Origin of the sequence: Streptomyces changchenzhani, assembly GCF_039766235.1 — a bacterium.
In the GTDB taxonomy this organism is placed as follows: domain Bacteria; phylum Actinomycetota; class Actinomycetes; order Streptomycetales; family Streptomycetaceae; genus Streptomyces.
The window spans coordinates 399,602-455,760 of record NZ_JBDHNH010000007.1; the positions used below are offsets into that span (position 1 = coordinate 399,602).

At 71.5% G+C, this 56,159-nt stretch carries 52 protein-coding genes and 1 riboswitch (2 of these 53 running past the window's edge); of the genes, 24 read left to right on the forward strand and 28 right to left on the reverse strand.

The genetic code is table 11. The features are described 5' to 3' along the window. Positions 1 to 478, reverse strand: the 5' portion of a protein-coding gene (gene ectA, locus ABCR94_RS23600) for a diaminobutyrate acetyltransferase (protein ID WP_347121908.1). 56 nt of this gene lie to the left of the window's left edge; the window shows 478 of its 534 coding nt (coding positions 1–478); its start codon is at positions 476 to 478; the stop codon falls past the left edge of the window. 323 nt (positions 479 to 801) lie between these two features. Next, positions 802 to 1,908: a pyridoxal-phosphate-dependent aminotransferase family protein gene (locus ABCR94_RS23605; protein ID WP_347121910.1), complete on the reverse strand. Its 1,107-nt coding sequence runs from the start codon at positions 1,906 to 1,908 to the stop codon at positions 802 to 804. Between the two features lie 120 nt (positions 1,909 to 2,028). Here ABCR94_RS23605 and ABCR94_RS23610 point away from each other — a divergent pair, with 120 nt between their 5' ends. Both ABCR94_RS23610 and ABCR94_RS23615 read left to right on the forward strand, forming a co-directional pair. After that, a complete protein-coding gene (locus ABCR94_RS23610; protein ID WP_347121912.1) occupies positions 2,029 to 3,120 on the forward strand; it encodes an amidohydrolase family protein in 1,092 nt (363 codons plus the stop codon). Positions 3,121 to 3,461: 341 nt separating this feature from the next. Next, positions 3,462 to 4,403, forward strand: coding sequence for an SCO1860 family LAETG-anchored protein (locus ABCR94_RS23615; RefSeq protein ID WP_347121914.1), 942 nt, complete (start codon positions 3,462 to 3,464; stop codon positions 4,401 to 4,403). Between the two features lie 198 nt (positions 4,404 to 4,601). On the opposite strand, the gene cobC is transcribed toward ABCR94_RS23615, so the two are convergent. From cobC to cobM, 6 genes are read right to left on the reverse strand one after another with little or no spacing between them, the layout of a single operon-like run. After that, positions 4,602 to 5,660 carry an Rv2231c family histidinol phosphate aminotransferase CobC gene (gene cobC, locus ABCR94_RS23620; RefSeq protein WP_347121916.1) on the reverse strand — a complete coding sequence of 353 codons (1,059 nt, stop codon included), beginning with the start codon at positions 5,658 to 5,660 and terminating at the stop codon, positions 4,602 to 4,604. Next, positions 5,644 to 6,573 (reverse strand): sirohydrochlorin chelatase, encoded by a 930-nt coding sequence (locus ABCR94_RS23625; RefSeq protein ID WP_347121917.1) that lies wholly within the window; start codon positions 6,571 to 6,573, stop codon positions 5,644 to 5,646. The genes cobC and ABCR94_RS23625 overlap by 17 nt, the downstream gene beginning before the upstream one ends. Then, positions 6,570 to 7,184, reverse strand: a complete 615-nt coding sequence (locus ABCR94_RS23630) for a precorrin-8X methylmutase (RefSeq protein ID WP_347121919.1) — start codon at positions 7,182 to 7,184, stop codon at positions 6,570 to 6,572. The genes ABCR94_RS23625 and ABCR94_RS23630 overlap by 4 nt, the downstream gene beginning before the upstream one ends. Further along, positions 7,184 to 8,932 (reverse strand): precorrin-3B C(17)-methyltransferase, encoded by a 1,749-nt coding sequence (gene cobJ / locus ABCR94_RS23635; protein ID WP_347121921.1) that lies wholly within the window; start codon positions 8,930 to 8,932, stop codon positions 7,184 to 7,186. Before cobJ ends, ABCR94_RS23630 begins: the two co-directional genes overlap by 1 nt. After that, positions 8,929 to 10,242, reverse strand: coding sequence for a precorrin-6y C5,15-methyltransferase (decarboxylating) subunit CbiE (gene cbiE, locus ABCR94_RS23640; protein ID WP_347121923.1), 1,314 nt, complete (start codon positions 10,240 to 10,242; stop codon positions 8,929 to 8,931). The genes cobJ and cbiE overlap by 4 nt, the downstream gene beginning before the upstream one ends. Continuing rightward, positions 10,239 to 11,102: a precorrin-4 C(11)-methyltransferase gene (cobM, locus tag ABCR94_RS23645; RefSeq protein ID WP_347121924.1), complete on the reverse strand. Its 864-nt coding sequence runs from the start codon at positions 11,100 to 11,102 to the stop codon at positions 10,239 to 10,241. The genes cbiE and cobM overlap by 4 nt, the downstream gene beginning before the upstream one ends. Positions 11,103 to 11,340: 238 nt before the next feature. On the opposite strand from cobM, the gene ABCR94_RS23650 reads away from it, so the two are divergent. Continuing rightward, the gene (locus ABCR94_RS23650) at positions 11,341 to 12,063 is read left to right on the forward strand and encodes a ZIP family metal transporter (RefSeq protein WP_347121926.1); all 723 of its coding nucleotides are present in this window, start codon (positions 11,341 to 11,343) and stop codon (positions 12,061 to 12,063) included. 11 nt (positions 12,064 to 12,074) lie between these two features. On the opposite strand, the gene cobI is transcribed toward ABCR94_RS23650, so the two are convergent. From cobI to ABCR94_RS23695, 9 genes are all read right to left on the reverse strand, one after another. Continuing rightward, positions 12,075 to 12,827, reverse strand: coding sequence for a precorrin-2 C(20)-methyltransferase (cobI, locus tag ABCR94_RS23655; protein WP_347121928.1), 753 nt, complete (start codon positions 12,825 to 12,827; stop codon positions 12,075 to 12,077). Further along, positions 12,824 to 14,191: a cobyrinic acid a,c-diamide synthase CobB gene (locus ABCR94_RS23660; RefSeq protein WP_347121930.1), complete on the reverse strand. Its 1,368-nt coding sequence runs from the start codon at positions 14,189 to 14,191 to the stop codon at positions 12,824 to 12,826. The genes cobI and ABCR94_RS23660 overlap by 4 nt, the downstream gene beginning before the upstream one ends. Beyond that, complete coding sequence (gene cobO, locus ABCR94_RS23665; protein WP_347121931.1) at positions 14,185 to 14,784, reverse strand: cob(I)yrinic acid a,c-diamide adenosyltransferase; 600 nt, start codon at positions 14,782 to 14,784, stop codon at positions 14,185 to 14,187. The genes ABCR94_RS23660 and cobO overlap by 7 nt, the downstream gene beginning before the upstream one ends. Further along, complete coding sequence (locus ABCR94_RS23670) at positions 14,784 to 16,835, reverse strand: putative cobaltochelatase (protein ID WP_347121933.1); 2,052 nt, start codon at positions 16,833 to 16,835, stop codon at positions 14,784 to 14,786. The genes cobO and ABCR94_RS23670 overlap by 1 nt, the downstream gene beginning before the upstream one ends. Continuing rightward, on the reverse strand, positions 16,832 to 20,512 hold the full coding sequence (gene cobN / locus ABCR94_RS23675) for a cobaltochelatase subunit CobN (RefSeq protein WP_347121935.1): 3,681 nt from the start codon (positions 20,510 to 20,512) through the stop codon (positions 16,832 to 16,834). The genes ABCR94_RS23670 and cobN overlap by 4 nt, the downstream gene beginning before the upstream one ends. Further along, positions 20,509 to 22,080 (reverse strand): cobyric acid synthase, encoded by a 1,572-nt coding sequence (locus ABCR94_RS23680; RefSeq protein ID WP_347122043.1) that lies wholly within the window; start codon positions 22,078 to 22,080, stop codon positions 20,509 to 20,511. The genes cobN and ABCR94_RS23680 overlap by 4 nt, the downstream gene beginning before the upstream one ends. Positions 22,081 to 22,088: 8 nt before the next feature. Next, positions 22,089 to 23,081, reverse strand: coding sequence for a cobalamin biosynthesis protein (locus ABCR94_RS23685; RefSeq protein WP_347121937.1), 993 nt, complete (start codon positions 23,079 to 23,081; stop codon positions 22,089 to 22,091). Positions 23,082 to 23,198: 117 nt separating this feature from the next. Beyond that, a riboswitch (cobalamin riboswitch) is annotated at positions 23,199 to 23,341 on the reverse strand. 146 nt (positions 23,342 to 23,487) lie between these two features. Next, entirely contained in the window at positions 23,488 to 23,712 is a 225-nt protein-coding gene (locus ABCR94_RS23690) for a hypothetical protein (protein WP_347121938.1), read from the reverse strand. Between the two features lie 12 nt (positions 23,713 to 23,724). Next, the gene (locus ABCR94_RS23695) at positions 23,725 to 24,975 is read right to left on the reverse strand and encodes an inorganic phosphate transporter (RefSeq protein WP_347121940.1); all 1,251 of its coding nucleotides are present in this window, start codon (positions 24,973 to 24,975) and stop codon (positions 23,725 to 23,727) included. A gap of 286 nt (positions 24,976 to 25,261) precedes the next feature. On the opposite strand from ABCR94_RS23695, the gene ABCR94_RS23700 reads away from it, so the two are divergent. From ABCR94_RS23700 to ABCR94_RS23710, 3 genes are all read left to right on the forward strand, one after another. Continuing rightward, the gene (locus ABCR94_RS23700) at positions 25,262 to 25,951 is read left to right on the forward strand and encodes a class II aldolase/adducin family protein (protein ID WP_347121941.1); all 690 of its coding nucleotides are present in this window, start codon (positions 25,262 to 25,264) and stop codon (positions 25,949 to 25,951) included. 264 nt (positions 25,952 to 26,215) lie between these two features. Further along, a complete protein-coding gene (locus ABCR94_RS23705) occupies positions 26,216 to 27,343 on the forward strand; it encodes an alpha/beta hydrolase (RefSeq protein WP_347121943.1) in 1,128 nt (375 codons plus the stop codon). Between the two features lie 236 nt (positions 27,344 to 27,579). Continuing rightward, entirely contained in the window at positions 27,580 to 28,893 is a 1,314-nt protein-coding gene (locus ABCR94_RS23710) for a hypothetical protein (RefSeq protein WP_347122045.1), read from the forward strand. A gap of 87 nt (positions 28,894 to 28,980) precedes the next feature. On the opposite strand, the gene ABCR94_RS23715 is transcribed toward ABCR94_RS23710, so the two are convergent. After that, positions 28,981 to 29,385, reverse strand: a complete 405-nt coding sequence (locus tag ABCR94_RS23715; RefSeq protein ID WP_347121945.1) for a VOC family protein — start codon at positions 29,383 to 29,385, stop codon at positions 28,981 to 28,983. A gap of 127 nt (positions 29,386 to 29,512) precedes the next feature. Further along, positions 29,513 to 30,406, reverse strand: a complete 894-nt coding sequence (gene ypfJ, locus ABCR94_RS23720) for a KPN_02809 family neutral zinc metallopeptidase (protein ID WP_347121947.1) — start codon at positions 30,404 to 30,406, stop codon at positions 29,513 to 29,515. 546 nt (positions 30,407 to 30,952) lie between these two features. Between ypfJ and ABCR94_RS23725 the strand changes: the two genes are divergently transcribed. The 3 genes from ABCR94_RS23725 (at position 30,953) to ABCR94_RS23735 (ending at position 34,099) form a co-directional block, all read left to right on the forward strand. Next, positions 30,953 to 32,551, forward strand: coding sequence for an ABC-F family ATP-binding cassette domain-containing protein (locus ABCR94_RS23725; protein ID WP_347121949.1), 1,599 nt, complete (start codon positions 30,953 to 30,955; stop codon positions 32,549 to 32,551). A gap of 406 nt (positions 32,552 to 32,957) precedes the next feature. Further along, on the forward strand, positions 32,958 to 33,179 hold the full coding sequence (locus tag ABCR94_RS23730) for a helix-turn-helix domain-containing protein (protein ID WP_283516724.1): 222 nt from the start codon (positions 32,958 to 32,960) through the stop codon (positions 33,177 to 33,179). A gap of 128 nt (positions 33,180 to 33,307) precedes the next feature. Then, positions 33,308 to 34,099: an enoyl-CoA hydratase/isomerase family protein gene (locus ABCR94_RS23735; RefSeq protein WP_347121951.1), complete on the forward strand. Its 792-nt coding sequence runs from the start codon at positions 33,308 to 33,310 to the stop codon at positions 34,097 to 34,099. Between the two features lie 56 nt (positions 34,100 to 34,155). Here ABCR94_RS23735 and ABCR94_RS23740 read toward each other — a convergent pair whose 3' ends face one another. Beyond that, a complete protein-coding gene (locus tag ABCR94_RS23740; RefSeq protein ID WP_347121953.1) occupies positions 34,156 to 34,848 on the reverse strand; it encodes a hypothetical protein in 693 nt (230 codons plus the stop codon). Between the two features lie 95 nt (positions 34,849 to 34,943). Here ABCR94_RS23740 and ABCR94_RS23745 point away from each other — a divergent pair, with 95 nt between their 5' ends. From ABCR94_RS23745 to ABCR94_RS23770, 6 genes are all read left to right on the forward strand, one after another. Then, complete coding sequence (locus ABCR94_RS23745; RefSeq protein WP_347121954.1) at positions 34,944 to 35,429, forward strand: Asp23/Gls24 family envelope stress response protein; 486 nt, start codon at positions 34,944 to 34,946, stop codon at positions 35,427 to 35,429. Positions 35,430 to 35,473: 44 nt separating this feature from the next. Next, complete coding sequence (locus ABCR94_RS23750) at positions 35,474 to 35,665, forward strand: hypothetical protein (protein WP_347121956.1); 192 nt, start codon at positions 35,474 to 35,476, stop codon at positions 35,663 to 35,665. Between the two features lie 5 nt (positions 35,666 to 35,670). Then, positions 35,671 to 36,018 carry an Asp23/Gls24 family envelope stress response protein gene (locus ABCR94_RS23755; RefSeq protein WP_521977633.1) on the forward strand — a complete coding sequence of 116 codons (348 nt, stop codon included), beginning with the start codon at positions 35,671 to 35,673 and terminating at the stop codon, positions 36,016 to 36,018. Next, the gene (locus ABCR94_RS23760) at positions 36,015 to 36,734 is read left to right on the forward strand and encodes a DUF6286 domain-containing protein (protein ID WP_347121960.1); all 720 of its coding nucleotides are present in this window, start codon (positions 36,015 to 36,017) and stop codon (positions 36,732 to 36,734) included. The genes ABCR94_RS23755 and ABCR94_RS23760 overlap by 4 nt, the downstream gene beginning before the upstream one ends. Positions 36,735 to 36,741: 7 nt before the next feature. Continuing rightward, entirely contained in the window at positions 36,742 to 37,320 is a 579-nt protein-coding gene (gene amaP / locus ABCR94_RS23765) for an alkaline shock response membrane anchor protein AmaP (RefSeq protein ID WP_347121962.1), read from the forward strand. Positions 37,321 to 37,453: 133 nt separating this feature from the next. Then, positions 37,454 to 38,328 (forward strand): IS5 family transposase gene (locus tag ABCR94_RS23770; protein ID WP_521976805.1). Its coding sequence is split into 2 segments (ribosomal slippage): positions 37,454 to 37,844 and positions 37,844 to 38,328, totalling 876 coding nucleotides; the frame shifts between segments, so codons are not numbered across the junction. Positions 38,329 to 38,349: 21 nt separating this feature from the next. Here ABCR94_RS23770 and ABCR94_RS23775 read toward each other — a convergent pair. The 6 genes from ABCR94_RS23775 to ABCR94_RS23800 all read right to left on the reverse strand — a co-directional run bounded on the left by ABCR94_RS23775 (position 38,350) and on the right by ABCR94_RS23800 (position 43,832). Beyond that, positions 38,350 to 39,105 carry an SDR family oxidoreductase gene (locus tag ABCR94_RS23775; protein WP_347121963.1) on the reverse strand — a complete coding sequence of 252 codons (756 nt, stop codon included), beginning with the start codon at positions 39,103 to 39,105 and terminating at the stop codon, positions 38,350 to 38,352. A gap of 4 nt (positions 39,106 to 39,109) precedes the next feature. Further along, positions 39,110 to 40,900: a glycoside hydrolase family 15 protein gene (locus ABCR94_RS23780; protein ID WP_347121965.1), complete on the reverse strand. Its 1,791-nt coding sequence runs from the start codon at positions 40,898 to 40,900 to the stop codon at positions 39,110 to 39,112. 46 nt (positions 40,901 to 40,946) lie between these two features. Continuing rightward, positions 40,947 to 41,741 carry an SURF1 family cytochrome oxidase biogenesis protein gene (locus tag ABCR94_RS23785; protein ID WP_347121967.1) on the reverse strand — a complete coding sequence of 265 codons (795 nt, stop codon included), beginning with the start codon at positions 41,739 to 41,741 and terminating at the stop codon, positions 40,947 to 40,949. Positions 41,742 to 41,897: 156 nt separating this feature from the next. Beyond that, positions 41,898 to 42,131 (reverse strand): metallothionein, encoded by a 234-nt coding sequence (locus ABCR94_RS23790; protein WP_347121969.1) that lies wholly within the window; start codon positions 42,129 to 42,131, stop codon positions 41,898 to 41,900. A 64-nt stretch (positions 42,132 to 42,195) separates the two neighbouring features. Next, positions 42,196 to 43,182, reverse strand: a complete 987-nt coding sequence (locus tag ABCR94_RS23795) for a DEDDh family exonuclease (protein ID WP_347121971.1) — start codon at positions 43,180 to 43,182, stop codon at positions 42,196 to 42,198. Next, positions 43,179 to 43,832 carry a TetR/AcrR family transcriptional regulator gene (locus ABCR94_RS23800; protein WP_347121972.1) on the reverse strand — a complete coding sequence of 218 codons (654 nt, stop codon included), beginning with the start codon at positions 43,830 to 43,832 and terminating at the stop codon, positions 43,179 to 43,181. The genes ABCR94_RS23795 and ABCR94_RS23800 overlap by 4 nt, the downstream gene beginning before the upstream one ends. 144 nt (positions 43,833 to 43,976) lie before the next feature. Here ABCR94_RS23800 and ABCR94_RS23805 point away from each other — a divergent pair, with 144 nt between their 5' ends. The 7 genes from ABCR94_RS23805 to ABCR94_RS23835 all read left to right on the forward strand — a co-directional run bounded on the left by ABCR94_RS23805 (position 43,977) and on the right by ABCR94_RS23835 (position 51,021). Then, entirely contained in the window at positions 43,977 to 44,774 is a 798-nt protein-coding gene (locus tag ABCR94_RS23805; protein ID WP_347121973.1) for an acetoacetate decarboxylase family protein, read from the forward strand. Further along, positions 44,774 to 45,658 carry an SDR family NAD(P)-dependent oxidoreductase gene (locus ABCR94_RS23810; RefSeq protein ID WP_347121975.1) on the forward strand — a complete coding sequence of 295 codons (885 nt, stop codon included), beginning with the start codon at positions 44,774 to 44,776 and terminating at the stop codon, positions 45,656 to 45,658. Before ABCR94_RS23805 ends, ABCR94_RS23810 begins: the two co-directional genes overlap by 1 nt. Before the next feature lie 118 nt (positions 45,659 to 45,776). Beyond that, positions 45,777 to 47,057, forward strand: coding sequence for an amidohydrolase family protein (locus ABCR94_RS23815; protein ID WP_347121977.1), 1,281 nt, complete (start codon positions 45,777 to 45,779; stop codon positions 47,055 to 47,057). After that, positions 47,057 to 48,316, forward strand: coding sequence for an amidohydrolase family protein (locus ABCR94_RS23820; protein WP_347121979.1), 1,260 nt, complete (start codon positions 47,057 to 47,059; stop codon positions 48,314 to 48,316). Before ABCR94_RS23815 ends, ABCR94_RS23820 begins: the two co-directional genes overlap by 1 nt. A 144-nt stretch (positions 48,317 to 48,460) precedes the next feature. Next, on the forward strand, positions 48,461 to 49,123 hold the full coding sequence (locus ABCR94_RS23825; RefSeq protein ID WP_347122047.1) for a VIT1/CCC1 transporter family protein: 663 nt from the start codon (positions 48,461 to 48,463) through the stop codon (positions 49,121 to 49,123). Positions 49,124 to 49,255: 132 nt separating this feature from the next. Further along, positions 49,256 to 50,359: a sterol desaturase family protein gene (locus ABCR94_RS23830; protein WP_347121981.1), complete on the forward strand. Its 1,104-nt coding sequence runs from the start codon at positions 49,256 to 49,258 to the stop codon at positions 50,357 to 50,359. Then, positions 50,356 to 51,021, forward strand: coding sequence for a lysoplasmalogenase (locus tag ABCR94_RS23835; protein ID WP_347121982.1), 666 nt, complete (start codon positions 50,356 to 50,358; stop codon positions 51,019 to 51,021). The genes ABCR94_RS23830 and ABCR94_RS23835 overlap by 4 nt, the downstream gene beginning before the upstream one ends. Positions 51,022 to 51,117: 96 nt before the next feature. Here ABCR94_RS23835 and ABCR94_RS23840 read toward each other — a convergent pair whose 3' ends face one another. Continuing rightward, positions 51,118 to 52,674 carry a S8 family peptidase gene (locus ABCR94_RS23840; RefSeq protein WP_347121983.1) on the reverse strand — a complete coding sequence of 519 codons (1,557 nt, stop codon included), beginning with the start codon at positions 52,672 to 52,674 and terminating at the stop codon, positions 51,118 to 51,120. A 65-nt stretch (positions 52,675 to 52,739) separates the two neighbouring features. Then, complete coding sequence (locus ABCR94_RS23845) at positions 52,740 to 54,272, reverse strand: S8 family peptidase (RefSeq protein ID WP_347121984.1); 1,533 nt, start codon at positions 54,270 to 54,272, stop codon at positions 52,740 to 52,742. A gap of 238 nt (positions 54,273 to 54,510) precedes the next feature. On the opposite strand from ABCR94_RS23845, the gene ABCR94_RS23850 reads away from it, so the two are divergent. After that, positions 54,511 to 54,876, forward strand: a complete 366-nt coding sequence (locus tag ABCR94_RS23850) for a DUF485 domain-containing protein (protein WP_347121985.1) — start codon at positions 54,511 to 54,513, stop codon at positions 54,874 to 54,876. Continuing rightward, on the forward strand, positions 54,873 to 56,159 hold the 5' portion of the coding sequence (locus tag ABCR94_RS23855; protein WP_347121986.1) for a monocarboxylic acid transporter. 348 nt of this gene lie beyond the right edge of the window; the window shows 1,287 of its 1,635 coding nt (coding positions 1–1,287); it begins with the start codon at positions 54,873 to 54,875; its stop codon lies beyond the right edge, outside the window. Before ABCR94_RS23850 ends, ABCR94_RS23855 begins: the two co-directional genes overlap by 4 nt.

The following is a 56,159-nucleotide window of genomic DNA, read 5'->3' on the forward strand; positions in this document are numbered from 1 at the left end:
GGAACAGCCCGCCGTCGAAGAGGACTTCGCGCTCCAGGGACGCTCCCTGGCGCTCGGCGTACGAGGTGAACAGCCGGTCGGATGCGGTGTTGTCCGGCGTCACCGTCGTCTCTATCGCCTTGACCCCCTGGCCTGCGACGACCTTTGCGGTCAGCGCGTCCAGCAGAACCCCGGCAAGCCCGCGGCCACGATGATCGTGACCGACGGCAACCTGCCAGATGACCAGTGTTTCGGGGCAATCAGGACGTACGTAGCCCGTGATGAAGGCGATCGGCTCGCCCTCTGGGTGATCGCGCGCCACCACTGAGGTCGCGGCGAAATCACGGCACCACAGCAGATAGCTGTACGAGGAGTTGAGGTCCAGGACCTCGGAGTCGCGGGCAATGCGCCAGATCGCGGCTCCGTCCTCCACTCGTGGAGCATCGATCTGCATGAATTCGCTTCGGGCACGTGCAAGGTCTGCTTGTGCGGCAGTCATGTGGAAGGAATTTACCGAGCAAATGCAAAAAGTGCATCGTCGGATGGGGTTGGCTGAGACGCGCTGTTGTGTTATCGCGCGGGCCTACGCAGGCGCAAAGGTGCTGAGAAAACAGATGATTTGCCCGGTTATTTACGGGCAAATCGTCTTGAGTGTGGAGTCGGTCACAAGGCCTTAACTCCTGTGAGACCTGCCCGAATTACGTCTTTCGACCTTGTTGAAATCTTGGTGTTTAGGGTCGGAAAAAGCGGGCAGAAGAATACGGGAAGCTGCGCTGATAAAGCGGCTCCCAATATTCGGGAATTCATTGAATTCAAAGACAATTATTCATTGGGCCAGGTTTCCGTCACGGCCTTGCGGGCAGCTTCGAGGTCCACCTGCCGGCCTGATCCGCTCAGTGACGCCCCCAGTGCCGCGAGTGACGACTGCACGACGCCCCGGGTGGCGTCCACCCCGTAGTGATTGACCCGGATCATCTCCTTGGCCAGCGCACCGCCGCCCGCGATCAGCGGCAGCGACGGGTCGGCGGCCAGAGCGATGGCGACCAGCTCGGACGCGTCGACCCCGGCGGGGGAGCGCAGCGTCGTGGCCACCGGCGCCGCGTTCCGCGCCTGGTGGACGTACGGCTCCAGGCCGCCGCCCAGGGCGAGCGCACCCGCGCGGGTGGCCGCCGCGGCGGCGCTGTGGCGGGCCATCACCGCGTCGAGGCCCGCCGCCTCGATGCGCTCGACACACGCATCGAGCGCCAGCATCTCCAGCTGGGCCGGCGCGTGCGGCAGCGCCCTTCGGCCGCCGTCGATCCACCGCTCCTTCCAGTCGAGGAGCGAGAGGTAGGAACGGCGGGGGGCCTGCGGGTTCGCCGCGATGCGCTCCCAGGCGCGCGCGCTCACCGACACCACGGAGACGCCGGCCGGGCCGCCCATCGCCTTCTGCGCGCCGATCACACAAAGATCCACTCCCCAGGCGTCGGGCAGCAGCGCCTCGGCGGCCACCGAGGCGACCGCGTCCAGCATGAAGAGGGCGCCGTGGGCCCGCACGACCTCACCGATCGCGGCGACCGGGTTGGTGTTGCCGGTGGCCGCCTCGGCGTGCACCAGCGAGACGAGATCGATCTCCGGGTGCGCGGCCAGCGCGTGCGCCACCTGGTCGGCCGACACGGCCGTGTCGAAGGGGACCACCAGATCGATCACGGTCGCGCCGCAGTCGCGCAGCCAGTTGCCGAAGGTCTGCCCGTACGGTCCCGTCACGACATTCAGCGCCGTCGAACCGGGGTGCGCGGCCCCGCGGATACAGCCCTCCAGGGGAAGCAGCGCCTCGCCCTGCATGATGACGACGTCCTGCTCGGTGGAGAGCAGCGCGGCGACCCGCTCCTCGATCCGTGCGAAGTGCGCGGCGGTCAGCGGGGCCAGGTCCAGCAGCGGGTGTGTCACGGCGGTGCTCTCTTCGCGAGGGTGCTCGGGAGGGTGCTCGGGGTGAGGGTGCTCGGGCTTTCGGCCGAGACTACCCACCGCCTCCGACAGCCCCCGCGGCGTCCTCGTACAGTGCTGTTCATGAGTGATCACAAGGTGCTCCGGGTGAAGGGGCGCGTGCTCGCAGGCCTCGACGACGTCAGGGACGAGCTGTGGGCCGTGGACGGCCGGATCACCTACGAACAGCCCATCGGCGCACGGGATGTGACGACCGTCGAGGGCTGGGCGCTGCCCGGCCTGGTCGACGCGCACTGCCATGTCGGGCTCGACCGGCACGGCCCGGTCGACGACGCCACCAGCGAGCAGCAGGCGCTCACCGACCGGGAGGCGGGCACGCTGCTGCTCCGCGACGCGGGATCGCCGTCCGACACCCGCTGGATCGACGACCGGCCCGACCTGCCGAAGATCATCAGGGCGGGCCGGCACATCGCCCGTACCCGCCGCTACATCCGTAACTACGCCCATGAGATCGAGCCCGGCGACCTGGTCGCGTACGTCGCCCAGGAAGCGCGGCGCGGCGACGGCTGGGTCAAGCTCGTCGGCGACTGGATCGACCGGGAGACCGGCGACCTGAGCGCGTGCTGGCCGCGCGGCGAGGTGGAGGCGGCCATCGCCGAGGCGCACCGGCTGGGCGCGCGGGTCACCGCGCACTGCTTCGCCGAGGACTCGCTGCGCGACCTCGTCGAGGCCGGCATCGACTGCGTCGAGCACGCGACCGGGCTGACCGAGGACACGATCCCGCTCTTCGCCGAGCGCGGCGTCGCGATCGTCCCGACGCTGGTCAACATCGCGACCTTCCCGCACCTGGCGGACGGCGGCGAGGCGAAGTTCCCCCGCTGGTCCGCCCATATGCGGGACCTGTACGAGCGGCGCTACGACACGGTGCGCGCGGCGTACGACGCGGGCGTGCCGGTCTTCGTCGGGACGGACGCGGGCGGCTCGCTGGCGCACGGCCTGGTGGCCGCCGAGGTGGCCGAACTGGTGAAGGCGGGCATCCCGGCCCTGGACGCCCTCTCGGCGACGGCGTGGGGGGCGCGTGCGTGGCTGGGACGCCCCGGGCTTGAGGAGGGCGCCCCGGCGGACCTGGTGGTGTACGACGAGGACCCGCGGGCGGACGTACGGGTGCTGGCGGCGCCGCGGCGGATCGTGCTCGACGGGCGGATCGTCGGCTGACGCTCTTTCCGCTCGGCGCGGCGGCGTGCATCGGTGAGCATCAGCGCGTTGACAGAGCGTAACCTACGCACCTCGTACGTCGTTGTACGCTTTCGCGCCCGCCCGGCGCGGCAGCGGTGGTGAACCCATTTTCGCCGTTGCGCACGAGGCGCACGGGAAGATTTGTACCGACAGATTCGAATGCAGGCACGGAAACCCCCCTTTGGGGTGAACTCACGCCAGGTTGCTGCCTGTTCACCCTAAGTGCGTAAAGATTCCGGTGTCTCGGTCGCCGGTACCTACGATGTCCCCCATTGGCGGGTGCCGGACGACGCCATGTCACTTGTGGGGGTTCCGCCACCTTGAACAGCTCTTTCTTCAGCATGCCCGCGCGCCGTTGCGCCGTCGTCGCGACGGCCGTCGCACTTGCCGCGGGCCCCGCGGTGCTGTTCGCCGCCGCTGTCCCGGCGTACGCCACCGGAGGCAGCGACGGGAAGGCGAGCGCCGTCGTGCTCCGCACCGGGCTCGATGTGTCGCTGCTCAACAAGACCGTCAATGTGCCGCTCAGGACCGCCCTCAACGAGGTGCAGGCCCCGGCGAGCGCCGAGAAGACCGCGCTGACGGTATCCCTGGACGGTGTCGGGCAGGGCGGTGCGGTCAGCGTGCTGCGCGCCGATGTGGCCACGGCGAGAGCGACCGCCGACGCGCACAAGGCCGAGGGGTACGTCAACCTCGCGCACGCCAAGGTGCACGTGCCCGGGCTGCCGCTGCTCTCTCTCATCGAGGTCGAGAAGGTCACGTCGAGGGCGCTGTGCGAGGCGGGCAAGAAGCCCGTCGCCGAGTCCAATGTGCTGGGCGCGGTGACGGTGCTCGGCAAGAAGGTCACCCTGACGGCCGGTGGCACCACGCGGGTCGACGTGCCCGCGGTGGGTGAGGTCACGCTCGACCTGTCGAAGCGGAGCACCACCTCGCGCACGGCCGCGGCGACCGCGCTCGAACTCAACGTGTCGGTGAACCCGCTCAAGCTGAACGTCGCCGAGGTCGAGGGCACCATCACGCTGGCCGGCGCGACCTGCGAGTCGCCGAAGGCGCCCGTGGCGAAGCCGGAGGAGCCGAAGGAAGAGCCGCAGGAGCAGCCTGGCGTGAAGCCCCAGACGGCGCCCGGCCCGCCGACCGAGTCGAACCTCGCGGAGACGGGCGGCAGTTCAGTGACGCCGTACATCGCGGGCGGCGCGGTCGCCTTGTTGGCTGCGGGCAGCGGAGCGCTGGTGCTGGTACGGGCGAGGTCTCGCGAGCGGGGCTGACCGCTGCGCGGGGGCCAGAGGCCGGGGCTCGGCCCCGGGCCTCGGTCCTCAAGCGCCGGACGGGCTGAGAGTTTACGGATGCTGCGCCCATTTCAGCCGTCCGGCGTTTGAGGACCGAGGTCTGGGGCGGAGCCCCAGTTCGGGAAGGGGCGGGTAGGGGAAAGCGCCGCAGGCACCCCGAACCCGCACCCGCCCCCCTCACCCCACAACCAGTGTCAACGCCTGATCCAGCGCCTGAAGGAACCGCCCCGTAGTCACCCGGTCCCGCACCGCGACCCGCACCCACTCGGACCCCAGCCCCGGAAACGTGTCCCCCCGCCGCACCGCGAAGCCAAGGGCGCGCAGACGTACTCGTACCTCGTCGGCCCGTTCCATCCGGACCAGCACGAACGGTCCCTCGGCCGCCTCCACCGCCCGTACCTCGTCGAACTCCGCGAGCCCGGCCAGCAGATGGGCCCGGTCCGCGGCGACCCGCTGGGCGGCGTGCGTGGCCTCCGCGAGCGCCGGGGGCGCGAGGCACGCCTCGGCGGCGATCAGCGCCGGCGTGGAGACCGGCCACAGGGGCTGCGCGCGCTCCAGCGTCCCGATCGTCCCCGGCTCCGCCAGGACGTATCCGATGCGCAGTCCGGCGAGGCCCCAAGTCTTGGTGAGGCTGCGCAGCACCACCAGGCCCGGCACGTCGGTACGGCCCGCCAGGGCCTGCGGCTCACCGGGCACCGCGTCCATGAACGCCTCGTCGACCACCAGCGTCCGCCCGGGACGCGCCAGCAGGGCGATGGTGTCCGCCGGGTGCATGACGGATGTCGGGTTGGTCGGATTGCCGATCACCACCAGGTCCGCGTCCTCGGGCACGACCGCCGGGTCGAGCCGGAAGCCGTCCGCCTCGCGCAGCAGTACTCGCCCGACGTCGTGCCCCGCGTCGCGCAGCGCCGCCTCGGGCTCGGTGAACTGCGGGTGCACGACGACCGGGCGGCGTACCGCCAGCGCGCGGGCGAGCAGTACGAACGCCTCCGCCGCGCCCGCCGTCAGCAGCACCCGCTCGACCGGCAGCCCGTGCCGTCGCGCGACCGCCTCGCGTGCGGCCCGCCCGTCCGGGTAGGCCGCGAGCGTGTCCAGGGAGGCGGCGAGGCGCTCCTTGAGCCAGGCGGGCGGGGTGTCCGCCCGGACATTGACCGCGAGGTCGACGAGGGTCCCGTCGCGGACCTCGGCGTCCCCGTGATGACGCAGGTCGTGACCTGCGTCAGTGGGCGTGTGCATGGCTATCGTGTGGGTGCTGCCCGTGTCCGTGCCCGTGTCCATGTCCATGGTCGTGCCCGTCGTCGTCGGGGTGGAAGTGCGGCTGTTGGAGCGCCCCCACCTTGTCCTCGAAGCCGGGCAGCGCGATGCGGTAGACGCAGGAGTCGCAGTTCATCCGGATGTCGCCCTGGACGGCCTCCCGGTAGCGCTCCATCACGAGGTCCATCAGCTCCTCGGTGGGGCCGATGACCGCGGCCGAACGCACCCCGGTCTCCGGGTGCGCCCCGGCCCAGTCCTGTGTCTGCAGCAGCACCCGTTCCGGCAGGATCCCGGTGAACAGGAAGTACGGCAGGACCACGATGTGCTTGGCCCCGAGCCTGGTGCAGCGGTCGAGTCCGCTCGGCACGTCGGGCGCGGCGAGCGAGACGAACGCGGTTTCCACACCTGCGTACCCACGCCCCTCCCAGAACAGTCGTGCCGCCTTGAACACCTCGGCGTTGGCATCCGGATCGGTCGAGCCGCGGCCGACCAGCAGCACGGTCACCTCGGAGCGGTCCAGTTCACCGATGACCTCTTCGACCCGGCGCTCCAGGACGGCCATCAGGCCCGGATGCGGGCCCAGCGGACGGCCGTACGTGTAGGTGATCCCCGGGTGGCGCTCCTTCTCGCGGGCCAGCGCCGCCGGGATGTCGCCCTTGGCGTGACCGGCGGAGACCAGCATCAGCGGGACGGCCGCGAAACGTTTCGAACCGCGCTCGACCAGGTCGGCGACAGCGTCGCCGAGCGGCGGCGGGGACAGTTCGATGAAGCCGCCGGCGACCAGCAACTCGGGGTGGCGGGCACCCAGCTCCTGGACGAAGTCCCGGAAGGCCCCGGCTCCCGCCTGGTCGCGGGTGCCGTGGCCGGCGATGAGCAGTGCGGGTGCGGTGGTCACACGTTCTCCTTGGTGAGGGGGGTGGTGAGGGGAGTGGTGAGGGGCGTGTAGAGCAGGGCGTTGAATGCGGCCGCGGCGACCGCGGACCCGCCCTTCTCGGAAACGTTGCTGACGGCGGGCAGGCCGCTCGCGCGCAGCGCCGCCTTGGACTCGGCGGCCCCGACGAAACCGACGGGCAGGCCGATGACGAGCGCGGGCGCCGCGTCGAGGCGCAGCAGCTCCTCCAGGGCGGTGGGGGCGCAGCCGATCACCCACAGGGCGCCGGGCCCCACCTGTTCGTACGCGAGCCTGACCGCGTGCGCGCTGCGGGTGAGACCCGGGCCCGCCGTGGCCTCCTTGAGGCGGCATACCGTCTCGCGCCGGGTGATGCCCGCCGCGACCATCTCGACGTCCGCGACGACCGGCGCACCGGCGTGCAGGGCGGCGTGCGCGGCTTCGAGTGCGCTCTCGTCGCAGACCAAGTCGGTGGCGTACTCCAGGTCCGCTGCGGAGTGAATGACCCGCTCCACGACGGCCCGGGTGAGCGGCGGGAAGTGCGAGGTGTCCAGGCGCGAGCGCAGCCGCCGGAAGGACTCCTGCTCGATGGGGTGAACGATCCGGTCCGGGGTCATCACGAGCCCTCCGTCTGCCAGCGGTAGCCGCGCGGTGTCACCATGCGGCCCGCGATCTCACGGGCCGCGGTGTTGCCGACGACCACAACGGTCATCATGTCGACGATCGTCGGGTCGAGTGCGGCGAGCGTGGTGAGGATGCTGGTGCCGTCGGGACGCGATGCATTGCGTACGACACCGACGGGCGTCGTCGGCTCGCGGTGCTCCGCGAGGATCGACAGCGCCTTGGGGAGCTGCCAGTCGCGGCCCCGGCTGCGCGGGTTGTAGAACGTCACGACGATGTCGGCCTCCGCCGCCGCCCGCACCCGCCGCTCGATGACCTCCCACGGGGTGTGCAGGTCGGAGAGGCTGATCGAGACATGGTCGTGGCCGAGCGGCGCGCCCAGGATCGCGGCGGCCGCGAGGGCCGCCGTCACCCCGGGGACGCCGACGACGTCGATGTCGTCGCTCGCCTCGGCGAGCGCGGGCGACGCCATGGCGTACACGCCCGCGTCACCCGAGCCGATCAGCGCGACGGCGTGCCCCGCGCGGGCCTGCGCCACGGCGGTACGGGCCCGCTCCTCCTCGGCGCCGAGGCCCGATTCGAGCACCCGGGTGCCGGGCCGCAGCAGGTCCCTGATCTGGTCGACGTACTGGTCGAGCCCGACGAGCACCGACGCGCGCCGGATCTCCGTGCGGGCCCGCGGGGTGAGCAGGTCCCTGGCGCCGGGCCCGAGCCCGACCACGGCGAGCCGCCCGCGCGGCCGCTTGCGCACGACGGCGCAGGTGGCCATCGCCGCGCGCCCCTCGGGCGCCGACTTCCGCTTGGGTACGAGCAGTTCGCCCCCGCCGACCAGCGCTGCGGCCTCCGCCACGGAGGGCGTCCCCACGGCGGCGAGCGGCGCTCCCGACGGATTGGGCACCTCGACGGCGGCCAACTCCCCGGCGGCGTACGTCCGCAGGGGGACGCCGAGCCGCGCGGCGGCCTCCATGATGCCCGCTTCGTCCGCCTTGGCGTCGACTGTCGCGAGCGCGGCGACGGACCGGGCGGAAAGCCCGGCGTCGGCCAGGGCGGCCTCTATGAGCCCGAGCACCTCGTCGACGGACGCGCCCCGGCTGGCGCCGACCCCGACGACGAGCGACGGCGGGCGCAGCACGGCCTCCCGCGCTTCGGGCTCCACGAGCAGATCGGTGACGCGCAGGACGGCGGGCCCGGCATGTGCCCCTCCCACGGCTGCGGTGCCGGCAGCCGTGCCGTCGGCGACCGGACTCGGGGTCACATTCGGCGGGAGCGCCGGCAGCGGCCACACGGCGTCGGCGTGGAGAGCCACCGGGGAGCCGTCCAGGGCCGCCCGCGTCACCGCGGCGACCGCACCTTCGACCGGCCAGCCCAGCGTGTCGAGCCCCGGGATGTCCATCGCGTCGGTCGCCGTGGTGACGACCGGGGCGCAGGGCAGCACCTCGGACACCGCGAGCGCCAGCTCGTTCGCGCCGCCGCCGTGGCCGCCGATCAGCGAGACCGCGTGGCGCTGCGCCTCGTCGACGCACACGACGCCGGGGTCCGACGCCTTGTCCCTCAGGAGCGGTGCGATCAGCCTGACGACCGCGCCCGTCGCGAGGAAGCACACCAGCTGGTCGCATTCCGCGAAGGCGCGCCCGACGGCCTCCCGCACCGGTCCCTCGTAGACCCGGGTGCGCGCGGGCCAGGCCGAGGCCAGCCGGTCGCGGGCCACGGCGCCTGCCGCCGTGGCGGAGATAAGGCCGATCACTCGACTGCTCCTTCAATTGCGGAATCTGGGGAATCTGCGGAATCTGCTGTGGGAATTGCGGAATCCGTGGGGCGATGGCCCCACAGCAGGAAAACGGGGTTGGCTGCCGCGAGCCGGGTGACGCCGCCGGGCAGCGGCGCGAGGCGCGAGGACTGCAGCAGTACGCCCTCGGGCTCGAAGCCGGCGCCTGCCAGCGCCTCCCGGACCTCGGGCACCCGGTCCAGCGCGGCGAGGGCGACCACGACCGTGCGCCGTGCGCGCCGGGCGCACGCGGCGACGATGGCGGGCAGTTCGCGCCCCCCGCCGCCGATGAACACCGCGTCCGGATCGGGCAGCTGAGACAGCACCGTCGGCGCGGCACCGTGCAGGGTCTGCACGTCCACGCCGTGCGCGGCGGCATTTGCCCGGATGCGTTCGATGCCGTCGGAGGTCTTCTCCACGGCGATCGTGGCGGCGCCGAGCCGGGCGCACTCCACGGCCACCGAGCCCGACCCGGCGCCGATGTCCCACACCAGGTCACCGAGGCGCGGGCCGAGCCTGGCCAGCGCCAGGGCCCGCACCTCGAACTTGGTGATCATCGAATCGCGGTGCTCGAACGCCTCCTCGGGCAACGCCCAGGAGGAAGCCACGGCGACCTGCCCGGCCACCGTCCGCTGTGTCGGCGCCAGCGCCCGCGACTCGTCCAGGCACAGCACGACGCTGACCGTCCCCGGCCAGTCGCGCGCCGCCGCCTCGGCGGGGGACAGACGCAGCACACTCTCGCCCTCCGGGTCACCGAGCGCCGAAGCGACGACCAGGGTGCGCGGTATGCCGGTACGGGCCAGCGCGGCGCCCAGCTCCGCGGGCCCCGCGCCCGGACCCGTCAGGACGGCCGTCTTGGGGTGCACCCGGCACACGTTGACTGCGGTACGCAGCTCACGCCCGTGCGCGCTGACGACGACCGCGTCGTCCCACGGCAGCCCGAGCCTGGCGAAGGCGACCGCGACCGAAGGCGCCCCCGGCCGTACGTCGAGGGCGTCAGCATCGAAGCGCTCGGCCAGCGCCCGCACGATCCCGAAAAACCCGGGGTCGCCGGAGGCAAGCACCACGATGCCGAGGTCGGGGAAGTCGGCCAGGTGCTTCTCGACGGCGTCCAGCGCCGGCGCGAGCGGCCCGAGGACCAGCCGGGCCGCCCCTTCGGGCAGTGCGGCGGCGTCCAGATGGCGCCGGCCGCCGACCACCAGAGCGGCGGCGTCCAGTGCGGCGCGGGCGTCCGGGGCGAGCGGTGCGCCCGTCCCCGTACCGATGACAGTGATGGCGAATGAGGTCATGAGCCGGACTTCTGCGCCGGTTCGGCCGGGGGCTTTCCCGACGACTTCTCCGCGTTCTCCGCGCGAAGTGCGGCCCTCGCCGCGCGGTCGGCCCGCCGGAAACCGTGGAAGTGGCCCGGGTGGTAGAGGTGCGAGCGGGTGCCGGACGCGGACAGGGCCGGGCCCACCAGGAAGAGCGTGTGCTTCCAGAGCTTGTGCTCCTTCACCGTCTCCTCCAGCGTCGCGATGGTGCAGGGCAGCACCAGCTCCTCCGGCCAGGTCACCTGGTAGGCGACGATCACCGGGGTGTCCGTCGGATAGCCGCCCTCAAGCAGCTCCGCCGTCAGCTGCCCGGAACGGGCCGCCGACAGGAAGACGGCCATCGTCGTGCCGTGCCGCGCGAACTCCCGCACCTCCTCGCCGGGCGGCATCGGCGTCTTCCCGCCGCCAAGCCGGGTCAGGATCACGGACTGCGCGACCTCGGGAATCGTCAGCTCGCGCTGCGCGATCGCGGCGACCGCCGAGAAGGACGAGACACCCGGCACGATCTCGACGTCCAGGCCCAGGTCGTCACAGCGGTCGACCTGCTCCTGGGTGCCACCCCACAGGGCGGGATCGCCGGAGTGCACCCTGGCGACCTTCAGCCCGTCCCGCACCGCCCGCTCGTACACCGCGACGACGTCCTCCAGGGACATCGCAGCCGAGTCCAGGATTTCGGCGCCCACGCGCGCGTGCTCCAGGATTTCGGCCTGGACCAGGCTCGCCGCCCAGATCACGACATCGGCGTCGGCGATGGCTCGCGCGGCGCGGAACGTCAGCAGATCCGCGGCGCCGGGGCCGGCACCGACGAAGGTCACCTTGCCGGTGGGTGCATCGGCCATGAGTGAGGGGTCCTCTCGGGTACGGAGAAAATCAGGTCTACGGGGTGAATCGTGCGTACGGGGTGAATCAGGTGCACGCGGTGAATCAGGTGCACGGGGTGGATCTTGGATGTGCGGAGTGAGGGGCTAAGTGAGGGGCTGATCGACCAGGGCGTGTCCGGTCGGTCTCCGCGGCAGATGTGCGTGCCACGCCCCGCGACGCCGCGAAGATCGACCGGGCACCCCCTAGAAAGGGCACATGGCCGTCTTCGTCGCGCTCGGCGCGTTCTGCATGACGCTGTTCGGCGGGTGGGTGGCGCAGCGTGTCACCGACCGGCGTCACCTCGTGCTGGGCCTGGCTGGCGGGCTGATGCTCGGCGTCGTCGGCCTGGACCTGCTGCCCGAGGCGCTGGACGCGGCGGGCAAGGATCTCTTCGGGGTACCGAGGGCCCTGCTGCTGTTCGTCGGCGGCTTCCTCGTGGCCCACCTGGTGGAACGGCTGCTCGCGGTACGCCAGGCGGCGCACGGGGCGAGCGAGGAACGTGTGCCCCAGGTCGGCCTGACCGCGGCGGCGGCGATGGTCGGCCACAGCCTGATGGACGGCATCGCGATCGGCGCCGCCTTCCAGGTCGGCGACGGCATGGGCACGACCGTCGCGCTCGCCGTCATCACCCATGACTTCGCGGACGGCTTCAATACGTACACGCTCACCAGCCTGTACGGGAACGAGCGCCGCAAGGCGGTCGCGATGCTCGTCGCGGACGCGCTGGCCCCCGTGGTGGGCGCCGCGTCGACGCTGCTGTTCACCCTTCCGGAGGAACTGCTCGGCAGCTATCTCGGGTTCTTCGGCGGCGCCCTGCTCTATCTCGCCGCCGCCGAGATCCTGCCCGAGGCCCACCACGACCACCCGGCCCGCTCCACGCTGCTGTGCACGGTCGCCGGAGTGGTCTTCATCTGGCTGATGGTGGGCCTGACGGGCTGAGGGCCCGGGACTCACAGCTTGCCCCCGCGGCCACCGTCACGCCTGGCCGGCGCGATGAGCGTCGACAGATACGGCAACGGGCCGTCCCCGGTGAGTTCCGCGGCCGGGCGAATCGATTCCTCGGGCAGCCCGAGCGCCGAACCCCACACCGCGCTCTCGGTACGGCCGGTCTCCCGCAGCGCCGTAGCCACCTCGCCCGCCAGCCGCCCGAACTTGTACGCCACCACCGTGCCAGGCCCCTCCAGGGCCTCCTTCAGCACGGCCGCACCCGCGGTGACCGGCACCAGGGTCAGCGGCTCCGTGCCCTCCGCGAGCACCGCCCCACTGCGCGCCGCGAGATCCTGCATGGCGGTGATCCCCGGCACGGTCTCGACGACCGTCCCCGGCAGCAGAGCGGTGATGGTCTGCGCGAGATACGTGAACGTCGAGTACACATTGGGGTCGCCGATCGTCGCGAACGCCACCGTGCCGTGCGCACGCAGCAGTTCGGCGACGCGCGAACCCGCCGCGTCCCAGGCGGCCTCACGCCGGGTCCGGTCCTCGCGCTCGTTGAGCGCGAACACCACCCGGACGACCTTCGCCGCGTCGACGTAGTGCAGGACCGTCGCCTCGGCCCGGCCGGGCTCGCCCACATCGGTTCCGTCGGGCGCGGCCATGACGGGCACGACCACGACGGCCGCGTCCCGCAGGGCGTTGACGCCCTTGACGGTCACCAGCTCCGGGTCACCGGGCCCGACACCCACGCCGGTCAACTTGCCGCTCATCGCGCACACCTTTCGACGAATCTGCGGGCCATGCCGGGCTCGGCGGCCCAATGCGTGTGCAGATAACTCGCATGCACGCCCTCCTGTACGAACCCTTCGAGCCGGCGCTCCGGCAGATGCATGCCCCACGCGGGGGCCGCGCCCGCCCCGGGCTCGATCACTGTCCGGTGGAACTCGTGCCCTCGCAGCCGCGTCCCGGTAGGGGCCAGCACACTGTCCGACACCGCCACCGCTTCCCGATAGCCCAGCGTCAGCCGATCCGACATCCGCGCCTCGGCGTCCAGCACCCCGCACATCGGCTGCCCGTCCAGGGAGCGCGCGAGGTACAGCAGCCCGGCGCACTCGGCGGCCACGGGCGCCCCGGAGAGCGCGAGCTCGGCAACGGCCTTGCGGAGCGGTTCATTGGCGGACAGCTCGGGGGCGTACACCTCGGGAAACCCGCCCCCGACGACAACACCGCGCGCCCCCTCGGGGAGCGCCTCGTCCCGCAGCGGATCAAAGGGCACCACCTCGGCACCGGCGGCGGCGAGCAGCTCACCGTGCTCGGCGTAGGAGAAGGTGAACGCGGCCCCGGCAGCGACGGCGACCACGGGCCGCCGACCGCTCTCCGCACTCAGCCCGTCCCGACCGCCGCCCGCGACGCCCATCGGATCCCACGCGTCCCCAGCCAGCGGGGGCGCACTGCGCGCCAGCGCAAGGAGCGCCTCCAGGTCGCACCCGGACCGCACCTGCTCGGCAAGGGCGGCCACCGCCTCCACGGCCTCCGCCTGCCGCTCGGCCACCGGCACAAGGCCCAAGTGCCGTGACGGCGTCCGGACCTGCTTGACGCGCCGCAGCGCACCGAGCACCGGCACGCCCGACTCGTCCAGCGCCTCGCGCAGCAACTGCTCGTGCCGCTCGGAGCCGACCTTGTTCAGGATCACCCCGCCGATCCGCACCCGCGGATCCCAGGAGGCGAAACCGTGCACCAGCGCCGCCACCGACCGCGACTGCGACGACGCGTCCACGACCAGCACCACCGGCGCGCCAAGGAGCTGCGCCACCTGCGCGGTGGAGGCCAGCTCGCCCTGCCCCGCGGCGCCGTCGTACAGGCCCATCACGCCCTCGACCACCGCCAGGTCGCACCCCGCCGCGCCGTGCGCGAACAGCGGCGCGATCAGCTCCGTACCGCACAGGTACGCGTCGAGATTGCGCCCAGGACGGCCGGTCGCCAGCGCGTGGTAGCCCGGGTCGATGTAGTCGGGACCCACCTTGTGCGGGGAGACGGAAAGCCCGCGCTCGGCGAAGGCCGCCATCAGGCCCGTCGCGACGGTGGTCTTGCCGCTGCCGGACGACGGCGCGGCAATGACGAGCCTGGCTACCACTCGATGCCCCTCTGGCCCTTCTGGCCCGCGTCCATCGGGTGCTTGACCTTCGACATGTCGGTCACCAGGTCGGCGTGGTCGATCAGGCTCTGCGGCGCGTTGCGCCCGGTGATCACGACGTGCTGGTTGCCCGGACGGTCGCGCAGCACCTGGATGACCTCGTCGGTGTCCACCCAGCCCCAGTGCATCGGATACGCGAACTCGTCCAGCACGTACAGCTGGTACGTCTCGGCGGCCAGATCACGCTTGACCTGCTCCCAGCCCTCGCGCGCCGCCTCCTCGTTGTCGAGCTGCGCGTCGCGCTGCACCCACGACCAGCCCTCGCCCATCTTGTGCCAGGCGACGGTCCCGCCCTCGCCGCTCGCACCGAGGACCTTCAGCGCGTTCTCCTCGCCGACCTTCCACTTCGCCGACTTGACGAACTGGAACACCCCGATCGGCCAGCCCTGGTTCCAGGCGCGCAGCGCCAGACCGAAGGCGGCCGTCGACTTGCCCTTGCCGATGCCCGTGTGGACAACGACGAGGGGGCGGTTGCGGCGCTGGCGGGTGGTGAGACCGTCGTTCGGTACGACGGACGGCTGTCCCTGTGGCATTAAGCGGCCCTCCTGGAGCCTTGAACGTCCTTGACGAGCCCGGCGATGCTGTCGGCGCGCAGCTCGTCGAGTGTGACGGCGCTGCCGCCGAGATCGCGGGCGAGTGCCCCGGCCAGACCGAGTCGTACGGGACCGGACTCGCAGTCCACGACCACCGAGGCGATGCCCTCCACGGCGTGCAGCTGGGCCGCGCGGGCCGCGTTCGCGACCGGCTCCGGCCCGCCCGTCGCCCGCCCGTCGGTGATGACAAGCAGCAGCGGACGGCGCGAGGGGTCACGCAGCCGCTCCACACGCAGTACGTCGTGGGCCTTCAGCAGCCCCGCTGAGAGCGGTGTACGGCCGCCCGTGGGCAGGGTCTCAAGGCGGGCGGCGGCCGCCTCCACGGACGACGTCGGGGGCAGCGCCACCTCGGCGTCCTTCCCGCGGAAGGTGATCAGGCCGACCTTGTCGCGCCGCTGGTACGCGTCGAGCAGCAGCGAAAGGACCGCACCCTTCACGGCGCTCATGCGCTGCCGCGCGGCCATCGAGCCCGAGGCGTCCACGACGAAGAGCACAAGGTTGCCCTCGCGCCCCTCCCGGTTGGCTTGCCGCAGATCGTCGCGGCGCACCACAAGACCGCGCCCGGAGCGCCCGCGCGCCAGCTGATGCGGCGCTGCGGCCTGCACGGTCGCTGCCAGGTGCAGCTTGGTGAGCGCTCCTTGGGGCCGCCGGGCGCCGGTCGTCCTGCCGTGCTCGGTACGCGCGCGTGAACGCCGCCCCGCCGCGCCCTCACCGAGACCGGGCACGCTCAGCATCTTCGTACGGAATGGCTCGGAGGCCTGCGCGGCAGGCTGCTCGCCACCGCCCGCCGATCCCTTCGGCTTGCCGGCCTCGGTCTCCTCGGCCCGCGCGGGCGACTCGCCCTCCTGAGGGGACTCGGGGGACTCGCTCTGCTCGGGAGCACCGTCCTGCGGACCGCCGTCAGCGGGCCCGTCGCTCTGCGGCGGCTTCCCGCCCCCGCCGGGTCCGTCCGGGTCCGGATCGTCGTCGTCCGGGCTGCTGTTCTGCTCCAGCGTGTCGTCGAGCTTGTCCTCGTCGAGCCCCGGCGCGTCGAACGGATTGCGCCTGCGCCGGTGCGGCAGCGCCAGCAGCGCCGCCTGCCGCACGTCCTCGGCCAGCACGACCGTGCGCCCGGCCCAGGCGGCCAGCGTCGTCGCCGTACGGGCCATCACAATGTCGGCGCGCATGCCGTCGACCTCGAAGGCCGCGCAGGTCGCCGCTATCTGCCGCAACGCGCCGTCGCCCAGCCTGACCTCGGGCAGCAGGGCGCGCGCCGCCACGATGTGCGCCCGCAGCGCGGACTCCTCGTGCGCCCACTTCGCGGCGAACCCGGCGGGGTCGTCCTCGTACGCCAGGCGCCGGCGGACGACCTCCATACGCTGGACGGTCTCACGGGAGGCGGCAACCTCCACGGTCAGCCCGAACCGGTCGAGCAACTGCGGCCGCAGCTCGCCCTCTTCGGGGTTCATGGTCCCGACCAGGAGGAACCGCGCCGCGTGCCGCACGGACACGCCCTCGCGCTCGACGTACGACGCACCCATGGCGGCGGCGTCGAGCAGCAGGTCCACCAAGTGGTCATGCAGTAGATTGACTTCGTCGACGTACAGGATCCCCCGGTGCGCGTCGGCGAGCAGGCCCGGCTCGAAGGCCTTCACGCCCTCCGACAGCGCCCGCTCGATGTCGAGCGCCCCGACGAGCCTGTCCTCGGACGCCCCGACGGGCAGCTCCACCATCCGCGCGGCGCGCGACACGCCGCCGGTGGTCTCGTGCGGGCCGTCGGGACACGCCGGGTCGGGCGACGCGGGATCGCAGGAGAACCGGCACCCGGCGACCACCCGAACCTCGGGCATGAGCGCCGAAAGGGCCCGTACCGCAGTGCTCTTGGCGGTGCCCTTCTCGCCACGGACGAGCACACCGCCCACGGCGGGGGACACCGCGTTCAGCAGCAGCCCGAGCCGCAGGTCGTCCATGCCGACGATCGCGGTGAACGGGTAGTGAATCGTGTTGCTCATGCGTCGTCACCCTCCAGGTCGCCCTCAAGTTCCAGATACGTCGCGCGAAGCCGCTCCAGCGTCTGCGCGTCCGGCTCCGCCCACAGCCCGCGCTCGGCGGCCTCCAGGAGCCGCTCCGTGATGCCCCGCAGGGCCCAGGGGTTGGACTTGCGCATGAAAGCGCTGTTCTCGGGGTCGAAGACGTACTCGCTCGACAACTTCTCGTACATCCAGTCGTCGACCACACCCGCCGTCGCGTCGTACCCGAAGAGGTAGTCCACGGTGGCCGCCATTTCGAAGGCGCCCTTGTAGCCGTGCCGCCGCATCGCCGCCATCCAGCGCGGGTTGACCACCCGGGCCCGGAACACGCGGTGCGTCTCCTCGCCCAGCGTGCGGGTCTTCACCTGGCTGGGCGTCGCACTGTCGCCGACGTACGCCTCGGGGGACTCGCCCGTCAGATGGCGCACCATCGCGACCATGCCGCCGTGGTACTGGAAGTAGTCGTCCGCGTCCATCAGGTCGTGCTCACGCGTATCGACATTTTTCGCCGCGACCGCGATCCGGCGGAACGCCGTCTCCATGTCCCCGCGCGCCTGCCGCCCGTCGAGGCCGCGCCCGTACGCGTAACCGCCCCACACCGCGTACACCTCGGCCAGGTCGGCGTCGCTGCGCCAGTTCCTGGCGTCGATCAGCGGCAGCAGGCCCGCCCCGTACGCGCCGGGCTTCGAGCCGAAGATGCGTGACGTCGCGCGGCGGCGGTCGCCGTGTTCGGCCTCGTCCTCGGCCGCGTGCGCCCGGACGAAGTTGCGGTCGGCGGGCTCGTCCAGCTCGGCTACGGCCCGTACCGCGTCGTCGAGCAGCCCGATGACGTGCGGGAAGGCGTCCCGGAAGAAGCCGGAGATGCGTACCGTCACATCGATGCGCGGCCGGCCCAGCTCGTCCAGCGGCACGATCTCGAAGCCGGTGACCCGGCGCGAGGCGTCGTCCCAGGCGGGGCGGCAGCCAAGGAGCGCCAGGATCTCCGCGATGTCGTCGCCCTGGGTGCGCATCGCGGACGTACCCCACACGGTCAGGCCGACCGACTTGGGGTAGTCGCCGGTGTCGGCCAGATAGCGGGCCACCAGCGAGTCGGCCAGCGCCTGGCCGACCTCCCAGGACAGCCGTGACGGAATCGCCTTGGGGTCCACGGAGTAGAAATTGCGGCCCGTCGGCAGGACGTTGACCAGGCCACGGGTCGGTGAACCGGAAGGGCCTGCGGGTACATAACCGCCCTTGAGCGCGTGCAGGATATTGGTGATCTCGTCGGTCGTACGGGCCAGCCTCGGCACGACCTCGTCGCATGCGAAGCCCAACACGGCCACGGCGTCGGGCAGTTCGAACCCGAGCACCTCGCGCACCAGGGGCGCCACGGTGGACTTCTCCCAGCCGCGCTCCTCCATGCCCTCGGCGAGCCGCCGGCACAGCTGCTCCAGGAGGTCGATGGCGTCGGCGCCGGTCCGCGCGGGGCCCGCGACCAGCGAACTCAGCCCGTCCGTCACCTTGACCGGCGCGCCCGGCTCACCGAGCAGCTCCTTCTCGACGAGCCCGAAGTGCTCGGCGAGACAGGCTCGCAGACCGGGCAGCGCGTTGGCCTTGCCGCCCCACACCTGTGAGGCGCGCAGCACGGCCAGCACCAGGTTGACCCGGGCCTCGGCCTCCGGGCCGCCGCCCAGGATGTGCAGACCGTCACGGATCTGCACATCCTTGATCTCGCACAGATAACCGTCGACGTGCATGACGAAAGCGTCGAAGTCGCCGTCGTCGGGCTGCTCTTCGAGATGCAGGTCGTGATGCAGCTGGGCCGCCGTCACCAGCGTCCAGATCTGTGCCCGCACCGCGGGTGCCTTCGTCGGGTCGAGGTCATTGACCAGGGCGTACTCGTCGAGCAGCTGCTCAAGCTTGGCGAGGTCCCCGTAGGTGTCCGCACGCGCCATCGGCGGCACCAGATGGTCGACGACCGTGGCGTGGCCGCGGCGCTTGGCCTGGGTGCCCTCGCCCGGGTCGTTGACGATGAACGGGTAGATCAGCGGCAGATCACCCAGTACGGCGTCGGGCCCGCAGCCGGACGACAGACCGAGGCCCTTGCCGGGCAGCCACTCCATCGTGCCGTGCTTGCCCATGTGCACGATCGCGTCGGCGCCAAAAGAGTTTTCCAGCCACCGGTACGCCGCCATGTAGTGATGCGAGGGCGGCATGTCGGGGTCGTGGTAGATCGCGATCGGGTTCTCGCCGAAGCCGCGCGGCGGCTGGATCATCACGACGACATTGCCGAACTGCAGCGACGCCAGGACGATGTCGTCCCCGTCGATGTACAACTGGCCAGGCGCCTCGCCCCAGTGCTCCAGCATCCCGTCGCGCAGCTCCGGCCGAAGCTTGTCGAACCACTGCTGGTAGTCGGCGAGCGGCACGCGCGCGGGGGCCGCCGCGAGCTGCTCCTCGGTCAGCCACTCCACGTCGTGGCCGCCTGCGCTGATGAGCCGGTGGATCAGCTCGTCACCGTTGTCGGGGTGCCCGTCCACGCCGTAACCGGCGTCGCGCAGGGCATCGAGCACCCGGATCGCGGACGCGGGCGTGTCGAGGCCGACCGCGTTGCCGACCCGCGAGTGTTTCGTCGGGTACGCCGTGAAGACGATCGCGAGCTTCTTGTCCGCGTTCGGCTTGTGCGCCAGCTTGGCGTGCCGTACGGCGATCCCGGCGACCCGGGCGGCCCGCTCGGGGTCAGCGACGTACACCGGTACGTCGCCCTCGCCCTGCTCCTTGAAGGAGAACGGCACGGTGATGAGCCGGCCGTCGAACTCGGGGATGGCGACCTGCATCGCGGCGTCCATCGGCGACAGCGCGGCGTCCGACGCGTCCCACGTGGCACGCGAGGACGTCAGACAGAGCCCCTGGAGCACCGGCACGTCGAGGTCGGCGAGCGCGCCGATGTCCCACGCCTCGTCGTCACCGCCGGCCGATGCGTCACTGGCCCGGGTGCCGCCCGCCGCGAGGACGGTGGCGACCAGGGCGTCGGTCCTGCCCAGCACCTCATACAGCTCGGGGTCGGCGCTGCGCAGCGAACCACAGTACACCGGAAGGGCGTTGGCCCCCTGGGCCTCGATCTGCTCGCACAGTACGTCGACGAAGGAGGTGTTCCCGGACAGCTCGTGCGCCCGGTAGAACAGCACACCGATGGCAGGCCGGCCATCGACCCACTCCCGCGCGCCGTGCACACCCCACTCGGGCATCTTCTGCGGCTCCGCGCTGCGCCGCTCCGGCGCGTCCTCGGCGCGCCCGTGCCCGCCGAGCAGGACGTCCTGGGTGAGGAACGCCGCCAGCTCGGCCAGGTTGCCCGTGCCGCCCTCGACGAGGTAGCGCAGCGCCTCCGCGACCGCGCCCGCGTGCACGGTCGAATCGGCCATCAACTCGGCGTCCGGCACGGCCTCCCCGCCGAGCAGCACCGTCGGAATGCCGGACGACTTGAGGACGGCGAGCCCGTCCTCCCAGGCCCGCTTCCCGCCCAGCAGCCGTACGACGGCCACCGAGGCGCTCTCGATCAGCGCGGGCAGCTCCGTGGCCGCGTCGATTCGGGTCGGGTTGCCGATCCGGTACGGGGCGCCGGAGGCGCGCGCCGCCAGCAGATCCGTATCGGCGGTGGACAACAACAGCACGGTGCTCATGCGGGCGCTCCAGGTGCGATAAAGGGAAGTCCTGCCGGCGCGCCCGACTCGATCAGCCGCAGCAGCGCGTCCGTATCCGCGTGTTCTTCGATGAGGTCTCCGAGGCGGTCGAGCTGCTCCTCGCGCAGCGCCTCGAAGGAAGTGTCGGGTGCCGGTACGAAGCGTCGTCCGGCGGCGGTGGCCACTTCGCGCAGGAACGCGCGCCGGAAGGCGTCGCTCTCCAACGACCCGTGCCAGTGGGTGCCCCAGACCGCGCCGGCCCGGCAGCCGTCCAAGGCATGCCCCCGGTCGTCGGTGAGGAACCCTTCGCCGCCGAGCACTTCGGCGACGCCGTGATGGATCTCGTAGCCCTCGACGGGCTCGCCCAGCGCGGTCCCGACGGGCCGCGCGAGGGTCTTCTCGACGGCGAACCGCACCCGCACCGGGAGCAGCCCCAGCCCTTCGACGGATCCCGCGCGTGATTCGACGTGGTCCTCGATGTGCCGGCCGAGCAGCTGGTAACCGCCGCAGATGCCGAGCACCGGACGGCCTTCCGCGGCCCGCCTGGCCAGTGCGTCGGCGAGCCCTCGCTCGCGCAGCCACTGCAGGGCACGGACCGTTCCGCGCGTCCCCGGCACGATCACCAGGTCGGCGTCGACGAGCTCCTCGGCCCGGTCCACGAACCGCACGACGACGCCCGGTTCGGCGGCCAGCGCGTCCACGTCGGTGAAGTTCGACATGAGGGGCACCGCGCACACGGCGACGCGCAGGACGTCCTCGCCGAAGGGCGGTGCGACGACGGACTCGCGTACGGCGCCACGCATCGAAACCCGCAGTCCGTCCTCCTCGTCGATGCCCAGACCGTGGGTGAACGGCAGCACGCCGTAGGTCCGCCGTCCCGTCAGGCCCTCCAGCATGTCCAGGCCGGGTTCGAGGAGCGACACATCGCCGCGGAACTTGTTGATCAGGTATCCGGCGACCAGCTTCTGGTCCTCGGCACAGAGCAGCGCGGTCGTACCGAAGAAGGAGGCGAACACACCGCCCCGGTCGATGTCGCCGACGACGACCACGGGGAACTGCGCGGCCCGCGCGATACCCATGTTGACGATGTCGGTACGCCGCAGATTGATCTCGGCGGGGCTGCCCGCGCCCTCGCAGATCACCGCGTCGTACGTGCCGCGCAGTTCCTTCAGACAGTCCGTCACAACACCGAGCAGCGATTCCTGCCTGCCCCCGTGCAGCGCATTCCCGGGGGACGCCCCCCCGGACCCCCCGAAGAACCCACGGGCACTCATCTCGCCCACGGCCTTGCCCAGCAGGACGACCTGGCTGGAGCGATCGCTGCCGGGCTTGAGCAGCACCGGGTTCATGAGCGCGGTCGGCTCGACGCGGGCCGCCTGGGCCTGCATGGCCTGGGCCCGGCCGATCTCCGCGCCCCCGCGGGTGACGAAGGAGTTCAGCGACATGTTCTGGGCCTTGAAGGGGGCGACCTTCACACCCTTGCGTACGAGCCACCGGCAGATCCCGGCGGTCACGACGCTCTTGCCGGCGTCGGAGGTGGTCCCCGCGACGAGCAGACCGCCCCCCAACTGGTCCTTCATACGTGTCCCTTCGGGTTACGGATCCTGCTCCTGCTGCTCCTGCGGTCGGCCGCGCGCAGCGCACCGAAGGCGAGACGCCCCGCGACGGCCGTCACCAGGGCCAGCGCACCGACGCGCCGGGACAGCCGGGCCGCCCGCTCGATGTCCCCGGCGCCGACGGGCCGGCCGGTGGCGTTGAGCACGGGCCGGTGCTCGACCCGTCCCGCGTACGAGAGCGTGCCGCCGAGCCGCACACCGAGCGCCCCCGCGAAAGAGGCTTCCACCGGGCCCGCGTTGGGGCTGGGGTGCTTCGAAGCGTCCGCGCGCCAGGCCCGTACCGCACCCCGGGTGTCGTCGCCGGCCAGCGCCGCGAGTGCGGCGGTCAGCCGGGCTCCGGGCCAGCCCGCCACGTCGTCGAGGCGCGCGGAGGCCCACCCGTACCGCAGGTACTTGGCCGATTTGTGGCCCACCATGGCGTCCAGCGTGTTCACGGCACGGAACCCCACCAGGCCGGGTACGCCGCCCAGCGCACCCCAGACGAGGGCGCCGACCACCGCGTCCGAGGTGTTCTCGGCGACGGACTCGACAACGGCGCGGGCGATTTGCGCGGCGTCCAGGGACTGCGGGTCGCGTCCGCACAGGTGGGGGAGGCGTTCGCGGGCCACCTCGATGTCCCCGGCCTCCAGGGCACAGCCGATGGCCCGCGCCTCACGGCCGAGCGAGGTCCCCCCGACGACGGCCCAGGTGGTGGCGGCAGTCAGCGCCAAAGCCGCGGCGGGGCGACGGCGCAGGGCGTGCGCGGCCAGCGCGGCGGCGCCCGTCGCGCCCCCGGCGCACACCAGGGCGTGCAGCGCGCCCCACCCGCGGTGGTCACGCCACAAGGCCGCCTCGACCGCGCCCGCGGCCCGCCCGAACGCGGCGACCGGATGCCCCCGGCGGGGATCGCCGAGAACGAGGTCGCCGAGCAGGCCGGCCGTGGCGCCGTACGCAAAAATGCGATCGGCACGCATGGGGTCAGCAGGTCGCAGCGCCTGGAAGCGCGCGGGTACGCACTGGAGCAATCACAGGTATGGGGGAGGGGCAGCCGGGCATGGCGGTATGTCCTCACTCAGGGTCCGCGCCCTGGTTCGACGTGACCGGCGGTGAGAGTTCCTGGCTTCCGGGGTGGGTGTCTCCCCGGTGACAGTGGCGGGACCGCGCCGGATTCGCACCGGACTTCCTCTCCTGCCGCCGTAATTGGCTCGGGCAGTCCACCACGCTCCGCGAATGCCGTCAACTTGCTGTTGACCTGCGACGGGAGAGTGTGTCGGGGCACACAGAAACCGCCCCGCGGCGGGCCGGGCGGGGCCTGTCACGGGGCGTTGCGGGGCGGTTGCGGGTGGCGGGCGCCGGAGGCGGCCCGAGGGCGCGGAGGGGTCAGGCGACGATCAGGAAGATCCCGTACGCCACGGCGCCCACGCACAGCGCGAAGCACGCGTACGCGCCGGTGCGGGCCAGGGAGACGGCTCCGCCGCCCTGCGCGGTGGCCGCTGCCTGCTTGGACAGTCCGACGATACCGAGGGTGAACAGACCCACGAGCGCGACGGTGACGACAAGGCTCACGCCGAATACGGTGCCGAGGGCTACCCAGTCGATTTTCATGCTGATTCGTCCTTACACCGTGGCCGGGCGGGCCGGCTCGGTGACGCTCGCGGCCGGGGCCGGGATGGTGGTCTTCAGGCTGTCGGCGGTGGCGGGGCCACCGATGGGGGGCGGGCTGACGGCCGCGATGGCGGTGGTCACGACGCCCGCGGGCTCGTGGAGCTCGTCGTTGGTGACGTTGGTGTGGTCGACCGGCTGGCGGCGCGAGAGCGACCAGATGATCCCGGAGCCCGCGACGAGCAAGGCGGCGACTGCGGCGATGCCCCAGGGGCCCTGCTTGGTCAGGAACTCCGCGCACGCGGCGACCAGACCGGCGGCCGGCAGGGTCAGGCCCCAGGCGACGAACATCCGGGTCGCCGTGGACCAGCGGACCACGCCGCCCTTGCGGCCGAGGCCGGCGCCCATCACGGAGCCGGAGCAGACCTGGGTGGTGGAGAGGGAGAAGCCGAGGTGCGAGGAGGCCAGAATGACCGTGGCGGCACTGGTCTGGGAGGCGAAGCCCTGCGGCGGACGCAGCTCGGTGAGGCCCTTGCCCATGGTGCGGATGATGCGCCAGCCGCCCAGGTAGGTGCCCAGCGCGATCGCCACACCGGCGGAGACGATGACCCACAGCGGCGGGTTGGAGCCGGGGGCGAGGACGTTTCCGGTGACGAGGGCGAGGGTGATGATGCCCATCGTCTTCTGCGCGTCATTGGTGCCGTGGGCCAGCGAGACCAGACCGGCGGAGGCGATCTGGCCCGCCCGGTACCCCTTGGCGGTGGCCTTCTCGTCGGTCTTCTTCGCGAGCTTGTACGTCAGCTTCGTGGCCAGCAGCGCGGCCAGACCGGCGACGACCGGCGCGGCGACGGCGGGCAGCAGAATCTTGGTGAGGACAACGCTGCCGTTGACACCGGAGGCGCCGACCGACATCAGGGTGGCGCCGATGAGGCCGCCGAAGAGTGCGTGGGAGGAACTGGACGGCAGGCCGATCAGCCAGGTCAGCAGGTTCCAGAGGATCGCGCCTACCAGCGCCGCGAAGATGACTTCCGTGGTGATGCCGCTCTCGTTGACGAGCCCGCCGGAGATCGTTTTGGCGACCTCAACAGACAGGAAAGCACCGACGAGGTTGAGAACGGCGGACATGGCCACCGCCGTCTTGGGTTTGAGCGCGCCAGTCGAAATGGTGGTCGCCATCGCGTTGGCAGTGTCGTGGAAACCGTTCGTGAAATCGAACACGAGAGCGGTTACGATCACGATCCCAAGGAGAAGCGTGATGTTTTCCATTTACCCAGGCAATCGTTTGAGGTCAGTGGCACGTGGAACGTAGGCAACCTGAGTGAACGGAAGATGAACTGGGGCGGGCGGTGCGGTGACCCAAAACGCGGTCCTGGCGCTCCGGTTGTGTCCGGCCGGGCCTGGACGGCGCCACACACCGGGCACCGGCCCCTCGCGAAGCCGACAACCCCCTCCCGCGACCCGTTGAAGAGATCCTGGTCACCCGGCAAACCTCTATCCGGCAGCGTTCGCGGCTCCCTGCCCGCCCGGCAGCGGCGCCTGGCAGGATCGCGGCATGGCTGAGCAGCGGCGGGACGAGCGGGACGAGCGGGAAGAGCGGCGCGGTGAGATCGAGCGGGCCTGGGACGACCTGGTGGCCACCGCCCGCAGGAGCGTGACCGAGGGGCTGGTCGTCGGCACCTCGGGCAATGTCTCGGTGCGGGTCGGCGATCTCGTCCTGGTCACCCCGAGCGGAGTGCCGTACGACCGGCTCGGCCCGCAGGACGCCGTGGCCGTCGATCTGGACGGCAACCGGGCTCTCGGCGACCTCAAGCCAACCAGCGAACTGCCGATGCACCTCGCGATCTACCGCAGCACCGGCGCCACCGCGGTGGTGCACACCCACGCCGTGCACGCCACGGCCGTCTCCACCCTCGTCCACGAGCTGCCGCTGGTGCACTACATGGCCGCGGCCCTCGGCGGCCCCGTCCGTACGGCGCCGTACGCGACCTACGGCAGCGCGGAACTGGCGCGGAACATGCTCGAAGCCCTGCGCGACCGCTCCGGCTGCCTCCTCCAGAACCACGGGACCGTGACCTACGGGGACTCCCTCGACCAGGCCTACGACCGCACCGCGCAGCTGGAGTGGATGTGCCGGCTCTGGCTCACCGCGAGCTCGGTCCCCGGCCGTACGCCGAGTCTGCTCAGCAGTGCCCAACTGCATGAGGTGGCAGAGAAGTTCAAGGGCTACGGGCAGCGCGGCTGACCACGCGACGAGTACGGGCGAGGGCGCTTGGCGGACGGGCGAGGACGCTTGGCGGCGGGGCGAGTGCGGGCGAGGACGCCTGGCGGACGGACTGGCGCGGGCGGCGGGGCGGACGGGTGGGCGCAGGCGCGGGCGCTGACGCCTGGCGGACAGGCGAGTGCGGGCGCCGGGATGGACGGGCGAGTGCGGGCGAGGACGCCGGGGTGGACACCGGACGGCCCCTGCCCACTGGCCGTGATCCCCCGTGATGCGGACACTGGGGCGATGCGCCCGGCCACAGCGACGGCAGCAGCCGTCACCACACTCATCGGCGTCGGCGCGGCCGCGGTCGCGGTCGGCCGTCTCGCCGGCGACGCCGCACTCAAGGCGTCGCCCGGCCGCCCGCTGCCCTCCGACCCCAAAGTCACCGTGCACGCCACGGCCGCGGGCCAGGTCGCCCTGACCCGCGGCTTCGTGACCCTGCGCCCCGGCACGTACGGCATCGAGGGCCCTGGCGTCCACGCGGTCGTCGGCCCCGTCCTCCCGGACGCCCCGCACACCGCCGACTCCGTCGTACGCCGCCTGGTGCGGGTCGACCACGGCGCCCTTCGCACCGGCGCGCGGGTACGGCTCACCCCGCAGCTGTACTCCGGCGACCCCCGCACCGCACTCGGCCTCACCTACGCGGACGTGGAGATCCCCGGCGAACTCGGCGCACTGCCCGCCTGGTTCGTCCCCGGCGCCCGCGACACCTGGGTGATCACCGCGCACGGCCTCGGCACCACCCGCGAGCACCCCATGAACCTCATGGGGTTCCTGCACGCCCAGCAGTTCCCCGTACTCGACCTCGCCTACCGGGGCGACCCGGGCGCCCCCAGGCAGCCGGGCGGGCTGGGGCACCTCGGCGACTCCGAATGGCGCGACCTGGACGCCGCCGTCCGCTACGCCGTGCGCAACGGCGCGGAGCGCGTCGTCCTGCACGGCTGGTCCACCGGCGGAGCCATGGCGCTGCACGCCGCAGCCCACTCGGGCCTCCGTCACCGCATCAGCGGCCTTGTGCTCGACTCCCCGGTCCTCGACTGGGAGGCCACCGTCCGGGCGCTGGCCGCCGCCCGCCGCACCCCGCGCGCGCTGCTGCCGCTCGCGGTCAGGGCCGCCCAGGGTGCCACGGGGCCGCACGGCGACCGGCTGCGCGAGGCGGCCGACCCCGAGGCGCTGCGCGTCCCCGCGCTGATCTTCCACGGGCCGGGGGACACCCTGGCCCCGTGGGGGCCGTCGCGTGAACTGGCCCGGCTCCGGCCCGACCTGGTCACCCTCCACACGGTCCCGGACGCGCCGCACGCGTCCATGTGGAACGCCGACCCCGCGACCTACGAGGAAACCCTGCGCCGCTTCCTCACCCCCTTGATGTAATCGGTGATGCGACCGCCCCCGCGCCCGGGGCGCGACCGGCCGCACAGCCTGTGCGGCGGCCCGTCCGGGGACCGGCCATGAGTGGCAAGCCCGGTTCCGTTTGGGCTTTCGGGGCGTCAACGGAGACACTGCTTCCCGTGACGTCCCGTACCCCGCGCGACTCCAGGCTCCGACTTGTCGGCCCGCGACCCCTCGCCGCCTCCCTCCCCCTGACTTCTCAGGGCGTACCCGGGCCTGTGGCGAACCGGCGTACCCGCCCGGCCCCGAGGCCCCCGGAAGGGACTCCGCCGCCGGCGGAGCTGGCCCGTCAGGCCAGGTCGGTGCTCGCCGACGCCGTCCGTGTCGCACGGTGGTCCTCGCCCGCTCTGCGGGGCGGGAAGCTCCACCCGGAGCCAGGTCAGGCCGGCACCCTCTCGCCGACGACCGTCGAACAGGCCGCTTCCGAGCTCGACTTGACCCCCGCCCAGGTGCGCGCGGGCTGGGACAGGGCACGACTCGCCGGGCTCGTCGAGCTGCACGGCGACGGCACCCGCCCCGGCTGGCGGCTGCGCGCCTGGGACCGTGACGAGGCCGCCGTACTGCGCGGCTGGGTCGCCCTCTTCGACGCCTGGTCGATCGTGCACCCCGCGCCCGAAGCGATCGCCGTCACCTCCGTCGCGGAGGTCGTGGAAGCCGTCCCCCAGGTGCTCTCCCTCCTTCAGCTCTCGGCCGGCCCCGTGTACGTACCGGCCCTGCTCGACCTCCTCGAACAGCGCGTCGCCGAACTCCGTGAGGAGCACTGCGAGGTCCCGTACGGATCGCAGCCGCCTCCCGCGCCGGCCCCCGACGCGCCACTGACCCTGCTCCTCGACTGGGCCCTGGAGGGCCTGGCCGCCGTGGGCGCGCTGACGCTCGGCCGGGGCATCGCCACCCTGACCCCGCTCGGCAACTGGGCGGTGTGGGTCAAGCTGGAGCAGATCTGCGTCGCCGCCCAGAGCCCCGCCGGGAACATCGAGCAGTCCGCCGAGAAGATGCTGCGCGGCTGCGCCCGTCTCACCCCGGGCCCGGCCCGCGCCGAGTACCGGGCCTGGCTGGCCGCCCGGCCCGTCTCCAGGGCCGTCACCGAGCTCCTCGAAGCGGCCCGTGGCGAGGACGCGCTGCTGCGCGGACTCGCCTTCGAGGCGCTGCGTGTGGTCGGCGGCCCGGCGGAGGCCGAGGTGCGGGCCGCCGCCGCAGAGGCCTCGGTACGGCCCTACGCCCTCCTGTGGCTGGCGGAGCACGAGGGGGCCGACCCCGAGGAGACCGCCGGGGTGCTCACCCGCGAGGAGTCCACCTGGCTCTGGGTGGACACCGCCGCGGCCGTCGCCGACCACGGCGAGACCCAGCTGCTGATCCGCCACCTTGAGTCGGCGGTGCAGCCGACCGTCCCCGCCCTGCTGGCCGAGGTACGGGCCGTCGGCCACCCCCGCACTGTCCAGGTCCTGGTGGCCCTGGCCGCCGCCCACCCGGACCCCGCACTGGCCAAGGCCGTACGCCGGGCGGCATTCCAGGTGCACACCGGCGGATCGTAGATCCGGGGCCGGTCCGGACCCGGGTCGGAGCCGAAGCCGGATCGGACCCGAACCGACCCGGAGCCCACCAGGCCCGGAGCCCGCCCGTCAGCCCCCCGAGCCGGGTGCGTACGTACCGAAGCTCCAGACGTTGCCCTCGGCGTCCCGTGCCATGTACTCCCGCGAGCCGTAGTCCTGGTCCGTGGGCGGCATCAGGATTTCCACCCCGTGCTCCACGGCGCGCGCGTGGTGCGCGTCCACGTCCTCCACGACGACGTACACACCCGCGGGTCCGGCCTTCGACATGGCTTCGTCGAAGGTGCCGCCCTTGCCCTTGGTGCCCAGCATCACCATGCCGTTGCCGTGTGCCAGCTCGGCATGCATGACGCTGCCGTCGTCGCCCTCGTGGACGGCGACCTCGCGGAAGCCGAACGCGTCCGTCAGCAGCCTGATCGCGGCCTTGGCGTCCGTGTACGTAATGGTCGGATAAATACTCGGTGTCCCGGTGGTCATGCCGATCACCTTCCGTCTCGCCGATTGTGACGTTGGCAACAGTCTTGCACCGGGCACTGACAACGCCCGGAGAGCGCGGGGGAGCACACGATCAGAGCCCCGGGGGCACCTCGACCCGCCCCCGGCGTCACCGCTGGAAGGTGTTGCACTTCCCCATGTCGCCCGTGCGAAAACCCGTGTAGAACCACTGCTGGCGCTGTTCGGCCGAGCCGTGCGTCCATGACTCCGGCGTGATCCGGCCCTGGAACTTCTCCTGGATCCGGTCGTCGCCGACCGCCGCCGCCGCGTCCAGACCGTCCTTGATGTCCTGGTCCGTCAGCGAGGTGATCAACGGCCGCCCGGTCGATTCGTCGGGCGTACGGGTCGCCTGCCGCGCCCACACCCCGGCGTAGCAGTCCGCCTGGAGCTCCACCTTCACCGCGTTGCTGTCGGCGCCCTGCCTGCCGTCCTGCGCCCGGCCCAGCGTGCCCATCAGGTTCTGCACATGGTGGCCGTACTCGTGCGCCACGACGTACGCCTGCGCGAAGGGGCCGCCGCTCGACCCGAACTTGGTCCGCAGCTCTTCGAAGAACCCCAGGTCGAGGTAGACCTGCCGGTCACCGGGGCAGTAGAAGGGCCCGACCGCCGAGGTCGCGGCGCCGCACGCCGTGCCGACCCGGTTGCTGAAGAAGACCGTCCTGGCGCTCCCGTACCGCGCCTCGCGCCTCGTGAACTCCTGGCGCCAGTAGTCCTGCACGCTGTTGACCACCGCCAGGATCCGGCAGTCCTCCTTGGTGTTCGCGTCGCTGCCCTTCCGGCAGGTCTGCTGAACCTGGGCCTGTGACGAGGACGTCGCGGCCGGGTCCGGATCGCCGGAGGCCAGCCCGAGCTGCTCAGGCCCCACTCCGAACAGCACCCCGAGGACCAGCGCGATGAGGCCGACGATGCCGCCACCGATCGTGGCCCTGCCGCCGGGGACCCGGCTGCCACGCACGTCCTGGACCTCCGAAGTGTCCAGATCGGCGTCGTCGTCGAACTGCATGGGCCCACCACCCTCTGCTCCACGGCGACGGCAGCCCGCCACCCTGCGCCGAGTATCGACCAATAAACGGCCTTTCGCCCTTTTCTGGGAGGTGTCCGAACGCGGCCGAACGAGGGACGCCCCTGCCCCCGCCCGCCGAGTCGGCCGGGCCCCCGTCCCGCCCTCCGGCCACCGTCGTCACCCCGCAGCGCATCGCGGCGTACCGCACCATGGGCGGCGACCTGCGCCGGGTGCTGCCCGCGGCCCGGGGATGTACCTTCGAACCACACCGTTCGGTTCACGCGCGGGGCGCCCTGATCGGCACCCAGTCCTGCGTCGCCGACACCTCCCGGACCGCCGAACCGGTCGCCGTGGATGATCTCGGCCGGGTCGCCCCGACCGGACCCCGCTGGGTGTCACTGCGCCCGGTGGCGAGGCCCGCGCCAGAAAATCCGTGGCCGGCGACCGGTAGACTGGGCCGTATGGCATATCTCCTTGTGCATTAGACGGCGTCGAAATCCCCTCCGCCTGCCCCTTCCGCCGTCCATTCCGCCCTGGAGTTTTTCCGTGATCACCGCCACCGGCATCGAGCTGCGCGCCGGCGCCCGCCTTCTTATCGAGTCCGCCTCCTTCCGTATCGCCAAGGGCGACCGCATCGGCCTCGTCGGCCGCAACGGAGCGGGCAAGACCACCCTCACCAAGTGCCTCGCCGGCGAAGGCACCCCCGCGGGCGGCACCATCACCCGCTCCGGCGAGGTCGGCTACCTCCCGCAGGACCCGAGCTCCGGCGACCTCAACATGCTCGCCAGTGACCGGATCCTCTCCGCCCGTGACCTCGACGCCGTCCTGCGCAAGATGCGGGAGAACGAGGAGCGGATGTCGACCGGACAGGGCGCCACCCGCGACAAGGCGATGAAGAAGTACGAGCGCCTGGAGACGGAGTTCCTCACCAAGGGCGGGTACGCCGCCGAGGCCGAGGCCGCCACCATCGCCGCCGCGCTCGGGCTGCCCGACCGTGTGCTCGGCCAGCCGCTGCACACGCTCTCCGGCGGTCAGCGCCGCCGGGTCGAGCTGGCGCGCATCCTCTTCTCGGACGCCGACACCCTGCTCCTCGACGAGCCCACGAACCACCTCGACGCCGACTCCGTCGTCTGGCTCCGGGACTACCTCAAGTCGTACCGCGGCGGCTTCATCGTGATCTCCCACGATGTCGACCTCGTCGAGACGGTCGTCAACAAGGTCTTCTACCTGGACGCCAACCGCTCGCAGATCGACGTCTACAACATGGGCTGGAAGCTCTACCAGCAGCAGCGCGAGGCCGATGAGAAGCGCCGCAAGCGCGAGCGTCAGAACGCCGAGAAGAAGGCCGCGTCCCTCAACTCGCAGGCCGACAAGATGCGCGCCAAGGCCACCAAGACCGTCGCCGCGCAGAACATGGCCAAGCGCGCCGACCGGCTGCTCGCCGGTCTCGACGCGGTGCGCGTCTCCGACAAGGTCGCCAAGCTGCGCTTCCCGGACCCCTCGCCCTGCGGCAAGACGCCGCTGATGGCGGAGGGCCTGTCGAAGTCGTACGGATCGCTGGAGATCTTCACCGACGTCAACCTGGCCATCGACAAGGGCTCCCGCGTCGTCATCCTCGGCCTCAACGGCGCAGGCAAAACGACTCTGCTGCGGCTGCTCGGCGGGGCCGAGACGGCCGACACCGGCGAGGTCATCCCGGGCCACGGCCTCAAGCTCGGCTACTACGCCCAGGAGCACGAGACCCTCGACCCCGATCGTTCGGTCCTGGAGAACATGCGCTCCGCGGCGCCCAACCTCGACCTGGTCTCGGTCCGCAAGACGCTCGGCTCGTTCCTCTTCAGCGGCGACGACGTCGACAAGCCCGCCAAGGTGCTCTCCGGCGGCGAGAAGACCCGCCTGGCCCTGGCCACCCTGGTGGTCTCGTCCGCGAACGTCCTGCTCCTCGACGAGCCCACGAACAACCTGGACCCGGCGAGCCGCGAGGAGATCCTGGGCGCCCTGCGCACGTACAAGGGCGCCGTCGTCCTGGTCACTCACGACGAGGGCGCGGTCGACGCGCTGGAGCCGGAGCGGATCATCCTGCTGCCGGACGGCGTCGAGGACCTTTGGGGCCCGGACTACAAGGATCTTGTCTCACTGGCCTGATCCGCCGCCCGCCGCCGCCCGCCCGACCTCGGGAAGCCTCGGGAACCTTCGGGAAGGCCCCTTGATCCAGGTCTGATCCACTTCGACTGGATCATTCGGCTTACGGGTGATCCTTCATCTGAGTGAGTGGCTCTCGTACCCCGCGTGTCTTGCAGCGGAAATCGGCCCGTCCCCCAGGGGGCGGGCCCTCTGCGTTTCACTGATCCTTTGGCCCTGCTGACCTGCTGCTTCCCGCCGCGAGCCGTTCCGCCGCATGTCGCAGGACAGCTGGAATGTCTGATTCCGCTCAGGGCGGGCGGTGCCCGTTCGGTCAACGTTGTTGTACGGACCTTGCCGAATGGGTGGCCAGGAAGCCCCGAAGGGGTGATCATGAGAGTTCAGAGCGCACTTCCTTGAGGAGGCACGGGTGGCCGAGACTCTTAAGAAGGGCAGCCGGGTAACCGGCGCCGCGCGCGACAAGCTCGCGGCAGACCTGAAGAAGAAGTACGACTCCGGTGCGAGCATCCGGGCGTTGGCCGAAGAGACCGGCCGCTCCTATGGGTTCGTACACCGGATGCTCAGCGAGTCCGGAGTCACGCTGCGGGGACGCGGCGGGGCGACGCGCGGCAAGAAGGCCACTTCGGGCTGACGGTCGCGGGCGAGTCCGGCTCACCGGTTTTGGTGGTGACCACCCGGTCGGTTGCAAGATCGGCCGGGTGGTTACTGTGCAGTCACTTATCTGATCTGCCCGACTGCCACCCGAACCGGAGACCCCTCATGGCTTCGCTCGACTCCATGTTCGACAAGGACGGCGTACGACTCACCGTCGAGGACGCCGTTGCCACGGTGACTTTGAACAATCCGGCCAAGCGCAACGCCCAGTCTCCCGCTCTGTGGCGGGCGTTGACAGAGGCCGGACGGTCGCTTCCGGGCAACGTGCGGGTCGTGGTGCTGCGCGGCGAGGGCAAGTCCTTCTCCGCCGGCCTGGACCGGCAGGCGTTCACGCCCGAAGGGTTCGACGGTGAGCCGTCCTTCCTCGATCTGGCGCGCGGTTCCGACGGCGACCTCGACGAGGTCATCGCCGAGTACCAGGCCGCGTTCACCTGGTGGCGGCGCAGCGACCTCGTGACCATCGCCGCCGTGCAGGGGCACGCCATCGGCGCGGGCTTCCAGCTCGCTCTCGCCTGCGACCTGCGGGTCGTCGCCGACGACGTGCAGTTCGCCATGCGCGAGACCAGCCTCGGTCTGGTCCCCGACCTCACCGGTACGCACCCGCTGACCCATCTCGTCGGCTACGCCCGCGCGTTGGAGATCTGCGCCACGGGCCGCTTCGTCCACGCGGCGGAGGCCGAGCGCCTGGGCCTGGCCAACCTCGTTGTGCCCGTTGCCGAACTCGACGGTGCCGTGGCGGACCTTGCCGCGGCGCTGCTGGCCGCGCCGCGCGACGCGGTGATCGAGACCAAGGCGCTGCTCCAGGGCGCCTCTTCCCGTACGTACGAGGAGCAGCGCACCGCCGAGCGCGCGGCGCAGGCCCGCCGCCTCCGCGATATCGCGGGTCTCTCCGACTAAAGGCCTCTCCCACCAGAGCTTCTCCGACCAGGGCCTCTCCGGGCAGAGCCGCGCGCTCACTGTCCGACCTCGGTCACCAGGACGGCCACCGTGGGGTGGCCGTCCTGCGACTTCGCGACCGCCGCGCGCACCGCCAGGGCCACATCCAGCGCCCGATGGTCCGCCGCCGTCGCCAGCTCCACCCGCACATGACCGTCCGCCAGGTGCACGGGTGCGCCCAAGGTGCTGGTCAGACGCAGCACCCCGGGTACGGAAACGGCCGCCGCGGCGGCCCGCTCCCGGGGGCCGTCCGGGCGGGGCGTCCCGGGGGCGTTTCCCCCGGTCGGCCCAGTGGCGGCCGTGGATACGGGCGCCGCGTCCAGCAGACCCGTGACCCGCAGATCCACCTCCGCGATCGCGAGCCCCAGCCGGTCGGACGCCGCGGCAAGCAGCGCGTCCCGCAACCGCCAGGCCGCCTGCGGCAGCGGCTCGTCGGCGGTGGCGGCGAAGTCCGCCTCGATCCGCAGCGGCCCCGGCGGCAGCGCGCTCGGCGGCGCCGGCACGGCCGGTGCGACTGCCGCGCCCGGGTCGCCGAGCGCGACCCTGAGCGTCCCCAGGCAGACCCCCGTAACACCCGCCGCGGCGCCCCGCAGCACCCCGATCGCCGCCCGTTCCGCCAGCCACGCACCGTCCGCGGCCCCGCCGAGCGGCAGCAGTCTGCCCAGGCCCAGCCGCTCCCGTACCGCCTGCGTCCATCCGTCGGGTGCCATGGCTCCAGCCTGCCGCATCCCGGGCGCGAGATCGGGCATCGGCACCTAATGTGGGCAGCGAAGTCCGGATACCGCTCGGAAAGGGACGAACGGCGATGACTGACACAACACAGCGCGACCAGCCCGATCACCCTCTCAAGGGGTCGGAGGGCGACAGGTTGAGGACCTCGACGGCCAAGCGGGGTGGCGGCGATCCGGCCTCCCGCGGCCGTACCACCATCGCCGACGGCGTGGTGGAGAAGATCGCCGGTCTCGCGGCCCGCGACGTAGAGGGCGTCCACGCCATGGGCAGCGGCCTGTCCCGTACGTTCGGGGCGGTCCGCGACCGGGTGCCCGGCGGCGCCAAGTCCGTCAGCCGCGGGGTCAAGGCCGAGGTCGGTGAGGTGCAGACGGCCCTCGACCTGGAGATCGTCGTCGACTACGGCGTCTCGATCGCCGATGTCGCCCGTGACGTCCGCGAGAACGTCGTCTCGGCGGTGGAGCGCATGACGGGCCTCGAAGTCGTCGAGGTCAATATCGCGGTCAGCGATGTGAAGCTGCCCGACGAGGAGGAAGACGAGCCGGAGCAGCGCCTGCAGTAGGCGTCCAGGTCCGGTTTCGGCCGAGCACAGTTGAGGAGCGCAGGATGAGCATGGCGGTGGTCGGCCTATTGGCCGGTATGGCGCTCGGGTTCGCCGGATACTTCGGCGGCTTCGGAGCCTTTTTGCTGGTCGCGGCACTGGGCGCGATCGGTTTTGTGGCGGGCCGGTTCCTCGACGGCGACCTGGACCCCGGCGACTTGTTCCGCGCGCGTGAACGCGGCGACCGGCGGCGGTGACCGCGATGGCCTCCGGCCGGGTCGAAGCGGCGGAGCGTGGCGCGACCACGATCGCCGACCGGGTCGTCGCGAAGATCGCCGCGCAGGCGGCGCGTGAGGCGCTCGACGCGGCCCCGGACGCCGGTGCGGCGCCGCATGCCACGGTGACCGTCCACCACGACACGGCTCGGGTGCGGGTCAGTGTCGAACTCGGCTATCCCTCCGACATCGGCGCCCAGTGCGGTGCGGTGCGTCGCCAAGTCGCCCAGCGGGTAAAGGCGTTGGCGGGGATGGAAGTGCCGGAGGTGGCGGTTCAGGTCGAGCGGCTGCACTCGGCGAAGGTGCTCGGCGCGGAATGGGGGAGGATCCGATGAGTGAACCCGACAGGCGGGACAGCCCCTTTGACCCCGAGGGCCCCGCTGCCCCTGACGGCCATACGCAGCGGCTGCCCGTCATCGAGCGCGAGCCTGATCCGGCCGAGCTCGACCAGTCCGCGTCCGCGGCGGCGTACGAACCGGTACCGGTGCTCGAAGCGGGCAGCGGCGGCAGGGCCCGGCGCTTCTGGTCACCGCGCCGGGTGCCGGCCGCGCTGCTCGCCCTCGTGGTGCTCGGCGGCGCCGGCCTGCTGCTCTACGACATCGCGGCGGTACGGGCCGACCACAGCGCGATGCGCTGGCGCCGCGAGCTGGCGGCGCAACTCGCGGACCGGCCCCTGGACGACGTGTGGGTGCTGGTCGGTGCGGCTGTGGCGATGGCGCTCGGCCTGTGGTTGCTGATCCTCGCCTGCACCCCGGGGCTGCGCGCCCTGCTGCCGATGCGGCGCGACAGCCCCGATGTGCGCGCGGGGCTCGACCGCGACGCGGCGGCGCTGGTGCTGCGCGACCGGGCCATGGAGGTCTCCGGGGTGCAGTCCGCGAAGGTGCGGGTGGGCCGGTCCAAAGTGGCCGTGCGGGCCGTCTCGCACTTCCGTGAACTCGACGACGTACGAACCGACTTGGACGCCGCGCTCGGCGCGGGGATCCGCCAGCTCGGACTCGCCGGACAGCCGGGGCTCACCGTGCGTGTCGGCCGTCCGGCCAAGAAGGGGTGACCCCGCGATGCTGAAGACCGTCAATCGCGTCCTGCTCGGGCTCGCCGGTCTCGCGTTGCTCGCCATCGGCGGCGCGGTGCTCGCCGCCGGGCTCGGCCTGTCCGTGCCGTCCTGGTGGCCCTTCGACGGGAAGGGCGATGTGCTGCTGAGCGAGGCGCGCCGTACCCGGTGGCGGGACGAGGGCTGGTGGTGGCCCACGGTCGTCGCTGCCCTGGCCCTGCTGGTCCTGCTCGCCCTGTGGTGGCTGCTGGCCCAGCTGCGCCGCGCCCGCCTCGCCGAGGTGCTGGTCGACAGCGGCGACGGCGACGCGGCGCTGCTGCGGGGGCGGGCGCTGGAGAGCGCGGTGGCGGGCGAGGCGACGCTGATGGACGGCGTGCAGCGCGCGCAGGTGCGGCTGACGGGGCGTCGGGGCGCGCCCGAGGCGCGGGTCGGGCTTGTCCTGGAGGCCCACGCGGAGCCGGCGCAGGCGCTGGCCGGTCTCACGCACGAGGCGCTGGCGCACGCACGTGACTCGGCGGGTCTCGCGGCGCTCCCGGCGGAGGTCCGGCTGCGGGCGGTCCGGCACAGGGCCCAGCGGGTGACGTGACGGCGCAGGCGCGCGGCCGGTCCGTAGAACACCCCGTCCGGGCCTGCTGGCACACGCCGGACGGGGCCGAAGCACGGGAAGCGGTACTAGGGCCTGTTGCGAAAGTGGATCTTGACTGTGAAACGATCACGGTGTGGCGCGTGGAGATCTGACAGACGAACAGTGGGTACGGCTGGAACCGCTCTTGCCGAAGGGCAGTAAGTCCGGCCGACCGCCGATATGGCCCAGGCGGCAGCTGATCAACGGCATACGGTGGCGGACCCGGGCCGGCACGCCGTGGCGGGATGTGCCCGAGCGGTACGGGCCGTGGGACCGGGTCTACGATCTGTTCCGGCGCTGGCAGCGGGACGGCACCTGGAAGCGGATCTTCACCGAACTGCAGGCCCAGGCCGACGCGAAGGACCTGATCACCTGGGATGTGAGTGTCGACTCAACGGTGTGCCGAGCCCATCAGCACGCCGCCGGTGCGGTGAAAAGGGGGATCTCCAGAAGGAGCCGCCCGGAGGTGTCGAGACCGAGCCGGACGACCACGGGCTCGGGCGCTCACGCGGTGGGCTGACCACCAAGATTCACCTCGCGGTCGAGCAGGGGCAAAAACCCATGTCCATCGTGATCACGGCCGGGCAGCGCGGCGATTCCCCGCAGTTCGAACCGGTACTTGAGCGCATCCGGGTACCCCGCAAGGGGCTGGGGCGTCCCCGCAAACGGCCCGCCAAAGTCCGCGCCGACAAGGCGTACGGCTCCCGGAAGAATCGCGCCTACCTGCGCAGACGCGGGATCCGCTGCACGATCCCGGAGAAGAAGGACCAGATCCGCAACCGCAGGAAGCTTGGTTCCCGTGGCGGCCGACCGCCGAAGTTCGACAAGGCCGACTACCGCGAACGCCACGCAGTCGAGTGCGGGATCAACCGCCTCAAACGTCACCGGGCCGTCGCCACGAGATACGACAAACTCGCCGTCCGCTACGAAGCCACCATCCTCGTCGCAGCCATCAATGAGTGGCTGTGACCAGCACTTTCGCAACAGGCCCTAGAACCCGTGCCGGGATCCGCCGTCGATCGGGAGCATCGTGCCCGTCAGGTACGAAGCGGCGGGGGACAGCAGGAACGCCGCCACCTTGCCGAACTCCTCCGGCTTGCCGTAGCGCCCGAGCGGGATGCGGGACTCGTTGGTCGCGCGTGCGGTGTCCGCGTCGCCCGACAGCGCGTCGAGCTGGCGCACCCGGTCCGTGTCGATCCGGGCGGGCAGCAGGCCGATGACGCGGATACCACGCGGGCCCAGCTCGACGGAGAGGGACTTCGCGAAGCCGGCCAGGCCGGGGCGCAGGCCGTTGGAGATGGTCAGGCCGGTGATCGGCTCATGCACCGAGCCCGACAGTACGAAGCCGATGACGCCGCCCTCGGCGAGCGAAGCCGCCGCCGTCCTGGCCAGCCGGACCGCGCCGAGGAAGACCGACTCGAAGGCCGCCTGCCACTGGTCGTCCGTATTGTCCGCTGCGGAGCCCGGCGCGGGGCCGCCGACGCTGATGAGGATGCCGTCGAAGCGGCCGAAGTGCGCACGGGCGGCGTCGACGAGGCGCTGGGCCACTGCCGGGTCGGCGTTGTCGGCGGCGACACCGACGGCGTTCGGGCCGAGCTCCGCGGCGGCCTCGGCCACCGTCTTCTCGTCCCGGCCGGTGAGCACGACCTTCGCGCCGTCCGCGGTCAGCTCGCGGGCGGAGGCGAGGCCGAGCCCGCGGGTGGCGCCGGTGACGACGTAAACGCGGTCCTTCAGTCCAAGATCCATGGCTCTATCCTGCCGTGTCGTCCGCCCGCAGGGCGAGGGCGGATCCCACCAGGCCGATATGGCTGAACGCCTGCGGGAAGTTTCCGAGCTGCCGTCCGGCCACCGGGTCGTACTCCTCGGCCAGCAGCCCCACGTCGTTGCGCAGCGCCAGCAGCCGCTCGAAGAGCTCCTGGGAGTCCTTCGCCCGACCCGTCAGGCGCAAGGCGTCGACCAGCCAGAACGAGCAGACCAGGAAGGCCCCTTCGCCGCCCGGCAGCCCGTCGACGGTGGTGCCGTCCGCGCTGTAGCGGCGGATCAGACCGTCGTGGGTGAGTTCGGCACGTACCGCGTCGACCGTCCCGATCACCCGCGGATCGTCGGGAGGCAGAAAGCCGACCCGGGGGATGAGCAGCGTGGCGGCGTCCAGTTCGGTGGAGCCGTACGACTGGGTGAAGGTGTTCCGCTCGGGGTCGTACCCCTTCTCGCAGACCTCCCGGTGCACCTCGTCGCGCATCGCCCGCCACCGCGTCGCGTCGCCGTGCAGCGTCGGGTCCTCCTCCAGGGTGCGCACGGCCCGGTCGGCCGCGACCCACGCCATCACCTTGGAGTGGACGAAGTGCCGACGTGGGCCGCGGACCTCCCACAGGCCCTCGTCCGGTTCGCGCCAGGTGGACTCCAGGAAGCCGAGCAGGCTGAGCTGCAGATTCCAGGCGTGCGGCTTGGCCATGAGACCCGCACTCCTGGCCAGGTAGAGGGAGTCGATGACCTCGCCGTACACATCGAGCTGGAGCTGCTCGACGGCCTCATTGCCGATCCGCACGGGCGACGAGCCCTCGTAGCCGCTCAGCCACGCCAGTTCCGTCTCGGGCAGTCGGCGCTCGCCGGAGAGCCCGTACATGATCTGGAGGTCGGCGGGGTCGCCCGCGACGGCCCGCAGCAGCCAGTCGCGCCAGGCCGCGGCCTCGTCGAGATAGCCGGCGGCGACGAACGCGCCGAGGGTCAGGGTGGAGTCGCGCAGCCAGCAGTAGCGGTAGTCCCAGTTGCGTACGCCGCCGATCTCCTCGGGCAGGGAGGTGGTGGGGGCGGCCACGATGCCGCCGGTCGGGGCGTAGATGAGGGCCTTGAGGGTGATGAGCGAGCGCAGTACGGCCTCCTGGTACGGACCGTCGTACTGGCAGCGCCCGGCCCACTCCTCCCAGTCCTCGATGCTGTGTTCCAGGGCATCGTGCGGGTCGATGAACTCCGGGTGCGGTTCGTGCGAAGGGTGCCAGCTGAGGACGAACGCCACCTTTTCCCCCTCGGAGACGTCGAAGGACGAGCAGGTGCTGAACTGCTGCCCCCAGGTCTTCACCCGGCCCTCGGGCTCACTGCGCAGCCATACGGCGTCCGGCCCCGCGACGGCCACCCGGTGGCCGTCGGTGCGACGCATCCACGGCACGACGTTCCCGTAGTCGAAGCGCAGCCGGAGTGTGGAGCGCATCGACACGGTGCCGGAGATTCCCTCCACGATCCGTACGAGGTCGGGGGCCTCGTCGCGCTGCGGCATGAAGTCGGTGACCTTGACGGTGCCGGAGCGGGTTTCCCAGACCGACTCCAGGATAAGGGTGTTGTCGCGGTACGCGCGGCGGGTGCAGTTGCCCGCACCGGCGGGGGCGACGCGCCAGTGGCCGTTCTCCTCGTCGCCGAGCAGCGCGGCGAAACAGGCCGGGGAGTCGAAGCGGGGCAGGCAGAGCCAGTCGATGGAGCCGTTCCTGCCGACCAGTGCCGCGGTCTGCAGATCTCCGATGAGCGCGTAGTCCTCGATGAGTTGCGTCACGCAGTGCCGTCTTCCCGCACTGGCCCTGTGCTAAGCGGGGCAGGTGTTACGCCGAAGCGGTGGCGGGCTCGGCCCGGTCGCCGTCGCCCGTCCGGGCGGCCTGGGCCCGGTCGCGCAGTTCGCGGCGTACCAGGATCACCCATCCGACCGGTACCGCGGCGGTGAAGAGCCACCACTGGACGGCGTACGCCATGTGCGGGCCGATGGACTCGGCGTCGGGTGCGGGCACCAGCTCGGGCTTGGGGCCGGGGACGGGCTCGGTCTGCTCGATGTAGCCACCGAGGACGGGCCTGCCGAGCGCCTTCGCCTGCTGGGCGCTGTTGATCAGCATGATGTGACGGGGCGGCAGCCCGCCCAGGTCCTTGATGCCGCTGCCCGCTTCGGTCTCGTCGGCCTTCAGGCGCCCGGTGACCGTGACTTCGCCCTCGGGGGCGGCCGGAACCTTGGGGTAGGCCTTCTGGTCGGCGCCGAAGGGGACCCAGCCGCGGTTGACGAGGACGACGTCACCGCCCTTGAGGATCAGGGGGGTCAGGACGTGATAGCCGACCTGGTCGTCGGCGGAGGTCCGGCGCCGTACGACGACCTCGTGCCCGGTGTCGTACGTACCGGTGGCGGACACCAGGCGCCAGTAGTCGGCGCGCGGGACGCTGTGCCCGGGGGAGGTGATGTCGCCGATGGCGAGGGGCTCGGCCCTGAGGTTGTCCGAGATCAGCTTGTTCTGCGCGACCCGGTGCTCATGGCGGTGCAGCTGCCAGAATCCCAGCTCGATCATCGCGGGGACGAGGAGCAGAACCAGAAGGGTGAGGATCACCCACTGCCGGGAGAACAGGAAGCGGTACACGCTGAAGACGGTACCTGGCGGGGTTTGTCCCGCGGTCGGTGGGTCTGGGGAGTGTCCGACGGATCTCCGTGGGACACCCCCTGGTCCGGGAGTGTCCGGCGGATCCCGTGGGACACCCCCTGGTCCGGCCGGCCGCGGGGCAGCGCCCGGGGAGGCTCAGACTCGGTCGACGATGCCCACCTTCCCCTCCGCGCGGGCGCAGTGGGCGCCGCAGAACCAGTGGCTCTCGACCTCCACGCCCTGGCCGATGATCCGGCACCGGCAGTGCTCACAGATGGGCGCCATGCGGTGAATGGCGCAGGAGAAGCAGTCGAAGACGTGCACCGCGCCTTGCGCGTGCACCTCGAAGGACATGCCGTAGTCGTTTCCGCAGACCTCGCAACGTGCCATGCGCCACAGGGTGGGACGCGGGGCGCCGGTGGCGCGAGCCGGCGGTGGGCGAGTCGCCCGGCAGTCACCCGTCTGCCGGGGTGACATCCCTCAGCAGCTGGGTGAAAGCGGCCTCGTCGACGACGGGTGTGCCGAAAGTCTTGGCCTTGACCGTCTTGGAGGTGGCGGAGTCCGGGTCGTTGGTGACGAGCAGGCTGGTGAGCCGCGACATGCTCGTCGCGATGTGCAGTCCGGCCTCGACCGCCCGGTCCTCAAGCAGCTCGCGGTCCACGGAGGTGTCGCCGGAGAACGCCACCCGCATGCCCTGCTTCAGCAGCTTCCCCGGCTCGTACCGCCCGGGATTCGGATACGGGCAGGCCACCCGCTTGCGGGACGGCCGCCAGCTGCCCTGCCCGTACGCGGAGGGCGCGGAGGCCTGATAACCGATCCGGGGCCTCGCCGGGGAGTCCGACCACTCGGTCAGCGGCAGGCATTCGAGCAACGGCAGCCGCACCCCGTCGCGGGCCGCCGCGTGCAGGCTCGGGCGGAACGCCTCGGCCAGCACACGCGCGTCGTCGAGGGCGTGGTGCGCGCGCTGCTGCACCACACCGAAGTGCGCGGCGAGCGACTCCAGCTTGTGGTTGGGCAGCGGCAGCCGCAGCTCCTTGGAGAGCGCGATGGTGCACAGCCGCTGCGCCACGGGCGCGACACGCGCCGCCCGTGCGTACTCCCGGGAGATCATCGACCAGTCGAACATCGCGTTGTGCGCGACCAGGACCCGGCCGTCGAGCCGCTCGGACAGCTGGCCCGCGATCTCCGGGAAGAGCGGGGCGCCTTCGAGGACATCGGTGGTCAGCCCGTGGATCCAGACGGGCCCGGGGTCGCGCTGGGGGTTGACCAGCGTGTACCAGTGATCCTCGACATTGCCTCTGGCGTCCAGCCGGTAGACGGCAGCGGAGATGATCCGGTCGTCGCGCGCGAGGCCGGTGGTCTCGACGTCGACGACCGCGTACCCCTGTGGGTAGGCGGTCGGCCACGGCGCTGCTGTCGTGTGGTCTTCGAGCATGGTCACTGAGGATACGGGCCATCACTGACAGTTTTGCCACCCCGGGTGAGCAGAGCGCCGACAAGCGCCCGCACGGAGTTGACGAAGAGCCGTTCGGAGTCGACAGGGCGCGCCAGTGCGCGGGCGAGGGCCGGGTCGTTCTCCGCCGTCGCCGCGTCCCACAGGTCCTCCTCGCCGGGGTGCTGGGCCGGGGCGCGTTCACGGTTGCGCTCGACCAGGACGTACCCGACCACCTGGAACTGGACGGCCCGTACGACCTCGGCGGCCCGCGCGCCGCGCACCCCCGCCGCGTGCACCTCGTGGACGAGGGCCTGCTGGGCGGGCAGGAACATCCGCTCGGTGAGCCCGCGTTCGTGGACCATCGCGACGAGATGCGGATGGTCGCGCAGATCGCGGCGCAGGGCGCGCGCGACGGACACGATGCGCTCCTGGGGCGTGCGCCCACGCGGACGGATCTCGGCCAGCTCGTCGACGGTGCGCTCGACGAGGGCGTCGAGCAGCGACTGGCGGTTGCCGATGTGCCAGTAGATGGAGGTCACGGCGGTGCCGAGCTCGGCGGCGAGCTTGCGCATGGTGAGGGCCTGCGGGCCGTGCTGCTTGACGAGGCGCGCGGCGGCGTCCACGACCTTTTCGCGGGTCAGCGTCGGTCTCGTCATGGCATCCCCAATTCTGTTGCCTGCACGGCTCTTTACCCTTCGACGACGCGGTGTAACAGTGTTACAGGACTTGAGGGTACGGCGCGATTCAGGCAGTGCTGTTTCAGGCAGGCCCCGGGCACGATCGACCAAGGGTGGTACGGCATGGCACGCGTACGGTACGGACCGCGCACCGAAGCCGAGATCGCGGCGGCGCGCGCAGCGAGTTCCAAGCTCCCCGACATCTGGTCCACCGGCGTGGTGGCGCTCTGGGAGAGCGACCCCGACGCGGTGGCGGCCGTACTGCCGCCGCCGCTCAAGCCCACTTCGCGCCCGCTCGTACGGGCCAACATCAGCAAGGTCGATCTGCCCGGCTACCCGCTGGGCGCGGGCTCGGTGGCGGTCGCCGCCGAGCACGGAGGGGTCGTGGGCTGGTACCCGCTCGTGATGCCGATGACCCACGAACGGGCCCTGATCGGTGGCCGCGAAGTGTTCGGCGAGCCCAAGAAGCTGGGCGAGGTGAGCGTCGAGCGTGACGGCCTGGTCGTACGGGCCTCCCTCGCGCGGCACGGCATCGCCTTCGTCGAGGTGCGTGGCGCAGTGGACGGGGCGCTGCCGCTGCCCGAGCCGGCCGAGAAGGTCGACTTCTACTTCAAGTTCCTTCCCGCGGTGGACGGTCGGGGCTTTGACGCCGACCCGGTCCTGGTGCACTGCACGCGCAACGAGAAGGTGCGCAGGCTGGAGCGGATCACGGGCGACGTGGTGCTGCGTGAGTCGATGTACGACCCCATCGCCGACCTGCCCGTACGCCGACTGGTGGAGATCACCATCGGCGAGAAGACGACGGACCAGCGGGGCAGGGTCGTCGAGCGGGTGAGTGCGCAGGCGCTGCTGCCGTACATCCACCAGCGCTACGACGACCCGCAGCAGATCTTCGACGGCCCGCCGGAGGGGAGCGTCTGATGGAGCTGCGGGAGGGACAGGTCGCCGTGGTGACGGGTGCGGCGAGCGGCATTGGGCTCGCGATGGCTCGCCGGTTCGCGGACGAGGGGCTGAAGGTCGTCCTCGCCGATGTGGAGGAGGGCGCCCTGGAAAAGGCGGCGGCCGAGTTGCGCGAAGGGGGCGCGCAGGTGCTCGCGCGCGCCGTCGATGTCAGCGAACGCGCCAGTGTTGTCGCGCTCGCGGACGCGGCCTACGAGGCCTTCGGTGCGGTGCACGTGCTGTGCAACAACGCAGGCGTCGGGTCGGGCGCGGAGGGCCGCATGTGGGAGCACGAACCCAACGACTGGAAGTGGGCGTTCGCGGTCAATGTGTGGGGTGTCTTCCACGGCATCCAGGCATTCGTACCGAGGATGATCGCGAGCGGCGAGCCGGGCCATGTCGTCAACACGTCGTCGGCGGACGGCGGCATCGCGCCACTGCCGACCGCCTCCGTGTACGCCGTCACCAAGGCGGCCGTCGTGACGATGACCGAGTCGCTGTACGCCCATCTCAAGGCGGAGGGCGCGGAAGTGGGCGCCTCGGTGCTCTTCCCGGGACCGCACATGCTGCGCACCGGGCTGTGGGAGTCGCACCGCAACCGGCCCGAGCGGTACGCGAAGGAGCGGCCCCGCAGGACGCCGTACCGCAGCCTCGGCCAGTGGGAGTCGGCGATGCGGGAGGCCGGGCACGAGATCGAGTTCACGCCGGTCGAGCAGGTCGCCGAGGTCGTCGTGGACGGGATCAGGGCCGACCGCTTCTGGATGCTGCCGGCGAGCGAGCACAGCGACCGGCAGATCCGGGCCAGGTCGCAGTCGATGCTCGACCGCGCCGACCCGTCGTACCTGGAGAACTTCATTCTCGACTGAGGCATGAAATAGGCCTGCCACGGGCCTGCCGCGGGCCTGTCATGACCGCTCGGCTGGTCGCGACCGGCTCGACCAGCTCGATCGCTTCGACCCCTTTCATCCGACCGAGGTGTGTGTGATGACAGAGCGGGACCCGTACCTGATCATCTCCTCCGACTGCCACGCCGGACTGCCGACCGAGCAGTACCGGCCCTATCTGGACAGCGCCTTCCACCGGCCCTTCGATGAATTCCTCGGACAGCGGGGCGCCCGCCGCGAGGAGATGACGCGCCTGGGCGTACGCAACGAGGCCTTCGCCACCAAGTGGTTCCAGGACAATGAGGAAGGGCTGCGCGGCGGTTGGGACACCGCGCAGCGGATCAAGGAGCTCGACGGCGACGGGGTGGCGGCCGAGGTCGTCTTCCCCGACGCCGATGCCGTCGACAGTCAGACGGCGGCCCCCTTCGGGGTGGGCCTGGGGCTCTCCGGCGACCAGGACCCCGACCTCGGCATGGCGGGCGCGCAGGCCCACAACCGCTGGCTCGCCGAGTTCGTGGCGGAGCACCCCGAACGGCACTGCGGGGTCGCCCTGCTGCCCATCACGGGCGAGGTGGACCGTGTTGTCGCCGAGGTGTACCGGGCCAAGGAGTCCGGGCTGGGCGCGCTGATGATCCCCTCGATGTGGGTCGACAAGGCGCCGTACCACGACCGGCGTTACGACCCGGTGTGGGCGGCCGCAGCCGAGACGCGGATGCCGATCGTCACCCACTCGGGCGCCGCACCGCGCCACGAATACGGCGACCATCTCGGCATCTACGTATCCGAGGTGACGTGGTGGCCCTCACGCCCCCTGTGGTTCCTGCTCTGGTCGGGCGTCTTCGAGCGTCACCCCGGGCTGAAGTTCGGCGTCGCGGAGTCCGGCTGCTGGTGGCTGCCCAACCAGCTGTGGTTCATGGACCGGCTGTATCTGGGCGCGCACGGCGGAAAGAAGCTGTCACCGTTCGCGGAGCTGAAACGGCCGCCGAGTGAGTACCTGGACCGTCAGGTCTTCATCTGTGCCACCAACACCAAGCGCCGCGAGCTCGCCCAGCGCTACGAGATCGGCGTCGACAACATCCTCTGGGGCAGCGACTTCCCGCATCCCGAGGGCACCTGGCCCGCCACGCGCGCGTGGCTGCGGAAAACCTTCCATGACATCCCGGTCGACGAGACCCGGCGGATGCTCGGCCTCGCCGCCGCCGATGTCTTCGGCTTCGACACGGCGAAGCTCGCCCCGGTCGCCGAGCGCATCGGCCCGACGCCCGACGACCTCGGTCAGAGCGCCGACCAGCCGGCGGTCGAGGCCTCCTGGGCGAAGTCCCGCGAGGTGGGCAGGCACTGGCTGACCGACCACGACTTCCCGCAGCTGGGGGTCCTGTGATGGACAGCCACCAGGACAGCCCTCAGGACAGCCCTCAGGACCGCTACACCGTCATCTCCGCGGACTGCCACGCGGGCGCCGACCTCCTCGACTACAGGCCGTACCTGGAGAGGCGCCACCGTGACGACTTCGACGCCTGGGCGGCGACGTACGTCAACCCGTACGAGGACCTCCTCTCGGACACGGCTGACCGCAACTGGAACTCCGCTCGCCGCGTCGCCGAGCTGGAGGCCGACGGCATCGTCGCCGAGGTCGTCTTCCCCAACACCATCCCGCCCTTCTTCCCCAGCGCCTCACTGATGGCACCCGCACCGTCCAAGGAGGAGTACGAGCAGCGCTGGGCGGGGCTGCGCGCCCACAACCGCTGGCTGGCGGACTTCTGCGACGCGGTGCCCGGCCGGCGGGCGGGCGTCGGCCAGATCCTGCTCAACGACGTGGACGAGGCGGTACGGGAGGTCCGCCGGATCAAGGAGGCCGGCCTCACCGGCGGCATCCTGCTGCCCGGCGCCCCGCCGGGGTCGGGCATCCCCGAGCTCTACTCGCAGACGTACGACCCGCTCTGGGCGGTCTGCGAGGAGCTGGACGTACCGGTCAACCACCATGGCGGGTCCGCATCCCCGCCGCTGGGGGACGAACCGGCCGCCCGCGCCGTCTTCATGGTGGAGACCACCTGGTTCTCGCACCGGGCGCTGTGGCACCTGATCTTCGGCGGGGCGTTCCGCCGTCATCCCGGACTGAAACTGGTCCTGACCGAGCAGGGCTCCGGCTGGATCCCCGGGGTCGTCGAGATGCTCGACTACTACCACTCCCGTCTGGTCGCGGCGGCTTCCCGGGCCGCCACCGCGGAGTCCAAGTTCGGTGCGGGCCTTGCCGCTTCGATGGGGAACAGCCCCAGCGACGTATGGCGCGACAACTGCTTCGTCGGTGCCAGCTTCATGCGCCCGCACGAGGTCCCGCTGCGCGACCGGATCGGCCTCGACAAGATCATGTGGGGCTGCGACTACCCCCACGACGAGGGCACCACGCCGTACTCCCGCGAAGGCCTGCGGATCGCCTACGCCGGTCTGCCGAGGGAAGAGATCGCGACCATGGTCGGCGGCAACGCGGCCCGTGTGTACGGCTTCGACCTCGCGGCGCTCGACCGGATCGCCGAGCGGGTCGGCCCCACGGTGGCGGAGATCGACGAGCCGCTGAAGGAGATCCCGCAGGGGGCGACCAGCCCCGCGTTCGCGCCGGGCGGGTCGGTACGCGTCTGGTGAAGCGGCGGGTGAGACCGTCGCCGGGTGACCGATACGACGGACGACCAGGACGGGGCCCCCGACCGGGCGCGCGGCCGAGAGGCCCACGGCGAGGGCCACACCGACACCCACGAGGAAACGCACGGCGGTGGCCTCGGCGCCCGGCTGAACTGGCTGCGCGCCGGGGTGCTCGGGGCCAATGACGGGGTGGTCTCCACCGCGGGCATCGTCGTCGGCGTGGCCGGCGCGACGGACGAACGCGCCGTGCTGCTGACGGCGGGGCTGGCGGGCCTGCTGGCCGGTTCGATGTCGATGGCCGCGGGGGAGTACGTGTCGGTCTCGACGCAGCGCGATTCCGAGAAGGCGGCACTGGCCCAGGAAACGCGCGAGCTGCGGGAACAGCCGGAGGCGGAACTGGCCGAGCTGACGCGGCTGTTGTCCGCGCGCGGTCTGTCACCGGACGTGGCGCGGGAGGCTGCGGAGCAGCTGACCGAGCGGGACGCGTTGCGGGCGCACGCGCGCGTGGAGCTCAATATCGACCCGGACAACCTGACCGACCCCTGGCGTGCGGCGGGCGCGAGCTTCGTCGCCTTCACGCTGGGCGCGCTGCTGCCACTGCTCGCGATCATCCTGCCGCCCGCGTCCTGGCGGCTGCCGGTCACGGTGGTCTCGGTCCTGGTCGCCCTGGCCGTGACGGGCTGGGGCAGCGCCCGCCTGGGCACGGCGCCGCCCCGACCGGCAGTGCTGCGCAACATGGCGGGCGGGGCGCTGGCCATGGCGGTGACGTACGGGGTGGGGTCGTTGCTGGGCGCGGCGGGGGTCCAGTAACGGTGGACGAGCCGCTCCGTCGGGCATCCCCCGCTTCCCACCGGAACCGCCCAGCCCGCTGACATCACGTCTTACATACTTGTCGGTAACAACCCCTAGCGGGACGCTCGGCCCCGCCTTTAAGGTGCGGGCATGCCGAACCTGCCCGATGTCGTGCTGTGGTCGATACCTGCCTTCGTCCTGCTCACCGTGATCGAAGTGGTGAGCTACCGCCTGCATCCCGACGAGGACGCCGTCGGGTACGAGACGAAGGACGCCGCCACCAGCGTCGGCATGGGGCTGGGCAGCATCGCGTTCGACATTCTCTGGAAGATCCCGATTGTCGCGATCTACATGGCGGTGTATGAGCTGACGCCCGCCCGCGTCCCCGTCCTGTGGTGGACGATCCTGCTGATGCTGCTCGCTCAGGACTTCTTCTACTACTGGTCGCACCGCGGCCACCACGTCATCCGCATCCTGTGGGCCTGCCACGTCGTGCACCACTCCAGTCGCAACTTCAACTTCACCACCGCGCTCCGCCAGCCCTGGACGTCCCTCACCGTCTGGCCGTTCTATCTGCCGATGATCGCCTGCGGCGTGCACCCGGCCGCGCTCGCGTTCTGCTCGTCCGCGAACCTCGTCTACCAGTTCTGGGTCCACACCGAGCGGGTCGACAAGCTGCCGCGCTCCTTCGAATATGTCCTGAACACGCCCTCGCACCACCGGGTCCACCACGCGTCCCAGGGTGGCTACCTGGACCGGAACTTCGGCGGCATCCTGATCGTCTGGGACCGGCTCTTCGGCTCCTTCGCGGCCGAGACCGAGCGGCCCGTCTACGGCCTGACGAAGAACATCGAGACGTACAACCCGCTGCGCGTCGCGACGCACGAGTACGCCGCCATCGCCCGCGACGTACGCGCCGCGACGAGCTGGCGCGAGCGCGCGGGGCGCGTCTTCCGCGGCCCCGGCTGGCAGCCGGGGCCCGGGCCGGGCGTTGCACCGGCGGCAGAGCCGGTCGCCGTGCCGACGCCCGTGCCGATGCCCGCGCCGAGTGGCGGGCCCGCTGCCGAGCGGGTCGCCGGGCCAGGCGCGGGGAATGCCGCCCAGCCGAGTGCCCAGCCGAGCGCCGAGGCGGCTGCCGGGCGGGAGGCCGAGCCGGTCGCCGACCCGGCCGCAGGGGCTCGCGCCCAGCCGGTCGTCGCCGCACCCCCCGCCCCCGAGGCCGCAGGCATCCAGCAGCCGGAGCCCGCCGCATGAGGCGCGCCGACCTCGCGCGTCTCCTCCTCGCCGCCTTCGCCGTCGCGACCGCCGCCGATCTCGTGTCGCTGCTGGCCGGCGCCGACCTCGGGCACCAGATCGCCAAGCCCCTGCTGATGCCCCTGCTCGCCGCGTACGCCGCCGTGCGCGGCGGCCCCGCCCTGCTCGTCGTGGCGCTGCTCTTCGGCTGGGGAGGCGATGTCTTCCTGCTCTTCGACGCCGACCCCGCCTTCATGGCCGGCATGGGCTCCTTCGCCGCCGGTCACGTCTGCTACCTGCTGCTCTTCCGCCGAACGCGGACCAATCCGTACCTCGCCGCCGGATACGCCGTCGCGCTCGTCGCCACCGTCGTGCTGCTCTGGCCCGACCTGCCGGCCGAACTGCGCGTGCCGGTTGCCGGATACAGCCTCCTGCTCACCGTCATGGCGCTGCGGGCGAGCGGCCTCGGGCTGTACGCCGGGCTCGGCGGCGCGCTCTTCCTGCTCTCCGACACCCTCATCGCCACCGGTGTCGCCGAGTGGCCCCAACTGCCCGTGCCCGACTTCTGGATCATGCTCACCTATGTGGCGGCGCAGTACCTGCTGACCACCGGCGTACTCGCCCGGCAGGCGGCCACGCCCCTGAGTCCCCGCCCGGCCGCGGGCGACACGGTCCGGACCTGAGGGCAGCGGGCCGCCCGGACTTGAGAACGGTCCCTCCGGACGCGCGAACGGGCCGCCCGGAGACCGGGCGGCCCATACCTGTGCAACGAACGTGCGTTACTTCTTGGTCACCGCGTCCAGGGCGTCGGCGATACCGACCCCGTAGAAGCCGTTGTAGTTCTTGCCGCCCTCGCACACCGCGTCGATCTTGCCGTCGCCGTCGATGTCGTACGGGTCCGTGCACGGCGTCTTGTCGGCCTGCGCCGCCAGGAGGGCCTTGACCCTCGCCGCCGAGGCGTGCGGGTGCGTGCTCTTGATGAGCGCCGCGACACCCGCCACGTGCGGGGAGGCCATCGACGTACCGGCCATGTAGGCCCACTGGCCGCCCGGCACGGGGCCGAGGATCAGGCCGCTGGTCGCGGGGGCCTGCGGCGGCTGGTAGGCCGTGCTGTCGCCGCCGGGGGCCGCGATGTCGATGACGCCGCGACCGTAGTTGGAGAACGAGGACTTGATGCCCTTGGCCCCGGTCGACGCGACGGTGACCATACCGGGCAGCTGGGTCGGCGCGTCCAGGCACTCGGACGGGTCGATGTCACGGTCCACCGGCGTCGAGTCGTTCGGGCTGGTGGTGTCGTTGATCGTGTCCGCGGCGAGGTCGAAGCTCGAGTTGCCGGCCGCGGCGACGTTCACCGTGCCCTTCTTCTCCGCGTACAGCGACGCCCGGGTGATGGCGTCGACGAGCGCCTTCTGGTCCGGGTCGTCCTTGCAGTTGAACATCCACGGGTCGGTGTAATAGCTGTTGTTGGTCACATCGACGCCGTGCTCGGCCGCCCAGATGAACCCGCACACGACCGACTCGGTGTAGAAGAAGCCAGCCGTCGTGGACACCTTGATGCCGGAGACCTTGACGCCGGGCGCGACACCGGTGACACCGACGCCGTTCTTCGCGGCGGCGATCTCGCCCGCCACATGCGTGCCGTGCGGGCTCTCCTCGGCGGACGGGCGCCAGGCGCCGTCCGTCGTGTCCGGCTTGCCCGTCACGCAGTTGACCGACGCCGCGCGGTCGAAGTTCGGCGCGAGGTCCGGGTGGGTGTCGTCGACACCCGTGTCGATCACCGCGACGGTGACCTTCTTGCTGCCGAGCGTCTTCTTGTGGGCCTGGTCCGCCTTGATGGCGGGCAGGTCCCACTGCAACGGCTGCAGCGGGTCCTCGCCGGCGACCGCCTTCGTGGACGCCGCCTTGGCCTGCGCGCCGATCAGCGCCTTCGGAGTGCCGACGTCCTTCGTGGACTGGGCGGGCAGCGGCGCCGTGCGGGTGGCACCCGCCGACTGGACGCCCTTGGCCTTGCGGATGGTCTTCGCGAAGGTGTCGTCCGACGAGTGGACGACGATCACGCCGATCTGGTCGTACGCCTCGACGACCTTGCCGCCGGCCTTGGCGATGGCCTTCTTCACCTTGGCCGCGTTGCCGTGCCCGGGGCGCACATTGACGACGTAACTCAGCGGCGTACCCGCCGCACTCCGCAGGGCGGCCGCCGGGGAGGACGCGGCATCGGCCGAAGGCGCGGTGGTCGCGGCGGCGGTCCCCGGCAGGAAGGCCAGAGCGGCGGTTATCGCCAGGCCGGCGGGTATCGCCACGGTCCGGCGGGACCAGTGGGTGCGGGGCGACGTCATAAGATCTCCGGTTCTTCGGGGCGGACGGGGGAGAGCCACTGCTTCGGGGCGATTTCCGGGGAGATTCACTTCTTCACGGCGTCGAGGGCGTCGACGATGCCGGAGCCGTTGTAGCCGTTGACGCGCTCGCCGCCCTCGCAGGTGGTGGCCTCGACCCAGTTGCCGGCCGCGTCGTAGACGTGGCTCGGGCAGCCCGGGTTGTCCGCCTGCTTCTTGAGCAGCTTCTGGAGCTGCGCGGGACTCGCCTTCGGGTGCGCGCTCTTGAGCAGCGCCGCGACGCCCGCCACGTGCGGGGTGGCCATGGAGGTGCCCTGCTTGTAGCCGTAACCGCCGTTCAGGACGGTCGAAAGGACCCGGCCGTTGGCGTCGGGCGTGCCCGGGATCTGGTATTTGTCCCCACCGGGAGCCGCCACGTCGGCCACGCCGTAGCCATAGCTGGAGTAGTACGACTTGACGCCCTTGTCACCCGTCGCGGTGACGGTGACCACGCCGGGCAGCTGGGTCGGCGCGTCGAGGCACTCGGACGGGTCGATGGTGCGGGTGGCCGGCGTGGAGTCGTTGGGGCTCGACGTGTCGACGAGCGAGTCGGCCGACAGGTCGTAGTTCGAGTTGCCCGCCGCCGCGACATTCAGGGCGCCCTTGCGCTCCGCGTACGAGGTGGCGCGCGTCAGCGAGTCGAGCAGGGCCTTCTGGTCCGGGTCGTCCTTGCAGTTGAACATCCACGGGTCGACGTAATAGCTGTTGTTCGTCACGTCGATGCCGTGCTCGGCCGCCCACACGAAGCCGCAGACGACGGCCTCGGTGAAGAAGAGGCTGGTACCGGGCTCACTGACCTTGATGCCCGCGACCTTGACACCCGGTGCGACTCCGGCGACACCCAGACCGTTGCGCGGGGCGGCGATCGTGCCCGCGACATGCGTGCCGTGGTCGCTGCCGTCGGTGTACGGGCGCCACGCGCCCTCGGAGGAGTCCGCGACCCCGCCGACACAGTTGGCCGACTGGGACTTGGAGAAGTTGGGCGCGAGGTCCGGGTGGGTGTCGTCGACCCCGGTGTCGATCACGCCGACGGTGACCCTGCTGCTGCCGTCGTTGATCTTGGCGGCCTTGTCGGCCCCGATGGAACGCAGGTCCCACTGGTTGGCCTCAAGAGGCTCCTGGCCCGGCTCCGCCGCCGCGGCGGCCTTCGCGGCCTCGGCCGCGGACAGCTTCTGGGTGGTGCCTTCTTCGGTGATACCGACCGGCGTGAGCGGCGCGGTGCGGGTGGCGCCGGCCGAGGACACGCCCTTGGCCCCGCGTATCTCCTTGCCGAAGTCCGGGTTCTGCGAGTGGACGACGATGACGCCGATCTGCTCGTACGCCGTCACCACGGTCCCGCCGGCCTCGGCTATCGCCTTCTTGACCGACCTGCTGTGGCCGCCTTTGGTGTTGACCACGTAGGACAGCTTCGGTCCCGTCGGGGCGGCGGTGGCGGTGGCCGGGCCGTCCTGCGGTGCGGCGGCCGTGGCGACCGCCCCTGGCAGGAAGCCGAGCGAGGCCGTCAGCGCCAGTCCGACGGGCAGGGCGAGCACGCGCTGCCGTCTGGATCCCAGATGAGCCATGGGTTCTCCACATCATCCGTGAGGACCGCTCCTGCGCGGGGTGCACATGAGCGGGTACATGACGAGTGAAGCTAGCGCCGATCATGCGTTCGTATCAACGAGTTCGGAAAAGATAATGGCGATGTCGAACCGCGTCGCCGTGCGCTCCGTGCCGTTGTCAGAGGGACGAGCACCACCGCCCCCCGGCAGTGAGCTCGTACGACCGCACCCCGACCGCACCCCGTCGCGAGGAGAATCCGTGGCAACCGATGCCCCACCGCCCAAGGGCGGCACGGACTTGAGTACAGCAGGACCCACCACGGAGCAGTACGTCGCGATGCAGAACAGCCCCGAATTCGGGCAACTGCGCCGCTCGCACCGTGCCTTCGCCATCCCCCTGACCATTGCCTTCATCGCCTGGTACCTGCTGTACGTCCTGCTGTCCAACTACGCGGGCGGCTTCATGGGCACCAAGCTCTTCGGCAACATCAACGTGGCCCTCGTCTTCGGCCTCGCCCAGTTCCTCACCACCTTCCTCATCGCCTGGTTCTACTCGCGCCACGCCGCGACGAAGCTCGACCCGAAGGCGGAAGCCATCAAGTCCCGCATGGAGGCCGACGTATGAGCACCGCGCTGACCACGGTCCAGCTCGCCGCGGCCGGTGACGCCAGCGAGCACCGCCCGCTGATCATCACCCTTTTCGGTCTTTTCGTCGTCGCGACGCTGATCATCACCGTCTGGGCGGGGCGCCAGACCAAGAGCGCCGCCGACTTCTACGCGGGCGGCCGGCAGTTCACCGGCTTCCAGAACGGCCTCGCGATCTCCGGCGACTACATGTCCGCCGCGTCCTTCCTGGGCATCGCCGGCGCCATCGCCCTCTTCGGATACGACGGTTTCCTCTACTCCATCGGCTTCCTGGTCGCCTGGCTGGTCGCCCTGCTCCTGGTCGCCGAACCGCTGCGCAACTCCGGCCGGTACACGATGGGCGACGTCCTCGCCTACCGGATGCGCCAGCGCCCGGTCCGTACCGCGGCGGGCGCCTCCACCATCGTGGTGTCGATCTTCTACCTGCTCGCGCAGATGGCGGGCGCGGGCGTGCTGGTCTCGCTGCTCCTCGGCATCACCAGTGACGCCGGCAAGATTCTCATCGTCGCCCTGGTCGGCGTCCTGATGATCGTGTACGTGACCATCGGCGGCATGAAGGGCACCACCTGGGTCCAGATGGTCAAAGCGGTCCTGCTCATCACCGGCACCGTGCTGATCACCTTCCTGATCCTGCTGAAGTTCAACTTCAACGTCTCCGACCTGCTGGGCAGCGCCGCGTCGAACAGCGGCAAGGGCTCGGCGTTCCTGGAGCCCGGCCTGAAGTACGGCGCCACCAGCATCTCCAAGCTCGACTTCATCTCGCTCGGCATCGCCCTGGTCCTGGGCACCGCAGGCCTGCCGCACATCCTGATCCGCTTCTACACGGTCCCGACGGCCAAGGCCGCCCGTAAGTCCGTGAACTGGGCGATCGGCATCATCGGCGGCTTCTACCTGATGACCATCGTGCTGGGCTTCGGCGCCGCGGCGCTGCTCAAGCCGGCCGACATCATCGCCTCCAACAAGGCGGGCAACACGGCGGCGCCACTGGCCGCGCTGGAGATCGGCGGCGGCGCAGGCTCCACCGGCGGCGCGATCCTGCTCGCCGTGATCTCCGCGGTCGCCTTCGCCACCATCCTCGCGGTGGTCGCCGGCCTCACACTGGCGTCCTCGTCCTCGTTCGCGCACGACATCTACGCCAACGTGATCCGCCGGGGCCAGGCCACCGAGAAGGAAGAGGTGCGCGCCGCCCGCTGGGCGACGGTGGCCATCGGTGTCGTCTCGATCGCGCTGGGCGCACTCGCCCGCGATCTGAACGTGGCCGGT

Excerpts from the sequence above, each read along its gene's own strand:
- ABCR94_RS23705 (WP_347121943.1), top strand. The coding sequence starts at position 26,216 with ATGCGCCCGGCCACAGCGACGGCAGCAGCCGTCACCACACTCATCGGC.
- cobN (WP_347121935.1), bottom strand. The coding sequence starts at position 20,512 with ATGAGCACCGTGCTGTTGTTGTCCACCGCCGATACGGATCTGCTGGCG.
- ABCR94_RS23715 (WP_347121945.1), bottom strand. The coding sequence starts at position 29,385 with ATGACCACCGGGACACCGAGTATTTATCCGACCATTACGTACACGGAC.
- ABCR94_RS23695 (WP_347121940.1), bottom strand. The coding sequence starts at position 24,975 with ATGGAAAACATCACGCTTCTCCTTGGGATCGTGATCGTAACCGCTCTC.
- ABCR94_RS23740 (WP_347121953.1), bottom strand. The coding sequence starts at position 34,848 with ATGGCACCCGACGGATGGACGCAGGCGGTACGGGAGCGGCTGGGCCTG.
- cobO (WP_347121931.1), bottom strand. The coding sequence starts at position 14,784 with ATGCCACAGGGACAGCCGTCCGTCGTACCGAACGACGGTCTCACCACC.
- ABCR94_RS23745 (WP_347121954.1), top strand. The coding sequence starts at position 34,944 with ATGACTGACACAACACAGCGCGACCAGCCCGATCACCCTCTCAAGGGG.
- ypfJ (WP_347121947.1), bottom strand. The coding sequence starts at position 30,406 with ATGCAGTTCGACGACGACGCCGATCTGGACACTTCGGAGGTCCAGGAC.
- ABCR94_RS23835 (WP_347121982.1), top strand. The coding sequence starts at position 50,356 with ATGAGGCGCGCCGACCTCGCGCGTCTCCTCCTCGCCGCCTTCGCCGTC.
- ABCR94_RS23700 (WP_347121941.1), top strand. The coding sequence starts at position 25,262 with ATGGCTGAGCAGCGGCGGGACGAGCGGGACGAGCGGGAAGAGCGGCGC.
- ABCR94_RS23690 (WP_347121938.1), bottom strand. The coding sequence starts at position 23,712 with ATGAAAATCGACTGGGTAGCCCTCGGCACCGTATTCGGCGTGAGCCTT.
- ABCR94_RS23840 (WP_347121983.1), bottom strand. The coding sequence starts at position 52,674 with ATGACGTCGCCCCGCACCCACTGGTCCCGCCGGACCGTGGCGATACCC.
- ABCR94_RS23775 (WP_347121963.1), bottom strand. The coding sequence starts at position 39,105 with ATGGATCTTGGACTGAAGGACCGCGTTTACGTCGTCACCGGCGCCACC.
- ABCR94_RS23630 (WP_347121919.1), bottom strand. The coding sequence starts at position 7,184 with ATGACCCCGGACCGGATCGTTCACCCCATCGAGCAGGAGTCCTTCCGG.
- amaP (WP_347121962.1), top strand. The coding sequence starts at position 36,742 with ATGCTGAAGACCGTCAATCGCGTCCTGCTCGGGCTCGCCGGTCTCGCG.
- ABCR94_RS23610 (WP_347121912.1), top strand. The coding sequence starts at position 2,029 with ATGAGTGATCACAAGGTGCTCCGGGTGAAGGGGCGCGTGCTCGCAGGC.
- ABCR94_RS23750 (WP_347121956.1), top strand. The coding sequence starts at position 35,474 with ATGAGCATGGCGGTGGTCGGCCTATTGGCCGGTATGGCGCTCGGGTTC.
- cobC (WP_347121916.1), bottom strand. The coding sequence starts at position 5,660 with ATGCACACGCCCACTGACGCAGGTCACGACCTGCGTCATCACGGGGAC.
- ABCR94_RS23810 (WP_347121975.1), top strand. The coding sequence starts at position 44,774 with ATGGAGCTGCGGGAGGGACAGGTCGCCGTGGTGACGGGTGCGGCGAGC.
- ABCR94_RS23790 (WP_347121969.1), bottom strand. The coding sequence starts at position 42,131 with ATGGCACGTTGCGAGGTCTGCGGAAACGACTACGGCATGTCCTTCGAG.
- ABCR94_RS23830 (WP_347121981.1), top strand. The coding sequence starts at position 49,256 with ATGCCGAACCTGCCCGATGTCGTGCTGTGGTCGATACCTGCCTTCGTC.
- ABCR94_RS23760 (WP_347121960.1), top strand. The coding sequence starts at position 36,015 with ATGAGTGAACCCGACAGGCGGGACAGCCCCTTTGACCCCGAGGGCCCC.
- ABCR94_RS23845 (WP_347121984.1), bottom strand. The coding sequence starts at position 54,272 with ATGGCTCATCTGGGATCCAGACGGCAGCGCGTGCTCGCCCTGCCCGTC.
- ABCR94_RS23800 (WP_347121972.1), bottom strand. The coding sequence starts at position 43,832 with ATGACGAGACCGACGCTGACCCGCGAAAAGGTCGTGGACGCCGCCGCG.
- ABCR94_RS23735 (WP_347121951.1), top strand. The coding sequence starts at position 33,308 with ATGGCTTCGCTCGACTCCATGTTCGACAAGGACGGCGTACGACTCACC.
- ABCR94_RS23650 (WP_347121926.1), top strand. The coding sequence starts at position 11,341 with ATGGCCGTCTTCGTCGCGCTCGGCGCGTTCTGCATGACGCTGTTCGGC.
- ABCR94_RS23815 (WP_347121977.1), top strand. The coding sequence starts at position 45,777 with ATGACAGAGCGGGACCCGTACCTGATCATCTCCTCCGACTGCCACGCC.
- ABCR94_RS23805 (WP_347121973.1), top strand. The coding sequence starts at position 43,977 with ATGGCACGCGTACGGTACGGACCGCGCACCGAAGCCGAGATCGCGGCG.
- ABCR94_RS23755 (WP_521977633.1), top strand. The coding sequence starts at position 35,671 with ATGGCCTCCGGCCGGGTCGAAGCGGCGGAGCGTGGCGCGACCACGATC.
- ABCR94_RS23670 (WP_347121933.1), bottom strand. The coding sequence starts at position 16,835 with ATGAGCAACACGATTCACTACCCGTTCACCGCGATCGTCGGCATGGAC.
- cobI (WP_347121928.1), bottom strand. The coding sequence starts at position 12,827 with ATGAGCGGCAAGTTGACCGGCGTGGGTGTCGGGCCCGGTGACCCGGAG.
- cbiE (WP_347121923.1), bottom strand. The coding sequence starts at position 10,242 with ATGACCTCATTCGCCATCACTGTCATCGGTACGGGGACGGGCGCACCG.
- ABCR94_RS23820 (WP_347121979.1), top strand. The coding sequence starts at position 47,057 with ATGGACAGCCACCAGGACAGCCCTCAGGACAGCCCTCAGGACCGCTAC.
- ABCR94_RS23685 (WP_347121937.1), bottom strand. The coding sequence starts at position 23,081 with ATGCGTGCCGATCGCATTTTTGCGTACGGCGCCACGGCCGGCCTGCTC.
- cobM (WP_347121924.1), bottom strand. The coding sequence starts at position 11,102 with ATGGCCGATGCACCCACCGGCAAGGTGACCTTCGTCGGTGCCGGCCCC.